A 57,671-nucleotide genomic window follows, 5' to 3' on the forward strand; every position below is an offset into this window, starting at 1 on the left:
CGGCAAAGAGAAGTAGGTGCCGCCCCGCACAGGGGCAACGCTAATAGACCACTAACAATGCAAGGAAAGGCACGAAAGCCAGAACAAGGAAAGGCCAAAACCCCAGGCACACAGACAAACAAGCGCCGCGCAGGCAAAACAAAAAAACCGCCACGAAGGTAAAAAACCTCAGCCAGATGCGCTAACCTACCTCTCCCGGCGAAGCCGCCCAAACAGGCTCAAAAAAAATGCCATCCCCGAAACCCGGCAAAATCCGAATCGGCATAGGCGGCTGGACCTACGCCCCTTGGCGAGGCACGTTTTACCCGTCGGATCTGACACAAAGCCGCGAGCTCCAACACGCGAGCCAAAATCTCACATCGATAGAAATCAACGGCACCTTCTACGGCTTGCAAAAACCGGCAAGCTACGAAAAGTGGTATCAGGAAACCCCCGAAGATTTCGTCTTCTCGCTCAAAGCCCCCCGCTACGCAACAAACCGAAAAGTCCTGGCGGACGCCAACGAAACCATCGAACGCTTCTTCGCCAGCGGCGTGCTACTGCTAAAACAGAAGCTAGGCCCGATCAACTGGCAATTCGCCACTACCAAAAAGTTCGACCCGGAAGACTTCGAGGCCTTCCTGAAACTGCTGCCCGCCAGCATCGAAGGCCAAAAACTAAGGCACGCCATCGAAGTCCGTAACGACACCTTCAAGACCCCCGAATTCATCGCGCTAGCCAGAAAGTACAAAGTCGCCATCGTGCTGGCAGCCGACAGCGACTACCCGCAAATCGCCGACATCACCGCGCCATTCGTCTACGCCCGCATCATGGGTACCAGCGACAAGGAAGCCAAAGGCTATTCGACCAAGGCCCTCGACGCCTGGGTCGAACGCGCCCGCCAACTCGCTGCGGGCACGACACCGGACGACCTCGAAACATCCGCCGCGGCCCCCGCAAAAACCACGGCGCGCGACGTCTACCTCTACGTCATCAGCGGCTTCAAGGAACGCAATCCGGCCGCCGCCATGGCGCTGATCAAACGCCTCGAATGACGGTCATCCGGCCCGCACGCGCGAGTGTCATAATCCCGGCAGCGAATCAACGCACCGACACTCACCCGCTCAGGCGGTGAGGCCACCCCAACATCCAAGGTCCGGGAGACTATTTTGAGCGCCATCGACAATCCTTTGCACGATCAGGAAGTCGGCTCGGCCGACGCCACCCAGGACACCACGCGCATCGACGACGTTCGCATCGGTGCAGTACGTCCGCTGATTTCCCCTGCCCTGCTGCAGGACGAATTGCCTGTGCCGCCGTCGGTGCAGACGCTCGTCGAGAAAACCCGCGCGGAAATCGCCGATATTCTGCACGGCCGTGACGACCGGCTCGTGATGATCGTCGGCCCGTGTTCGATTCACGACCACGACCAGGCCATCGAATACGCCCGAAAGCTCAAGGTCGCGGCGCAGACCTACAAGGACGATCTGCTGATCGTCATGCGGGTGTACTTCGAGAAGCCGCGCACAACGGTAGGCTGGAAAGGCTATATCAACGACCCGCGTCTCGATGGCAGCTTCCGTATCAACGAGGGCTTACGTCTCGCACGGCAACTGCTGATCGACATCAACGGTCTCGGCTTGCCCACGGCCACCGAATTTCTCGACTTGCTCAGCCCGCAATACATCGCGGATCTGGTCGCGTGGGGTGCGATCGGCGCGCGCACGACGGAGAGCCAGAGTCATCGGCAGCTTGCGTCGGGACTGAGCTGCCCGATCGGCTTCAAGAACGGCACGGATGGTGGCGTGCAGATCGCCGCGGACGCGATCGTTGCGGCGCACGCAAGCCATGCGTTCATGGGTATGACCAAGATGGGTATGGCCGCGATCTTCGAGACGCGTGGCAATGACGACGCGCACGTGATCTTGCGCGGTGGCAAGAAAGGTCCGAATTACGACAGCGCGTCCGTCGACGCAACTTGCGCAGTGCTCAAATCGGCAGGCCTGCGCGAGCAGGTCATGATCGACTGTTCACATGCGAACTCAGGCAAATCGCATTTGCGTCAACTGGAGGTGGTGGAGGATCTGGCGCAGCAACTCTCGCAGCGCGAGCGCCGCATTCTCGGCGTCATGCTCGAAAGTCATCTGGAAGAAGGTCGTCAGGATCTGAAGACCGGTGTGCCGCTGCGTTACGGCGTATCGATTACGGACGCCTGCGTGAGCTGGGCGCAAACCGAACCGGCGCTCGAGACGCTGGCCGAAGCGACCCGGAAACGACGCGCGGGCTGAATCCGCCGACGCGGCCTGCACGATCTCGCGCATCCAGTAACCGTCCGATGACCATCACGATGAGCATCAATAAAGGCTGGAACGCGAGCGTGCACGACGCAAACCTGAAGCAAACAACAGCAACATAAGCACCACACGCGCCGCACCAACCACCGATATAACACCCTCACCGGTGTTGGGCAGCGCGTGTTTCCTCACGCCCGATGCATCGGGCACCGCGCACTAAAACAGCGCGAGTGGATGCTCCAGCGCGAGGCGCGTTGCATTACGACGCGTTGACGGCTTCCTTGAATGCCTTGCCGGCGGTGAACTTCACCGTCTTGGCTGCGGCGATCTGGATCTCTGCACCGGTCGACGGATTGCGACCCACGCGTGCTGCGCGCGCGCCGGTCGAGAAAGAACCGAAACCGACCAGTTGCACCGTATCGCCACCCACCACGGCTTTGGTCACCGCTTCGACGATAGCGTCGATGGTTTGGCCGGTGGCCGCTTTGCTTTCGCCCGTCGCTGCGGCGACTGCATCAATCAGTTCCTGTTTGTTCATAGCACTTCCCGTATGGTAATCATGGAACCGGCGCCACATCTGTTGCGCCGGGACCGACACACTAACGCATAGGCGCGTATTCGCGCAAACCTTGGATGTAAGCCTTGTATCGCCCGCCCAGCGGCAATTTGACGTTTTTTTGTCCCAAAGTGCTATAAGAATCGCGCGCTTACGCATTTCTCCCGCTTTACGGCTCTCCGCGGCGTATCACAATCCGTTGCAATTTCAGTGATTTAGCGGCGGCAAATCGGCTGCCACCATGGTTTTTTACGATGTTATGGGGGATCGCAAAGATTCGCGATTCAGCACCGCGCCACGCTCAGCAATAAAAATCCGGGAAGAATAAAACAATGAAAATTCGCCATATTGCAACATGCCTGGCGCTCGCCGCCTGGTCTTGTGCGACCGCGGCAGCCGGCGATTTCGCCTGCGTGATGCGGGTCGGCGCGGCGCTGTAGCGCGAAAAATCACGCAAGACTCGCCAGCGGAACAGCCTGCGCCGCTGAAAAACAAGGACGTCATACAACATCTCTACGCCGCGAACCGGCGGACCTCGCGCAGGCTGACGCGGCACAAATGACTCATCGCCGACGATCTCCCAGGGCGTATTTACCGCTCGTTCAACACGCATGATTTTTTTCCACTGAGAATTCTCTCAAGGTCTCACCGACGTTGCCGATATACAAAGCTGCGTGTGCAGCGCAAACGTTACAAGGACGGGCATGGTTCGGTTAGCCAGATTGAGGGAAGCGCTATCGGTCGCGGAAGGCGACCCGGAACTCGTGCGCTCGCAACTCCAGGCATTCGGCCACCAGATACCGCTGCTTTATTTCATCCTGATCGTCAACACGATGGCGGTGGCCGTCACGCATCTGGGATCGGCGCCGGCCTGGTTGTCCATCTACTTCCCCGCGGCGCTCTGCGTGCTGTGCATCATCCGTTGCGTGCGCTGGTGGCGCGTCCGGCACCGGGTTCTGACGCACGACAAGGCCGTGCCCGAACTACGCAAGCTGATCTGGCTCGCGGGCATCTTCGCCGTCGCCTTCAGCACCTGGTCGCTCCTGCTGTTTCCGTACGGCTCCGCCTATGAGCAGGCCCAGGTCGCGTTTTATATGGCGACGACCCTGGTCGGCTGCGTGTTCTGCCTGATGCATCTGCGGGCGGCCGCCCTGCTTCTGCTATCGATCGTCATCCTGATCTTTTCGACGTTCATGGTCTCCACGCGCTCTCCTGTCTTCATCGCGATGGCCATCGACATGACGCTGGTCGGCGTCGCACTCGCCTTCATCATCGAGCTGTATTACCGGACGTTTGCCGGCGTGGTGCACGCGCAGCGCGAATTGCAGGTGAGCCAGCAGAAAACGCAAAAACTCAGCGACGACAACTTCAGGCTCGCGAGCATCGACAGCCTGACCGACCTGCCCAACCGGCGCAGTTTCTTCGCCTCGCTGCGCGCGCTATCGGAACAGACGCCCGCCGCCGGTGGCGGCTTCAATGTCGGCTTGATCGATCTCGACGGCTTCAAACAGGTCAACGATATCTACGGACATGCAAGCGGCGACCTCGTGCTGCAGGAAGTCGGCGTGCGCTTGCTGGCGCTCGCGGAACCGGGCATCTTCTTCGCGCGCCTGGGCGGCGACGAATTCGGCGTGCTGGCCCAACACAAACTGCCGAACGAGACGCTCGTCGAGTTGGGGGAGCGCATCTGCGAAGCGCTCAGCCAGCCGTATCGGGTGGCCGGCAATGTCGCCGAACTGACCGGAACGATCGGCTGGGCCGCGTTTCCTGAAGCGGGTACGACAGTCCAGCAGGTTTTCGAACGCGCCGACGCCGCCTTGTACGTCGGCAAGGAAAGCCGTCGCGGCACACCGGTGATTTTCTCGACGGAACATGAGACGCGGATCCGGCGCTCGAGTCTCGTCGCCCAGGAACTCCGTCATGCGGACCTGGAGTCCGAACTGTTCCTCGAGTTTCAACCGATCTACGATGTGCTCACCCAACGCACCATCGGCATGGAGGCGCTCGGGCGATGGCACAACGCGCGGCTAGGCGCAGTGAGGCCAGAGGAATTCATTCGGATTGCCGAGCGTACCGACCTGATTCTGCGCGTCACTGAGGTGCTGCTGCGCAAAGCGCTCGATGAAGCATCGCGCTGGCCATCCGATCTCTATCTGTCGTTCAATCTCTCCGCGATCGATATTTCGACTTCGCCGCGCGCTCGCCGCCTGGTCGATATCGTGCTGGGCAGCGGCGTGCCCGCGCATCACGTCAACTTCGAGATCACGGAAACCGCGGTCACGCGCGATTTCGAGCAGGCCCACTGCTCGCTGACGATGATCAAGCAAGCCGGCTGCCGTGTCTCGCTCGACGATTTCGGCACCGGTTATTCGAGCCTTAGCTACGTGCATCGCCTGCCCTTCGATACGATCAAGATCGACCGCAGCTTCATGACCGACGTGGACTCCAATAGCGCGTCGAAGAAGATCGTCAAGTCGGTGCTCGATCTGTGCAGAAACCTCGGACTTGAATGCATCGTGGAAGGACTCGAGACGTCGTCGCAAGCCGACGTCGTCAAGGCGCTGGGCGCTCGCGCGCTGCAGGGCTATCTGTTCGGCAGGCCGATGCGGGCAAGCGCCGTCCCGGCCTATTTGCAGACCATGCTCGGGCAGGGTCACGTCGTCGAGACGTAGATGCTCTCATCCCCTGTCTCGTGCGAACCAGCACGACAGGCGCACCGCACACGGGCATGAAACCGCACGACTAACGCGCCGCAGTGTCGTATTCCAACTCCGGATACCAGTCGCTGCCGCGGCCGCCGGGCGTCATGTCGAGCACCGTCCAGATCGGCATCACATCGGGTGCACCGCGCGGATCCTGACCCGGGTCCGCCGTCGACGGCCCCATCTCCTCGGCCCAGAAATGCCGCACCGTACCGCCTGAACGCGTGAACACGTTGAAGGCGGGATTGTCGCCGCCATCCGGAACTTCAGCGGCGTAGTCGCGGTTGAAGGTGTTGCCGCCCGACGAATACAGCCGCAGGTGCCGCCAGCCGCGCTCTTTCTTGAAGGCCACCAGCTTGTCGATCGGCGAGCGGCCGATCACCGCAAAGGCCACGCGTTGCAATATGTCGGGCATTTCGCCGTCGTAAGCGCTCAGGAGCGAAGTGCACATCGAACAGGGGCGCTCGCGCTGCGGGCCGAACATCCAGTTGTAGGTGACGAGGGTGTCATGCGCGCCGAACATTTCCGACAGCGTCACCGGACCCGCTTCGCCCTCGAAGCGATAGTCCTGCGGCACGATACCGCCGGGCGGCAGCGCGCGGCGCTGTGCGGCCACGCGTTCGATATGACGGCGCAACTCGATTTCCTCAGCCAGCAGGTCGTTGCGCGCTCTGCGATATTCGGCGCTCTCGCCCGGAAACCGGGCGGGCGATTCGGCCAGCAGCCGGGCCGGTTTCAACGCTTGTGCAGATGGGTCTACGTCATTCATCAGCCACCTCCTGTTGCGGTAACAAGGATTAAGGGCGCGATAGCCACGGCACGGGATGACGCGACGCAGCCGCGAGCGCATCTTTTGCCCTTATATAGCCACGACGAACAGCGTGGCGGCGAATCGACAACGTAAGCGAAATATTTTGCTGGCCCGTCGCGGCGACAATCGAAACCTCATTGCAAGGTATCCTTTCCCGAAACAGCATGCGCGCGCCGGCGCACTTTTGCACCGTCACGGCGCCCGCCGCTCCGCCTTTGAGGATGCCCCATGCCGCTTCGTCTGCCACCCCTGCCCGCGCTTCGTTTTTTCGAAGCGGCCGGCAGGCATCAGAGTTTCAAGCTCGCCGCCGCGGAACTGAACGTCACGCCGAGCGCGATTAGCCACGGTATCGTCGGCCTCGAACAATCACTCGGCGTCGAACTGTTCGTACGCGAGCCGCGTGGAATTTCGCTGACGACGGCAGGCGCCGACTATCTGTCGTACGTATCCGAAGCGTTTTCGCTGATCGCGATCGGCACGCAACGCCTGCCGAACCACCGCGCGAATCGCCCGATCGCGCTGAGTTGCGCGCCCACACTCGCCTCGCGCTGGCTGTTGCCGCGCCTCGCCGCCTTTCGTGCGCGCTGGCCGGATGCGAACGTCACCGTCGATACCTCGCACCGTCAGGTCGGCTTTCCCGTCGACGGTTTCGATTTCGCCATTCGCCTGAGCCGCGCTCCGGTTGCGGGGACCGCGTGGACGCGTCTGTTCGGCGAACGCCTCGTGCCGGTGTGCAGCCCGGCGTACGTGAATAACCTGCGCGACGCGCATGGCAACATCGATCTGAGTCACGCGACGTTCATTCACGTGAACTCGGCGAGCGAGGACTGGCAGGCGTGGTTCGACGGGGTCGCCATCGATGGGACCGCCATCGATGGTATCGACCTGAACGACGGGTTGCGCGTCGACACGATCCAGCTCGCTTTCGAAGCCGCGAGCATGGGCCTCGGCGTCGCGCTCGGCAGACGGCCGCTAGTCGACCGCGATCTCGCGAGCGGCGCACTCGTCGAGGTCAGTCCACAAACAATCGCCTCCTCCACGGCGTATTGGCTCGTGAGCGCACAAAACACGGATAGCGCGGAAAATCGCCCGGAACTGTCCGACTTCAAACGGTGGCTGCTCAGCGAGGCTGAACCGTTCGCCAATCCATCCGATGCTGCCAACGCGGAATCGCGCGGCGTCAACCACTAAACCCTGCACGCCCTCTATCTGGTCAGGTGAGCCACACTCACCCGTCGTCAAAATCTTTTCTTTTGCCGCTTCTGACGCTCGCTGCGACCATGGTGTCCAAGGAGATCAGATCCATGTCCACGACAAATAGCAAACGCCTCGCCATCCCGTTGAGTCAGACGACGCTCGTGATCATCGCCGGCGCACTGATTCTGAGCGCCGCCATGGGCATCCGGCAGACCTTCGGCCTCTTCATCGGGCCGTTCTCGTTCGACCGCGGAATGCCCGTCACGCTGATCGCTTTCGCCATCGCGCTGCACAACCTGGTATGGGGTTTCGCGCAACCGTTCGCAGGCGCTGCCGCGGACCGCTATGGCTCGGCGCCGGTGGTCGCGTTCGGCGCGACGACGTTTGCCGCGGGCCTGGGCATCGCGGCGGTCGCGCCGTCGGGCCCGCTGCTGATTGTCGGTATGGGTTTGCTGGTCGGCATCGGAGTGAGTTGCACGACGTTCGGCGTGGTGTTGCCGGCAGTCGGCCGCATCGCTTCCCCAGAAAAACGCAGCATGGCGATGGGTCTCGTCAGCGCAGGCGGCTCGGCAGGACAGGTGCTGATGATCCCGCTCGTGCAGAGCATTCGACTCAGCTCGGGTATCGCCACCTCGCTCTTCGTGCTGGCCTTCCTGATGCTGCTGATCGCGCCGCTCGGCATGGTGCTCGACCGGCGCGCGAGTGTCGGCATGCAGGTTCAGGAGCCGCCCGCTGCGCCTCTTCGCAAGGTATTCGCTCAGGCGATCCAGCATCGGGGATATCGACTGCTGACGCTCGGCTTCTTCACCTGTGGATTTCAGCTCGCGTTCATCGCCACCCATCTGCCTGAGTATCTGACGCTCTGCCATATGCCGGTTGGGCTGGGTGCCACCGCGCTCGCGCTGATCGGCCTGTTCAACATGGCGGGCAGTTGGGGATGCGGCTGGCTGGGCGGCCGGTTCCGACAGCACCATGTACTCGGCTGGCTTTACCTCATTCGAAGCGTGACGATCGGCGCCTTCTTTCTGCTGCCGAAGACCTCCGCTTCGGTCGTGATCTTCGCGGCGGTGATGGGGCTAACCTGGCTCGGGACCGTGCCGCTGACGAGCGGACTCGTGGCGAAAGTGTTCGGCACGCGGCACCTCGGCAGCCTCTTTGGCGTCTGCTTTCTGAGCCACCAGATCGGCTCGTTTCTCGGCGCATGGCTAGGCGGCCTGGTGTTCGATCTGACCGGGTCGTATTCGCTGCTGTGGGAAGCCACGGTCGTTTCCGGACTCATCGCCGCGATGCTGCACTTCCCGATCGACGACAAGGCCGTCAGCACGCCCGCAATCCGGTCAGAGCCGGCGGCTGCGTGAGGGTTCGGGTGCGAGCAAGCGTGAGCACGTATCCGCACACACCGCGAGTCCGCTACTCGCTGCCCCGATGCTATTTTCGCGGCGCGTCCGCCGCCGCTTTCGGCACACGCCCCATCAGATAGAACTCGTCGTTCGGGCGCATTGAAATGACGTTGGCCATCCGGTTCGACAAACCGAAAAATGCGGTGATGGCCGCGATATCCCACACGTCTTCATCCGAAAAGCCGTGCTTACGTAGCGTCTGAAAATCGGCATCGTCGACCGTGCCGGATTCACGGCAAACCTTCAGCGCAAAGTCGAGCATCGCCTTCTGGCGCTCCGTGATATCCGCCTTGCGATGGTTGACTGCCACCTGATCCGCAAGCAACGGCGCCTTTTCGTAAATGCGCAGAATCGCCCCGTGCGCGACCACGCAATACAGGCACTGATTCACCGCGCTCGTCGCGACGACGATCATCTCGCGCTCGCCTTTGGTGAGGCCACCCTCTTTCAGCATCAACGCGTCGTGGTACGCAAAAAACGCGCGGAATTCATCCGGCCTGTGCGCCAGCGTCAGGAATACGTTCGGAACAAAACCGGCTTTCTCCTGCACTTCGAGGATGCGGGCGCGGATGTCGTCCGGCCACGCGTCAGGCTCAGGCACGGGATAGCGGCTGATCGGCTGAAGGTTTGCCATGTTGTGTCTCCGTTGTATCTGTATGTGCACGACGATTGTAGCGAACTTCGACTCGCTGCCGTCCCGGTCAATCTGGCGCTTTGCTCCGCGTTGAGCAGCGGCAGGGACAGGCTCCACAGAGGCACCGCAGCACGGTCAATCGCTCCATTCCCTTAATTTTTTTCAGGTTCTCAGCCCGCCCCGCAGCGCCATTTCACCAACCTGTGCTTAAATCCGAAGTTCGCGCTGCTGCGTTCGTGCCACCGGCCAGCTGAACGAGCCATGCAGCGGGCCGCTGTCCGGCAAGAACAGGCCCTGCACGACGTGTTCGCAACGCACGCCGGCCAGGTACGGGCTGTTCCAGATCCCTTCATCGCATCAACAGGAGCGTGGTTGTGTGGCATTTTCCGGTTGCTATTCCACCCTCGCTGGGCGTGTGGGCCGTGTTCATGAGCGTGCTCGTCACGCAACTCGGCTTGCCGATTCCGGCGGCGCCGATGCTGATCCTCGGCGGAACGATGGCCGCCATGGGACAAACCTCTTATGCCAGCGTCATTGGGGCCGCCGTCTGCGCAACACTGCTGGCAGACTCGCTGTGGTTCTTCACTGGACGAACATACGGCCGGCGCTTGCTGAATCAGCTGGTGCGCTTCTCACTCTCGCTCGACACCACCGTCCGTGTCGCACGCAATACCTATGAACGGTACGGCGCGCCGATTTTGACTGTCGCCAAATTTCTGCCGGGACTCGGCCTGATCTCGGCGCCGCTGCTCGGCACCACGCCAATCAACGTCGGCGTGTTTCTGCTGTGGGATTTTGTCGGTGCGATGCTGTGGGCCAGCGTGTGGGTGATCGGCGGCGCGGCGCTTGACGATCAGATCGTGCAACTCGTGCTGCTCGTGCGCCATCACGGCGGCACGATTTTCGACGCGTTCGCGGCGATCTTCCTTGCCGTGCTCCTCTATCGCTACGTGCGCCGCTGGCAGTTCCGCCGCTGGCTCGCGCATATACGCATCTCGCCGGACCAGCTCGACGAACTGATGAAGTCCAATGAGCCGCCGCTGATCCTCGATGCCCGGCCGCACAGCATCCGCGCGAAAGAATCGCACCGCATTGCGGGCGCGCAGTTGCTGGACCTCGATTCGCCCGAGCCACTGCACCCCGACTTACTGAAGCGGCCGATTGTCGTCTACTGCGTCTGTCCTAACGAAGCGACGGCCAAGCGCATCGTCAATCAACTGCATCGAAAGAATATCCATCACGTCCGCGCGCTCAAGGGCGGCCTCGACGCATGGGAAAAACGCGGTTATCCAGTCGAGCCGCTGCCGCCCGACTTCGAGACGGCGATGGCCCATATGGCGGAAGACGAGGGTAACGAGGGCGAATACACCGTGCGGGCGCGGTTGGCGAAGTGACGACGGGCGCTTCAACCCACCCCACCGAACACAATGGGGCGGCATTAAAAACCGCTTGCGCATCATCTTCAATGTGTGCACTATGCATATATGCACGTTGCACACATTGAGGTACCGCTATGACGCAGCGCACAGAAAACCTGCTTGGCGTGCTCGCCCTGCTGGTCACGGACGAGATGAACGCGCAGCCTACCGTGGCCGCGCTCGCGGGCCCCACTGCCCGTGCCATGCTCAACGCGGTCGGTCAATATCCCGATTCATCCATTGAAGTATTGCGCGAGGCGGTCGATCTTTCGCATCCGGCCGCGGTCCGCGCCGTTGCGGGTCTGGTGGACGCGGGCCTCGTCGAAAAGAAATCCGGCACGGATAGACGTTCCGTCGCGCTTGCCTTGACCGCTTCCGGCAAGCGTGAAGCCAAACGCCTGCAAACGGCACGTGACCAGATGCTCCAACGCATCGTCGGGCAGCTCGACGAGCACGAACGTGAGGTGTTCGAAAGCCTGCTGATCAAGATCCTGTGGAACGAGACCCGCGATCCGGCACACGCCATGCAACTGTGCCGCCTTTGCGACGACGGCCCTTGCCTGAAAGCCGGCTGCCCGGTCGAATGCAGCGAACAGGGTCTGCCCATGCCCGCGCGGAGCGGCACATGAATGCCGCCGCGCCGGTGCGCTGGCCGGCGATCGCCGCGCTGACCGCGGTCTCGGCGCTCTCGCAGATCGGCCAGTTCGGCATCGGCTTCATGGTGCTGCCGGTGTGGCTGGCGCAGCGTGGCCTCGACGCACCGCGCGCCGGCCTCTTCTCCGCGTCGCAATGGACCGGCATGCTGGCCGGCTTGTTGATCGCGCCGTGGCTGGTGGAGCGGCTCGGTGCGAAACGCACGGTATCGCTCGGTCTCGCCGCCACGGTGGTTGCGTTCGCAACGATGAACGCGCTGTGGTGGCCGTTATGGCTCGTGCCTGGCCTGTTGACCGGACTCGGCATCGGTTTGCGCTGGATCGCCAATGAAACGTGGCTCTATCGGCTTGTGCCGGCCGAATCGAGCGGACGTGTAGTGGGCGTGCACGAAGCACTGATTGCCAGCGCTGGCGTCATCGGCCCGGCCCTGGCGGTGTGGTGCGCAGTCGACGGACGGATTACGTTCGCGGCTGGCGCAGCCTTCACGTTTGTGGCGGCCCTTCCCCTGTGGCTGACTGCGTCGGACGACAGGCCCTCCGCTGTCAAATCAGCACGGCCTGTGCGAACAGACTGCGCCGCAAAAGGCACCCCGGTCGGCACAATCGGCCCTATCGCCCCAATGGTCAGCCTCGGCATGGTGGTCGTCGCGGCAGGCGGCATCGGCGATGGCGCGCTCTACGGGCTCTTCCCGCTCTTTGCCGACGCCCACGGTCTCAGCACCACACAGACGGCCACGCTACTCACGTTATTCGGTGTCGGCGGCATGGCGCTGCAATTTCCGGTCGGCTGGTTCGCCGATCGCGCGGGCCTGGCGGCCACGGTGATCGTCTGCGCCGCGCTCAGCACGCTGGCGATCTGCGGGTTCGCGCTCGCCGCGCCCGCCTCATGGCTCGCCGGCGCGAGCGCCTTGCTGCTCGGCGGCATGAACAGCGCGTACATCACACTCGGCATGGTCGCGGCGGCATGCAGCGACAAAGCCGCGCTTACGCGCAACATGCGGCTGGTGTCGCTCACCTTTACCGCGAGTTCGATCGTGGGGCCGCTCATTGCCGGTTTCGCCATGAAAGCACGCGGCAGCGACATGCTGTTGTGGCAACTGGCGATCATGAGCGGCGCGCTTGTTGTCTACACGCTCGGCTTGCGCGAAGGCCGGCGTCAGCCCGATCGATCGTCGTCGATGGGCTGAGCCTGGATTGCGCTTCAAGACGATTGAACGTGCCTAGCGTTCAGCGACCTTCTTCTGCCGCCAAAGACACAACAGATCGCACGCAATATGCGCGGCGGCAATCGCCGTGATCTCGCTCTGGTCATAAGCGGGCGCCACTTCCACCACATCCGCGCCCACCAGGTTCAACGCACCGAGCCCGCGCACAATGGCCAGCCCCTGTGCCGACGACAAACCGCCCGCCACCGGCGTGCCCGTGCCCGGCGCGAACGCCGGATCGAGACAGTCGATATCGAAGGTCAGATACGCGGGCCGCTCGCCGACAATCGACGTGATCCGCTCCACCGCCGCCCGCGTGCCATGTTCATGGACCCAGGCGGCGTCGAGGATATTGATCCCCATGAAGTCGTCGTTCCACGTGCGAATGCCGACCTGCACCGAAGTCTTCGGATCGATCAGACCGTCTTTCACCGCCTTGTAGAACATCGAACCGTGATTCAGGCTGTCCGGGCTGTCGTCGGCCCAGGTATCGCAGTGGGCGTCGAAATGGATCAGCGAGAGTGGCTTCCCGTACTTCTCCGCATGCGCGATCAGCAGCGGATACGTAATGTAGTGATCGCCGCCGAGCGTCAGCATCTTCGCGTCCGAACGCAGAATCGTGCGCGCATGCTCGACGATCGATTCCTTGATCGTCATGGGATTGTGCGCGTCGAACCAGCAGTCGCCGTAGTCTGTCACGGCGAGATCGTCGAACGGATTGAAGCCCCACGGATACGGATGCAGCTCCGACAATTGCACGCTCGCCGCGCGCACCGCCGCCGGGCCAAGACGCGCGCCCGAACGGAACGTGGTGGCCAGATCGAGCGGCACGCCGGAGACCACGACGTCGACGCCGTCAAGTTCGCGGGTGTACTTGCGGCGCATGAACGACAACACACCCGCATAGGTGTTTTCGATCGACGAGCCATAAAGCGACGGACGACGGATCGCGCCGTCGCCATAAACGAGTTCAGTCATGGATGACCTGATACCTGATAAACATGCCGGAGCCGCACGCGGGGCTTCCAGGTGATGCGTGCAACGTCCGGCCTCGGATTCATTGGGAACGCGACGGCGTTTCTTTCAAACGCCGCCGCGCTGGCTTGCGAATCCTTTAGCGCAGCCGAACGAGCGTGGACTTCAGCTCGGTGTACTTCTCCAGCGCGTGCAACGACTTGTCACGGCCGTTGCCCGATTGCTTGTAACCGCCGAACGGGAAATTCATATCGCCGCCCTCGTCGTAGCAATTGACCCATACCGTACCGGCACGCAGCTTGCGCGACACTTCATGCGCGGTGGTGAGGTTCGAAGTCCACACGGCGGCGGCAAGACCATACTCGCTGTCATTAGCGATCCTGATCGCCTCTTCAACCGTGTCGAACGTAATCACCGACAACACCGGCCCGAAGATTTCCTCGCGCGCAACCTTCGCGCCGGTCGCCGGGATCTCGAAGATGGTCGGTTCGATATAGAAGCCGCCGGTCTCCTGCTTGACGCGCGAACCACCCAGCAGCAGCTTCGCTTCGGCGCGGCCCGCTTCGATATAACCGAGCACGCGTTCGAGTTGCACGTTATCGACAATCGCGCCCATCGAGGTTTGCGGGTCGAGCGGATTGCCCGGCGTATAGCTGCGCGCGGCGGCGATCAGCTTGTCGAGGAACACGTCCTTGATGTCTTTGTGCACGAGCAGGCGCGAACCTGCGGTGCACATTTCGCCCATGTTGTAGAAAATCGCGCCAGCCGCCGCGTTTGCCGCGCGGTCGAGGTCGGGGCAATCGGGCATCACGATGTTCGGCGACTTGCCGCCGAGTTCGAGCCACACGCGTTTCAGGTTCGATTGACCGGCGTATTGCATGATCAGCTTGCCGACGTTGGTCGAGCCGGTGAAGGCGAGACAGTCCACGTCCTGATGCAGCGCCAGCAGCTTGCCCGGTTCGCCCGCGCCGGGCACCACGTTGAACACGCCGGCAGGGATGCCGGCGTCCAGCGCGAGTTGAGCGAGGCGAATCGCGGTAAGCGGCGACTTCTCCGAAGGCTTGAGCACGACGCTGTTACCCGCGGCGAGCGCCGGGCCGAACTTCCACGACGCCATCAGGATCGGGAAATTCCACGGCACAACAGCCGCTACGACGCCGATCGGCTCACGCGTCACGAGCCCCACCAGATGATGATCGGCCGGCGCGACTTCGCCGCCGACCTTGTCGATGGCTTCAGCGAACCACTCGACGCAATAGGCGGCGCCCGGCACGTCCACCGAGGTGGTGTCGGCGATCGGCTTGCCTGCGTCCAGCGTTTCGAGCAGCGCGAGTTCGTCCATGTGCTCACGGATCGACGCGGCCCAACGCAATAGAATCGCCTTGCGCTTGCGGGGATTGAGGCCGGACCACACGCCGGAATCGAACGCGCGGCGTGCGGCTGCCACGGCGGCGTCGACATCCGTCGCCCCGCTGTCAGCCACTTTGGCAAGCAGCTTGCCGTCGATCGGGCTCAGGCAGTCGAACGTGCGGCCGCCTGCGGCGTCACGGTACTCGCCGTCGATAAACGCACGGCCTTCGATCGAAAGCGTAGCGGCTTTGTCTTGCCAGAAAGCGAGAGATTTCTTGTCCATCAGGATGCCTCATTGTTATGCGCTCGACGCACGCCGGCTCCGACTTCAAGCGGCCTGGAACTGCGTCGCGGCGCGTTGGCGCGGAGTCTTTAGAACGTGGGCGGCGAATTGGCCGACACGATCTCGCAGAGATGCTCCGCGCTGGGATTGCGAAAACGATGCGGTAGACGGCTTTCGAAGTAATAGCTGTCACCGGGGTCGAGCAGCCATGTGACACCGTCCACCGTCAGTTCGATCTGACCGCTGACCACCACCCCGCCCTCGTGCCCCTCGTGCTCCAGCATTTCCGGCCCGGTATCCGAGAGCGGCTGATAGACCTCGCGCAGAATGCCCATATTGCGGTCTTTCACACTGGAGCCGGCGAGATAGAACTCAATCGACTCATTGCCGAGATTCGGCATGTCGGCGCGGCGCGACACGACAGAGCGTTCCACCTCGACTTCAAAAGTGAAGAACTCGGCGAGACTCATCGGTATGCATTCAAGCAGTTTCTTCAGTGACCCCACCGACGGACTTACGCGGTTCTGCTCGATCAGCGAGATCGTGCCGTTGGTGACCCCCGCCCGTTTCGCCAGCTCGCGCTGGGACAGACCATTCTTCTTACGGATGTACTGCAGGCGGGTCGCAACTTCTATGGACATCGCTAGGTTCTCTGACATGGGAGACGATCGGGCGCGTGGGCTCGGGCAATGTGTGCCCGCGAGTGTTGAATATTCTAATCACTTTAATCGTTGCGCCGCTGGGGAAAACCCTGAAAGGATTCCGAAATATGATTTGCGCAACGAATGTTCCCGCTGACCGGGATTCCGCGGACACCCTCGGGAAAGCCCTGATAAATCTTTTATAAAAATGATTTGACGGCATTATTGGCTCGTATACGATGGTTCTCAGGCGATCGTCATGCCGGCGTCACGAAACACGAACATGTGTTTTTGACGCAGCGAACCCGGTTCGCAACGGTCAGAGACGGTCATCCCAGCGTCATGTTTCTTTAAACGCCCTGTGCGTTTTTCGAGCAAGCGTTCAATACTTTCAACGTCGCTAGTCGAGTGTAATCGTGAGAGTCCGAGGCCCTTTGGTGAGATGGAATCGAAGTCAGGCGAGTTGTCCTCGCGCTGACGGCGCCATCGCCGACGGCAGCAACGGCAGCCTTGCGTTCCGCCGCTTTCTGTCCGTCTTCACGATCCTGTCCCGCCGTTCAGTTCGACGTCACAACTCCATCTCCGCGCGCGCCTTCATTGCTGTGCGTACGGACGAAGTCGCCTCGCTGCTGCCGTAGCGCCTCCCCCTTTTCCGTCGTTCGATTCGTCCGTTTGCGTGAGCGCGCTCTCTCGAGCCATGCGTTCGTGCGTGTGCGGTGCCGTCTGCCGCGCAGCGCCTCATGCGGATCAGATCAATTGCGCACCGCAACGGACCGAATCGAACGGCACATCTAATTATCACGCGCGGCGCGTCCCGCTGACGACGACCGCCTGCACTACCCGGTGGCCTGACGCCTTGCGTCCGGCTGCGGAATGTTGCCGCGCCGTGTTTAACGTTGTTCATGCCGCGTCCCGCGGGGAACATACACGTCTATCTGATATGCGAAACAAACCCCTCGTCGGCATCAGCGCCGACAGAACGATGATGGGAGTCCACCCGTCGCACGTCACCGGCGAGAAGTACATCGCCGCGATCGTGGACGGCTCGCAGGCGCTGGCCATGTTGCTGCCGGCGCTCGGCGAGCGTCAGTCCACCGAGGACGTGCTGGCTACTGTCGACGGCTTACTGTTCACCGGCAGCTATTCGAATGTCGAGCCGCACCGCTACGGCGGCCATCCCAGCGCGCCGGGCACGCTGCACGACGCCGCACGCGATGCGACGACGCTGCCGCTGCTGCGCGCCGCGATCGCCGCAGGCGTGCCGGTGCTGGCGGTATGCCGGGGCTTTCAGGAAATGAACGTGGTGTTCGGCGGGACGTTGCATCAAAGCGTTCACGCGGTGGCCGGTCTGAACGACCATCGCGAGAACAAGGAAGACGACCTCGACGTGCAATACGCACCGTCGCATTCGATCACGCTGACGCAGGGCGGCTTGTTGCAGCGCCTCGCCGGCGGCACGAATGAAGCGCGTGTGAATTCATTGCACGGTCAGGGCGTCGAGCGGCTGGGCGTGGGTCTGGTGGCAGAAGCCACCGCGCCGGACGGATTGATCGAAGCGGTGAGCGTGAAAGATGCGCGTGCCTTCGCGCTGGGTGTGCAGTGGCACCCGGAATGGAAGCATGCCAACGACGCGCTTTCCACCGCGATCTTCCGTGCCTTCGGCGAAGCCTGCCGCGATCGAATGCGCACCAAGGCCGGCTATGGCGCGGCATCCGCCGCTGCCACGCATGCCTGAGCCGGTCGCGCACCAAAACTGAGAGAATAACCATGCATGAAATCGACGACTTCCTGAAGAAGAACCGCGTCACCGAAATCGAAGCGATCATTCCGGATATGGCCGGGATCGCACGCGGCAAGATCATTCCGCGCAGCAAGTTCGAATCCGGCGAATCCATGCGCTTGCCGCAGGCGGTGATGATCCAGACCGTCACAGGGGACTATCCGGAAGACGGCACGCTCACCGGCGTCACCGACCCGGACATGGTCTGCGTTCCCGACGCCAGCACCATCCGCATGATTCCGTGGGCCGTCGATCCGACCGCCCAGGTGATCCACGATTGCGTTCACTTCGACGGCACGCCCGTCGCCATCTCGCCGCGCCGTGTGCTGCGCCGCGTGCTCGAACTGTATAAGGCCAAAGGCTGGAAGCCGGTTATCGCGCCTGAACTCGAGTTCTACCTGGTCGACATGAACAAGGACCCGGATCTGCCGCTGCAACCGCCGATCGGCCGTACGGGCCGTCCGGAGACCGGCCGTCAGGCGTACTCGATCGAAGCCGTGAACGAATTCGATCCGCTGTTCGAAGACATCTATGAATACTGCGAAGTGCAGGAACTGGAAGTCGACACGCTGATTCACGAAGTCGGCGCCGCGCAGATGGAAATCAACTTCATGCACGGCGATCCGCTGAAACTCGCCGACAGCGTGTTCCTGTTCAAGCGCACGGTGCGTGAGGCCGCGCTGCGTCACAAGATGTACGCGACCTTCATGGCCAAGCCGATGGAAGGCGAACCGGGCTCGGCGATGCACATGCACCAGAGCCTCGTAGACGAAGAAACCGGCCACAACCTGTTCACCGGTCCGGACGGCAAGCCCACGTCGCTTTTCACGGGCTATATCGCGGGCCTGCAGAAATACACGCCGGCACTGATGCCGATTTTCGCGCCGTACATCAACTCGTATCGCCGCCTGTCGCGCTTCATGGCTGCGCCGATCAACGTGGCATGGGGTTACGACAACCGCACGGTGGGTTTCCGGATTCCGCATTCGGGCCCGGCTGCGCGCCGCATCGAAAACCGCATTCCGGGCGTGGACTGCAATCCGTATCTCGCGATCGCAGCAACGCTGGCTGCCGGGTATCTTGGCATGACGCAAAATCTGGAACCGACCGAGCCGCTGCTCAGCGACGGTTACGAACTGCCCTACCAGTTGCCGCGCAATCTGGAAGAGGGGCTGACGCTGATGGGCGCGTGCGAACCGATGGCCGAGATTCTCGGCGAAAAATTCGTCAAGGCCTACCTCGCACTGAAAGAAACCGAATACGAAGCGTTTTTCCGCGTGATCAGTTCGTGGGAACGCCGGCATTTGCTGCTGCACGTCTAAGGCCCTTGCTAACGACGTCACCCGCAAACGCAAAAAAATTGGAGGCAGTATGAGCTACAGAACAGAAGAAGTCGCTTACGTGCAGACGGCCCAACCCGCGGCCAGCGTACAAGCCGCACAACAGCAACGCAGCACCGCCGAATACCGCGCGCTCGACGCCGCGCACCACATCCATCCGTTTTCGGATATGGGTTCGCTCAATCGCAGCGGCAGCCGCGTAATCGTCAAGGCACAGGGCGTGTACCTGTGGGATTCAGACGACAACAAGATCATCGATGGCATGGCCGGTTTGTGGTGCGTGAACGTCGGTTATGGCCGTAAGGAACTGGCTGACGCAGCGTACCGCCAGATGCAGGAACTGCCCTTCTACAACACCTTCTTCAAGACGACGCACCCGCCGGTGATCGAACTGTCGGCCTTGCTCGCGGAGCTGGCGCCGGAACCGTTCAACCACTTCTTCTATTGCAACAGCGGCTCGGAAGGCAACGACACCGTGCTGCGCATCGTTCACCAATACTGGGCGACGCAAGGCAAGCACTCGAAGAAGTTCGTCATCTCGCGCAAAAACGGCTATCACGGTTCGACAATCGCGGGCGGTACACTGGGCGGCATGGGCTACATGCACGAACAGATGCCCTCGAAGGTCGAGAACATCGTGCATATCGACCAGCCGTATTTCTTCGGCGAAGCACAAGGCAATCTGACGCCGGAAGAATTCGCTCTGGCCCGCGCGCAGCAACTGGAAGCCAAGATTCTCGAAATCGGCGCGGACAACGTGGCCGCGTTTATCGGTGAGCCTTTCCAGGGCGCGGGCGGCGTGATCTTCCCGGCTTCGACGTACTGGCCGGAAATCCAGCGCATCTGCCGCAAATACGACATCCTGCTGGTCGCCGACGAAGTGATCGGCGGCTTCGGCCGGACCGGTGAATGGTTCGCGCATCAGCACTTCGGTTTCGAGCCGGATCTGATCACGCTGGCCAAGGGCCTGACAAGCGGCTATGTGCCGATGGGCGCAGTCGGCCTGCACGATCGTGTTGCCAAGGCGATCATCGAGAACGGCGACTTCAATCACGGCCTCACGTACTCCGGTCACCCGGTGGCCGCGGCCGTGGCGATCGCCAATCTGAAGCTGCTGCGCGACGAGAAGATCGTCGAGCGCGTCAAGACCGACACGGGTCCGTACTTCCAGAAGAAGCTGCGCGACACCTTCGCCAATCACCCGATCATCGGCGAAATCTCCGGTGCGGGTCTGGTGGCCGGCCTGCAACTCGCAGAAGACCCGAAAGCGCGCAAGCGCTTCGCCAATGGCGGTGAAGTCGGCACGATCTGCCGCGACTTCTGCTTCAACGGCAACCTGATCATGCGCGCCACCGGCGACCGGATGCTGCTCTCGCCGCCGCTCGTGATCAACAAGCTGGAAATCGACGAGATCGTTTCGAAGGCGAAAAAAGCCGTCGACGCGACCGCACAACAACTCGGAATTTCGTAACGGCAGTTCGTTCCGGCATGAGCACACCCACGATACGCGCTCATGCCGGTTCTTCACATCAAGGGAAAAAACCATGAGCGTTTGTCATCTTCGTCATGCGGTCGCGGGGGCCGCGCTTCTCGCCTTCACGGGTTTTGCGGCGTTGTCGGTTACGCCGGCCCTTGCGGCCGACACGGAACTGAATGTGTACAACTGGTCGGACTACATCGCGAAGGACACGATTTCGAACTTCGAGAAGCAGGACGGCATTCACGTCAAATACGACAACTACGATAGCGACGATACGTTGCAGGCCAAACTGCTCGCGGGCAGCTCCGGTTACGACATCGTGGTGCCGACGTCGAACTACATGGCCAAGCAGATTCAGGCCGGCGTGTATCAGAAGCTCGACAAGTCAAAGCTGCCGAACCTGTCGAACCTTGACCCTGTGCTGATGAAGATGATCTCCGATGCCGATCCGGGCAACCAGTACGGTGTGCCTTGGGCCTACGGTACTGACGGCATCGGCTACAACGTGCAAGCCGTGCAGAAGGCGCTCGGTGCGAATGCGCCGGTGGATAGCTGGGCACTCGTGTTCGACCCGGCCAATCTGTCGAAGCTGAAAGGCTGCGGCGTGTCGTTCCTCGATCAGGCAGTCGACGTGTTCGCCGCCACCTTGCAATACATGCATAAGGATCCGAACAGCACGAACCCCGCCGACTATCAGGCCGCGTTCGAAGTGCTGAAGAAAGTCCGCCCGTATATCACCCAATTCAATTCGTCGGGTTACATCAACGACCTCGCTAACAACGACATCTGCGTCGCGGTGGCATGGTCCGGCGACGTCGGCATCGCCAGCCGCCGTACCGCGGAAGCCAAGCGTTCGTATCAGGTGAAATTCTCGAACGTCAAGGAAGGCGGTCTGCTGTGGTTCGACGTGATGGTGATCCCGAAAGACGCACCGCATCCCGAAGCCGCGCTGAAGTGGATCAACTACATCGAAGATCCGAAGGTCAACGCAGCGATTACCAATGAAGTGTTCTACCCGACCGCGAACAAGGCCGCGCGCCAGTTCGTCATTCCGGGTGTCGCACAGGATACGACCGTTTATCCGGGCGACGAAGTGCTGAGCAAGATGACACTGATGAAACCGATGCCCACCGACATTCTGCGCCTTGAAAATCGTCTTTGGGCGCAGCTTAAAACCGGCCACTGATTTAAGCCAAACTAAAAAGAATCGATCCCGCGCTCAGGGATCGCTCGAACCCTGAGCGCATGAATGGCAGTAACGGTAGTCAGCCTGCGTGCTATTAGCGTCCCACTGGCGCGCAGTCCCATGTTTTCCGATCGCAGCGCATCTTGCGAGCCGCTTCCCGCGACTCGTATGGAGACACTTGCGCTCGCGATCCGCAAGGAATGGTTACATCATGAACTCGACGACATCACATAGCGTAGCCGGCGCCACCCAGATGGCCCGCCCCGCACCGACGACAAAATCGAAATCGGACGAATTCGTTCGCATCGAAAATGTCGTGAAGAAATTCGGCGACAGCACCGCTGTCGACAACGTCAATCTGAGCATTGCGAAGAACGAATTGTTCGCGCTGCTCGGCAGCTCCGGCTGCGGCAAGTCCACGCTCCTGCGCATGCTCGCAGGGCTCGAGTCGGTCACGTCCGGCCGCATTTTCGTCGACGGCGAAGACCTTGCCGCGATGCCACCGTACAAGCGGCCGGTCAACATGATGTTCCAGTCGTATGCGCTGTTCCCGCACATGAGCGTCGAAGCGAATATCGCCTTCGGCCTCAAGCAGGAAGGCACGCCGAAGAACGAGATCAAGGAGCGTGTTGCCGACGCGCTGCATCTCGTGCAGATGAGCAAATACGCGCAACGCAAGCCGCACCAGTTGTCCGGCGGACAGCAGCAGCGTGTGGCGCTGGCCCGCTCGCTCGTCAAGCGCCCCAAGCTGCTGCTGCTCGACGAACCAATGTCGGCGCTCGACAAGAAGATCCGTCAGAAGACCCAGCTCGAACTGGTGAACATCATCGAGAAGGTCGATGTGACCTGCGTGATGGTGACGCACGATCAGGAAGAAGCCATGACCATGGCCGGGCGCCTCGCCGTGATGAGCGAAGGCCGCATCGTGCAGATCGGCTCGCCCAGCCAGGTGTACGAGTTTCCGAATAGCCGCTTCTCGGCCGAGTTCATCGGCTCGACCAACCTGTTCGAAGGCACCGTGGTCGCGGATGAGCCGGACCATATCTTCGTGGAAAGCGAAGACCTCGAATCGCGCATCTACGTGAGCCACGGCATTACCGGCCCGCTCGGCATGCCGGTGGGAATCTCCGTGCGCCCGGAACGCGTGAAGGTCTCGCTCGACAAGCCCTCGACGCCGCACAACTGGGCGCGCGGCGTGGTGTCGGACGTCGCGTACATGGGCAGCTATTCGCTGTATCACGTGCGCCTGCCGAGCGGTAAGACGGTCGTGTCGAATCTCTCCAGCTCGCACCTCATGAGCGAAGGTGCGCCGTCCTATAACGACGACGTGTTCGTCTACTGGTCGCCGGCTAGCGGCGTGGTGCTGACGCAATGAGCAATCCCACTACCTCCTCCCCCGCGGTGCTCGGCGCGCCGTCCGGCAGCCGTCTGCTCGGCTCGCTGAAAAAACGCCTCTCGATACTGGTGCCGTCTGGCCGTACGACCGTGATCGGCGTGCCGTTCATGTGGCTCTTCGTGTTCTTCGCGTTGCCGTTCGTGCTGGTGCTGAAAATCAGCTTCGCCGATCTGCGCCTTGGCATTCCGCCGTACACGGATCTCGTGACGGTCAAGGACGGCATGGTGCACTTCGCCATGCAGCTCAGCCATTACGCCTTCCTGCTGCAGGACGATCTGTACGTTGCCACGTACATCAGCTCGCTGAAAATGGCCGGAGTCTCGACCTTCTTCTGCCTGTTGATCGGCTACCCGATTGCGTACTACATCGCCCGCTCGGAACCCACCAAGCGCAACCTGCTGATGATGGGCGTGATGCTGCCGTTCTGGACGTCGTTCCTGATCCGCGTCTATGCATGGATCGGCATTCTGAAGGACGACGGCCTGCTCAATCACACGCTGATGGCCATCGGCATGATTCATTCGCCGTTGCGCCTCTACCACACGGATATTGGCGTCTATATCGGCATGGTTTATTCGTACCTGCCGTTCATGGTGATGCCGCTGTATGCGCACCTGGTGAAGATGGATCTGACGCTGCTCGAAGCGGCCTACGACCTCGGTTGCAAACCGTGGACCGCGTTCACGCGCATCACCTTGCCGCTGTCCAAGAACGGCATTATCGCCGGCAGTCTGCTGGTGTTCATTCCGGCGGTCGGCGAGTACGTGATTCCTGAACTGCTGGGCGGCGCCGACACGCTGATGATCGGCCGCGTGATGTGGGATGAATTCTTCAATGATATGGACTGGCCGATGGCATCCGCTGTCACCGTCGCGATGGTTCTACTGCTGCTCGTGCCGATGGCCGTGTTCCAGTACTACCAGGTCAAGGAACTGGAAGGTGCGAAATGATCAAGCCTAATAGAACGCTTTCCAATAGCGTGCTGACGTTCGGATTTCTGTTTCTGTATATCCCGATCATCAGCCTGGTGGTGTATTCGTTCAACGAGTCGAAGCTCGTCACGGTCTGGTCCGGCTTCTCGCTCAAGTGGTATGGCGCGCTGCTGCAAGACGGGGAACTGCTCAGTGCAGCGTGGTTGTCGCTGAAAATCGGTCTGCTGACCGCGTGTGCATCGGTAGTGATCGGTACGTGGGCAGGCTTCGTGCTGGCCCGCTTCGGTCGCTTTCGCGGCTTCACGCTGTTCGCCGGCATGATCAACGCGCCGCTCGTGATTCCTGAAGTGATTCAGGGCATCTCGCTGCTGTTGCTGTTCGTCGCGCTCGAACAGATGCTCGGCTGGCCGAAGGGCCGTGGCCTCTTCACGATCTGGATCGGCCACGTGATGCTCTGCGTGTCGTACGTGGCGATCATCGTGCAATCGCGGGTGAAGGAGCTCAACAAGTCGCTCGAAGAAGCCGCACTCGATCTCGGCGCGACGCCCTTCAAGGTGTTCTTCCTGATCACGCTGCCGCTGATCTCGCAGGCCCTGATGTCCGGCTGGCTGCTGTCGTTCACGCTGTCGTTCGACGACCTCGTGCTTTCCGCGTTCCTGTCCGGTCCTGGTTCGACCACGCTGCCGCTCGTCGTGTTCTCGCGTGTGCGCCTCGGCCTGAATCCGGAAATGAACGCGCTCGCCACGATTTTCATCACCACGGTGACGATCGGCGTGATCGCAGTCAACCGCTGGATGCAAGTGCGTGAGCGCAAGCGCAACCGCGACATGCAGATGGCTTTCGCACTTGCCGAAGCCGCCGACCCCTTGCCGTCAGCACCACAACAAGCCGCCGTACGGAAGTCGCTCGATACGGCACGCGCATAAGAAGTCCTTTTGCAATACGACCAATAAGGAGAATTTGCATGAGAAAGAAGCTCATCTGTCTGTTGGTGGCGGGGAGTTTGCCAGGCTTTGCCATGGCAGACGCCACCAGCGACCAGATCAAGGCGCTACAGGCCCAGCTCAACGCACTGCAAAAGGAGGTGAAGCAGTTGCGTTCCGAGGTAGCGTCCAAGCCGAAGGCGGCGGCAGCAGCGACCGCGGCACCGGCTCCGGCTCCCGCTGTGGTGGCGGCGCCGGTCGACATCTCCTCGCCGGATTACGGCAAGGCGCAGGCGACGCTGACCAACGATCAGGTCGATTCGATGAAGCAGCAGATCGCCAATCAGCAGTTGAAGGTCGACTCGCTGGTGGATGCGGCGAACACAGGGCCGATCGCCGGCTTGTCGGTGACCGGTTATATCGACCCGACCTACTTGTATAACCGCGCGCAGAGCAGCTCGTCGTTCCTGTTCGCGAACCACGAAAATAGCTACAACTACTTCAACAGCACGTTCGGCGATCTGTACCTGGACATCAAGAAGACCTTCGGTGTCGGCCCGATGGCGCCGTCGGCCGAAATCACCTTGATGCCGAACCGCGGCAACGGTATTACGCTGCTTGCGAACGAGCATGGCAATATCGGCAACAACATCCTGAACACGGCGGTCATCAACGTGCCGTTGACGGCGACGACGACGCTCGTTGCCGGTTTGATTCCGAGCTTCGGCGGTTACGAAGTGCAGCAATCGAACCAGATGCTGACGCTGACGCACAACCTGCTGTATGACTTCTCGGATCCGGGCAGCTACATCGGTATCGGCGCGAACTATACGACGGGTAACTGGGCGTGGAAGTTCTTCCTCGGCAACGAGCAGTACCGCACGTACGGCGCGACGACGCAGGTCGGCACCAACGCGCTGGGCGATCCAATCACGACCAGCAACAAGATCCCGACCTTCACTTCGCGGGTCGACTACACCTGGTCGAGCGCACTGGATGTGGGCGGCTCGTTCAACATCGGCCGTCAGACTTTGCCTAGCGCGCAGGCACTCGATGCCAACGGCAACCCGATTCCGGGTTCGTTCGTCTACGGCGTAGGCGGCCAGTCGCCGAGCTCGGGCGGTACGTTCTTCTTCACCGAAGCCGACCTGACCTACACGCTCGCCGACGTGCAGTACAACGCCGAACTCGACTACGGCCAGCAGCAGAACGCCGCGTACAACGGCGGCCAGGCGCAGTGGTACGGCCTCTCGCTGCTCGCGCACCGCAAGTTCAGCATGCCGGTGGTGGGCCGTATGGGCGTGACGGCACGCTATGACCTGCTCGTCGACAGCAAGAACGGCGGCGGCGGCGGTGGCATCGCGCTGAATGGCAACGGCATGGATACGGCTGACGGCTTCGGCATCGGCGCAGACTGCTTCGCGAACTCGTCGAATCACGGCTTCGAGTGCAAGGGCGCCACCCGTCAGGACGTCGCACTCGACCTGTTGTTCTTCCCGACCCAGCAGATCACGGTCAAGGTGGAATATCGTCACGACTGGGCGAACAAACAGGTGTTCCTGAAGAACGACGGCTCGTACGGCAAGTCCAACGACCTGCTCGCGACGCAGTTCATCTACTCGTTCTAACACGACCCGCCTCATTGCGTGGCCCGGCTTCACTACGGGCCACGCGCCAAGGCCTCTTCTGCATGCTCTGCCTATGCTCCAATTCTCGAACCAGCCTCACGTCGCCTCGTATTACGCAGCAACCGCAAACGACACCACCCGCCACCCTCCCCTCGAAGAAACGCTCAACGTCGACGTCTGTGTGATCGGCGCGGGCCTCACCGGCATCTCGACCGCGTTGAACCTCGCCGAGCGCGGTCATTCGGTCGCGGTGCTCGAAGCATCGAAAGTCGGCTGGGCCGCGAGCGGCCGCAATGGTGGCCAGTTGATCGGCGGCTTTGCCTGCGATATCGACACATTCGCGAAGTTCATGCCCGCGGATGACGTGAAGCGTGTTTGGGACATGGGGCTCGAAACCCTGGATATCGTCAAGGAACGCGTCGCGAAGCATCAGATCGACTGCGACCTGACCATCGGTTACCTGACCGCGGCGAACAAGCCGCGCGATACAGACGCGCTCCAGAAATGGCGCGACGAAGCGCAACGGCGCTTCGGCTATGACCGCTTCAGCTATGTCGACGCCGATGGCGTCGGCGATTATGTTCAATCTCAACGCTACCTCGGTGGATTGTTCGATGCGGACAGCGGCCATCTGCATCCGCTGAATTACACACTCGGTCTGGCGCGCGCGGCACGCGAGGCCGGCGTACAGATTTTCGAAGACAGTTGCGTCACCGCGTTGCGCCAGGAAAACGGCCGGCATGTGGCCGAAACCGCGCGCGGCAAGGTCAATGCGCAATTCGTCGTGCTCGCCTGCAACACCTATCTCGGCCAACTCGCGCCGGATCTCGCCAGCAAGATCATGCCGGTGGGCACCTACGTGATCGCCACCGAACCGCTCGACCCCGATCGCGCGGAAGCGCTGATGCCGGCGAAAGCGGCCGTGTGCGACAGCCGCTTCGTGCTGGACTATTTCCGCCCTGCCCCGGACAATCGCTTGCTGTGGGGCGGCAAAGTCAGCTATTCGACGTTCGCGCCGCGCAACCTCGGTGAAGCGATGCGCCGCGATATGCTGAAGACTTTCCCGCAACTCGACGATGTCAAAATCGACTATGCGTGGGGCGGCTTCGTCGACATTACGATGAATCGCGCGCCGCATTTCGGCCGGCTATCGCCCACCGTATATTTCGCGCAGGGTTTCTCCGGCCACGGCGTGAACACCACCGGGCTCGCGGGCAAGCTGATCGCCGAAGCGATCGACGGTCAGGCCTCGCGCTTCGATCTGTTCGGCAAGATTCGTCACCGCGACTTCCCCGGCGGCGCTACACTGCGCACCCCTGCCCTCGTACTTGCGATGGCCTGGTATCGAATGAAGGACCTGCTTTGATGAATGCACCGACTCCTGGTTTCAACACCCTCGACCACCGCGCCGATGCGCTGATCGCCAACTCCTACTACGAGGCGAGCGCCGCGCGTCGGCCGGCTGACGATCCGATGCTCGACGGCACGCTGGAGGCCGACGTCTGCGTGATCGGCGCGGGCTTCTCCGGTTTGTCGGTGGCGTTGGAATGCCGGGCGCGCGGATTGTCGGTGGTTGTGCTCGATGCGCATCGTCCCGGTTGGGGCGCGTCGGGTCGCAACGGCGGCCAGACGTTGGTGGGATTCGCGAAAGACGAGATCATCGAACGGCAACTCGGACTCGACGGCGCACGCGCCGCGTGGGCGATGTCGGTGGAAGGCGTGGCTCTCGTGCGCGAGCGCATCGAACGCTACGGCATCGATTGCGATTTCACCTCCGGCTATCTCACGGTGGCCACCAAACCGAAGCGTGTGCCGGATTTGCGTTCGTGGATGGAATCGGCGTCGCAACGCTGGGGCTATACGAAACTCTCGTGGCTCGATACCGATGAAGTGCGTTCACGCGTCGCTTCGCAACGTTATCTGGCGGGCGTCTACGATCCGTTTTCCGGTCATCTGCATCCGCTCAAATACTGCCTCGGTCTCGCCGATGCGGCACGTCGTGAAGGTGCGCAACTGTTCGCGCATTCGCCGGTGATCGAAGTCGTGCGTGGTGCACGGCCCGTCGTGCGGACCGCTAATGGCGAGGTACGCTGCCGCTTCGTCGCGGCATGCGGCAATGCCACGATCGGCGACGTGTTGCCGGCGCCGGTGGCCGCACGCATCGCGCCGATCGCGTCCTATATCGTTGCGACGGAACCGCTCGGTCAGGCGCGCGCCGACGCACTGATCAAAGGACGCGAGGCGATTTGCGACAACAACTTCTTCCTCGATTACTTCCGTCTGTCGGCTGATCATCGCGTGCTGTTCGGTGGCCGCGCGAGTTCGACCGGCGCGTCGCCCGTGCAACTCGGCGAGGAAATCCGCAAGCGCATGATCAGCGTGTTCCCGCAGCTAGGCGATGTGCGAATCGACTATGCGTGGGGCGGTTTTGTCGACGTGACGCGCAATCGTGCACCCGATTTCGGCTCGATCGATCCGAACTACTTCTACGTACAGGGCTTTTCAGGTCACGGCGTGGCGTTGACCGGGATTGCTGGGCGCATGATTGCTAAAGCCATGGCCGGTGATACCGCAGCCTTCGATCTGTTCGCGCAGTTGCGGCATGCGCGCTTTCCGGGTGGGCCGGCATTGCGCGGGCCGGCGCTTGAACTCGGGATGATGTATCACCGGATTCTGGAGTTGTTCTAGGAAGATTTTCAGGCGCCGGTTGTTGTCCTCTCGTGGTCTAGCTGCGTAGAGCGCTCCACGCCACTTCAAACGTCGACTCGATGCCCTGGATATCTTCGAGTGTGAAATCGCGAACAATGAAGATCGCCGTCGTCTCTGATGCGCTGCCCGGCGCCAGCCTGCGCGGCGCCGCGAACGTCGTGCCAACGCTCTGCAAGAGAACTCGATCGGAAGACGACGCTCCCGCGACAATCGCCTTCATCCTCAACAGGCGCTCCCCCGTCGCGCCGGCAATGTTCTCGAGCCAGTCGAGCACATCCTGCCAGTCTGCCTGCGAAACGAACCGCGCTCGAAACACCTGCACGCGAGGGTGAATTAACGCTCGCGGTCTGAACACTTGCTCGTCGACGAGGGATGAGCCAGCGGCGAACACATCCCCGAAATCGCGAAACGCCTCCCGCGCGCGCGCCGAAAGCGAAAATTCGTCAATCACACGAGCGAGCGGATTCAGCGTTCGCGCGGTGTCTCCCGCAAGTGTCCGGAGGGACGGAATGACAATGTCGGTCTTGGTCAGTACGATCGTATGAGCGGCAACAAGCTGCGCCACCGCATCATCAGAGTCGCCATAGTCGGCAGGTGGACGACTGCAGTCGTAAGTGACAACAACATGAACGCGAAGCTTTAATTCCGCTAGCTGATTCAACGCGAGCATCACTTGCCCAGGCTTCGATAATCCACTGCATTCGAGCACTATTCGTTCAAACGGTGGCAGTAACAACTGCTCACGTGTGGCGGCCAGATCGCTAATCGTCGTCACCAGGTCGTCGGTCAACGAGCAGCATACGCACCCGTTGCTCAGCGTCGCCACCGTGGCGCCACGCGCGGATTCCGACAATACAGCCCCGTCAATGTTGACTGCGCCGACCTCGTTGACAATCACCGCTGTCGCCGTGTCAACGCTCGTGCCGTCTAGAAAGGCCTCAACGAGCGACGTCTTCCCGCTCCCAAGCAGGCCCGCGAGAATCACCAGTTGCGTCGGCGCACCCATCCCTTTCACTCCGCCCTGCTGTCGAATGGCCCCTCGCCATTCGGCCAGGTTGCCGCAACCATCACCCGGACATCCGCCAGCAATTCCGCAACGTCGAACACCATGCCGCCTTTGATCGTGAACCGCAACGCGCGCTGCTGCTCAAGAGCGCCACGCCCGTCGTTCAACCGCAGTGCACCCGTACCGTACAGCAACTTGAAATCGGACAATGGATTCTGGTCGTGCACAAGCAGGTCAGCACGACTACCGACTTCGAGCGTGCCGGTATCATGGTCGATGCCGAGCAGTTCCGCACCATGCAGCGTCGCTGCACGCAACACCTCCAGCGGTGAGAAGCCTGCCTCCTGCAAGAGTTCGAGCTCGCGCACGAAGCCGAAACCGTAGATCTGGAACATGAAACCCGAGTCGCTTCCAATACATACGCGACCGCCGCGATTCTTGTAGTCGTTGAGGAATGTCATCCAGATACGGAAGCTTTCGCGCCATTCAACCTCGTTCTTTACCGACCAGCGATAGAAATAGGCGCCATGACCGCCACGCTGCGGCTGGAAGTACTTCCATGTCGTGCTATCCGTGTAGGCTTCATGCCATTCGGCGCGGCGCGCGCGCATGAGATCGCGGTTGCTGTCGTAGACGTTCATTGTCGGCACGAACGTATGGCCAGCCTCGAGAAACGCAGCGAGCGCGTCGTCCCACTTGCGACTGCCTCGGCGCGCGGCCTGCAGGAATGTCTGTCCAGCCGTCGCGAAACGCAAATACTCGTCGTTATAGTTGTAGTTGTCGTCGATGTCCTGCAACGTACGGCCGTCGAACAACGCTTCGGGCAAGCCATACGAGTGCTCGGTGCTCGTCAGCCCCCACTGCGCTGTCCTCAGCGCATTCATCCGCCCCACGGACAATTGCGCGTGGTGACAGCATGTCCGCAAGCCGAGTTTTGCGCATTCGTCGAGCGCAGCCTGCATGATCGCCGGTGGGGCACCGAAGAACTTCACACCTTCAGCACCCTTGTCCCGCACCTGCCTGAGCCATTCACGGCCCTCGTCGGGGTTGTAGATCGTCTTCAGGTAGTCGTTGACAGCCGGGAAATAGACATAAGGATGCAGATGCGGCGCCGCAATCCGGTTCGCTTCCGACGCGTCTTCCTGCTCACGCGTCCACGCAAGTCCGTTCATGCAGCCAGCCTCGCGAACGGAGGTAACGCCGTGTGCGAGCCAGAGTTTGTAGACATAGTCCGCAGGCATCATCTCGCCACTTTCCGCATGGAACGGCGTGCCGATGTGTGCATGGCTGTCAATGAAGCCGGGGGTAAGGAACTTGCCGGCGCAGTCGATTTCGCGGTCCCCCTCGGCTGGCCGGCGAGTATCGTTGATCGGCAAACCAGGCACGCCGACCGCGGCGATCGTGACGATCCGGTCGCCCTCGATGACAATGTCGGCCGGTCCCCACGGCGGCGCACCCGTTCCGTCGATGACCATCGCGCCGCGCAGCACGAGCCGTCCGAACGGCCCTTCGCCGCGATCCCTCGTAGTCGACGGCCGGAGTTGCCCCAGTCCCTTGCGGCCGAAACCCGCGACCATCTCCTCGCCCACCTCGATCGCGGCCTTTGAGGGGTTCGTCATGTCACCTCCAGATATCTCGTCACGTGCCATGCGGCACGTGTGATGCGATTTCAGATAGCGCGGCGTGTGCCGACGTCAGAAAACTTTTGTGCCAGGTGCGACGTCACGCTCGGTTGTCAGATACGCGACGGCGCCTTCGGACCGCTCGACGCCGAGCATCAACACCTCAGACTTGAAGCCGGCGATCCGGCGCGTGCCGAGATTGACCGCGCAGACGACCGACCTCCCGACGAGCTGCTCCGGCTGGTACAACTCCGTATATTGCGCACTCGTCGTGCGCTCGCCCAGTTCGCCGAAATCAATCCAGAGCTTGTACGCCGGCTTCTTCGCTTCGTGGTTGAGTTCCACACGCACGACCTTGCCGACACGCAGGTCGACCTGATTGAACGCTTCATACGCACTGCCTTCACTCATCATCTCTCTCGATTAGTTTCCATTGCACACAAGTTCGATGCGATCATCATGGATCTGACGTAACGCGCGACCTCGCCGGTTTCAGACCAGACGACGCTGGAACCGGCTCGGTCGGCATGAGCTTCTCCGGCATCATTAATCCATACGTCGTCGTATCCAAGTTCGGTTGCCAGGCGGCGTGCGGCCACATGGTCCCCGGACCAGATCCATGCCGCCCGCCCCCTTCCGGTCGACGTCGCCATCTCGACCATCTCTTCTGTCTCGGCAAACCGCAGTACCGGCAGCAGCGGCCCCGCGTGTGCGTCCTCGACAATTCGCATGCCGGGCCGCACGTGATCAATCACGGTCGGCGCAAAGTACAAACCGCCCAGGCGCCTGCCCCCAATCACGACCCGCGCGCCGTCGCATACCGCGTCCTCAATCTGTTCGTCGATGATGTTCAAAGTCAGGCTGTCGACCAATGGCCCAACCTGGGTCCGCGCATCGAGCGAGTCACCGCAGCGCAATTCGGCCGTACGCACGACCACCGCGCGAACCAGATGCTCCGCAACACGCTCGTCGACATAGAGCCGGTTCGCGCTCGTACAATCCTGTCCCGCATTACGCAGAAACGTGACGGCGACGAGCGCATCCGCCGCGCGTTCGAGATCGGCATCCGCCAGCACGACGAACGGCATCTGGCCGTCTACTTCAAGCAACACGTCCTTGCATGCGTCAGCGCATTTGCGCGCCAGGTGCTGGCCAACATCTCGGCCTCCGATGAACGAAACCATGCCGATGCGTGCGTCGGCCATGAACTCATCAGCCGCGGTAACGGAGTCGTCTGTCGTCAACACTTGCAGCGTGCCAGTCGGGCCGCCGACGGCATCCCACAGGCTCGCCACTGTCAACGCGCTCAGCGGCGCGCGGGACGACGGCTTCAGGATCACGGGGCAACCTGCGGCGAGCGCAGGCGCGACCCGGCGCACCGTCGTCAGCACTGGTTGGCACCAGTTGGTGATCGCGGCTACCGGGCCAATAGGCCGCAACCGGTGCTCGAGCCTCCGCTCACCAAGGTGTTCCGTGACAGCCGCCACCTCCGTCAGCCTGCTCTGCTCGGCATAACACTCGATCGCGCGGATCGCGTCGCTGACCTCTCGCCGCGCCTCGCCGATCGGCTTGCCGGTCTCGAGTGTCACCGTCGTTGCGACGCGACCGGCGTCGTCGACGAGCCGTGCCGCCCATTTCCTCAGCAGAGTGCTGCGAACCCCGGAAGTGGTTTCACGCCATGGACTCGCGGCGCAACACGCCGCCTCGATCGCCAGTAGCGCCTGCTGTCTCCCGCATGCCGACACCTGTGCGATGACGAGTCCTGTAGCCGGGTTGACGACTGGAAATGTCGCCGGAATGCGATCGAGCACACCCGCCAGACGCGCATGCCATTGCGGGACGACCTCGTGGGCGTGCATCGCGTGCATCGTTCAAGCTGCGCGCTTCGCGGTAGTGACTGCGCGCCCGAACATAGCCAGCGCGTCTGTCACATCCTGCGCCGACGTCGTGAGCGGCGCGAGGAAACGGACAACGTTGCGTTCGACGCCGCACTTGATCAGCAGCAAGCCTTCGTCGCGCGCTGCATCGAGCACGCGCTGCACGAGTGCAGCCGCGGGAGTCTTCGTGCGTCGATCCGTCACGAACTCGACCGCCACCATCGAACCCGTCTGGCGAACTTCGCCCATCTCGTCGTGCGCCTCGGCGAGTACCAGGAGTCCTTCGCGGAGCTGCGCGCCGATCTCGCGGCTGCGTTCGATAACGTTCTCACGCTCGAACAGGTCGAGTACCGCGTTCGCCGCCGCGCAAGCGAGCGGATTGCCGCCATACGTACCGCCGAGCCCACCCGGCAGTGGGGCGTCGACCATGTCCGCCCGGCCGACGACGCCTGAAAGCGGCAGTCCCCCCGCGAGGCTCTTTGCGACCGTCACAAGGTCGGGCTGGATACCGGAATGTTGGAAACCGAACATCTGCCCGGTACGGCCGAAGCCCGTCTGGATCTCGTCCGCGATCAGCACGATCCCGTGACGCTGAGTAAGCGCGCGCAACGCCTGCATGAATTCCGGCGGCGCTGCGAGAAAACCACCGTCACCCTGCACCGGCTCGAGGATGATCGCCGCGACGCGCTCTGCGGCAATCTGCGTCGTGAAGATCTGCTCGAGCGCGGCAAGCGCGTCGTCCGACGACACGCCGTGGTACGCGTTCGGATACGGAGCGTGATAGACATCCGGCGCGAACGGCCCGAAGTTCTGTTTGTACGGGGCACTCATTCCGGTCAGCGTCATCCCCATCAGCGTACGGCCGTGGAAGCCACCGCGGAACGCGATGATGCCAGGCCGATTCGTGTAAGCACGTGCGATCTTGATCGCATTCTCGACAGCCTCAGCGCCCGTCGTGAAGAATGCCGACTTGTAACCCTGCCCGGGTGCAACAAGTTCTGACAGTCGCGCAGCAAGACGAACGTACGGCTCGTAAGCGACCACCTGAAAGCACACGTGGGAGAACGACTCCAGTTGCTGCTGGACGGCTGCGACGACCGCCGGGTGGTTGTGCCCGACGTTCAGGACACCAATGCCTCCGACGAAATCCAGATACTTCAGGCCGTCCTCGTCCCACAAGTACGAGCCGGTCGCACGCTGCGCAAAAATCGGATGCGCGGTCGCGACGCCGCGTGCCACATACGTTTGCCGCATCGCGGCCAGTTGGCTGGTCGTATTCAGTTCTCGACTGCTCATCAGGTTCACCTCCATAGAATGTCCCCATGGTAGGGAGCCAGAACGGCCGGGAATACCTACTTAAAATAGGAAAATCTGCGTATTCCTTCCCCTCTTTCAAAGATTCTTCTATCTTTCATGCGAAGGTAGGCTTCGTTTTTCCTCTCTCTGGTGGGTAGTTATGCGATTTGTGGCTAAGTCCAATGGCTGTGAACGGGTGCGCCGCGCTGCCCCGTCCCCCGGCTCGACGCCGTCGCAGATATTACAAATCAGGAGTGGTGGAAATGAATACCGTGCAACTGTCCGCAGGCTACGAAGAGGACCGCACTGCGCGACGACGCGCTATCGTCGCGACCGTGCTCGGCAACGGATTCGAATGGTTCGACTTCATGGTCTATGGCTTCTTCGCCATCATTATCGCGAAGCTGTTCTTTCCAACGGGCAACGAACTGACGTCGTTGATGCTGTCGGTTGCAACGTTCGGCGTCGGGTTTCTTGTGCGGCCGTTTGGCGGCATCCTGATCGGGATCTACGCGGATCGCGCCGGCCGGAAGGCCGCGCTTTCGCTGACAATTTTGCTGATGTGCGCCGGCACCGCGTTGATTGGCCTTGCGCCGACCTATTCGCAAATCGGCGTTGCAGCCCCCTGTCTCATCGTGCTGGCGCGGCTGCTGCAGGGCTTCTCCGCGGGCGGCGAGATGGGTACGGCAACGGCCTTCCTCACCGAGCACGCACCGCCTGGCAAGAAAGCGTACTACTCGAGCTGGATCCAGACGAGCATCGGCTTCGCGGTGCTGCTCGGCGCGTGCTTTGGCACCGGCATTACGCTTGGCCTGTCGGCGGCCGACGTCGAGAACTGGGGCTGGCGTATTCCCTTCCTCTGCGGCCTGCTGATCGGGCCGATAGGCTTTTTCATCCGGCGCAACCTCGAAGAAACGCCGGTGTTCCTGCAAACGACAGACAAGTCGAAGACACCGCTCGCGGATGTGCTGCGCGATTATCCGTGGCAAGCATTCGCCAGTTTCGCGATGGTCGTATTGTGGACTGTATGTATCTACGTGATTCTGTTCTACATGCCGACCTTCTCGGTCAGAGTGCTGAAGCTGCCGGCGTCCGCGTCATTCATCGCCGCAATGGTCGGTGGAGGCGTGATCACCGTGTGTTCGCCCATCACCGGTTGGTGGTCGGATCGAATCGGGCGGAAATGGCTGCTCGGGGGGGCGTCGGCCGCGATGCTCATCCTCGCATGGCCGCTGTTCGTGATGATTGTGTCGGCGCCGTCGCTTGCCACGCTGTGCGTATTCCAGGCTGTGTTCGGCGTGCTGATTGCGGTGTACACCGGCCCGATTCTCGCCGCGCTTTCCGAAACGTTCCCGGCCAAGGTGCTGTCGACCGGGCTGTCGGTCGCGTACAACCTCGCCGTGATGACGTTCGGCGGTTTCGCGTCGCTGATCCTGACCTGGCTGATCAGCAGAACCGGCACCGCGATGGCGCCCGCGTTCTACGTGATGTTCGCAGCCGCATTCAGCTTGCTCGGCGTGCTGTTCGGCTACCGCCAGCCGCGCGGCACCTGATCTTGCTAGACTTCGCGGCGCCCCGCCGCGTCGTTCCCGGGGAGCCGCGATGAAACTCGAGACCGCAATTCGCGAAACCGTGCTGCGGGACGCCCAAGTCGTCGCCGGCGGCAAGAATCTTCAGCGCGAGATCACCTGGGTGCATATGGTCGATCACCCGGACATTGCGAACTGGGTGAAATCGGGCGAGCTTCTACTATCGACGGGCTATAACTGGCCCGGAGACGAGACCGCTTCGCGCCAACTCGTCCGGGATCTGAGCGCGATCGGACTCGCCGGGGTCGTACTCGCAGTGCCGAATTTCCGCGAGCATTTCCCAACCGAGGCGCTCGAAGAAGCGAACCGCGTCGGGTTGCCTCTGCTGGAGTTGCCATGGGCGGTGCAGTTTAGCGATGTCACGCATGAGATCCTCGCGAAGATCATCAACTTCCAGGGCGCGATCATAGAACGCTCAGAGCAGTTGCACCGTGCGCTCACGAATGCAGCAGTGTCCGCGACGAGCCTGTCTGATATTGCGCGCGCATTGAGCAGTCTGCTCGGGCGAGCGGTGACTTTCACCGATCCTGCAGGCCATGTGCTCGGCAGTTCCATTAGCGACGTCGGCGCGCTGGCGGCTCTCGAGCCGCAGTTCCTCGACGCAACGCGTGTGGACCTCCCTTCCCATTACCGTGGGCCCGCGAATCGCCCGACAAAGCTTGCATTCGCAACGGCGGACGGCGACGCACAACGGCTCTGCCACCCGGTGCGTCTGCAGGACACGGTGGTCGCGCTCATTTGGCTCGATCTCGCCGACGACGAGACCGATGAGCTGGACGCACGCGCTATCGAGCACGCGAGTGTCGTGGCGGCGCTTCACATGATGCACCAGCGAGCGCTCGCACAGCAGGAAGACCGGCTCGGCTATGCGCTCGTCGCGAGCCTGCTCGACGGCGAATTCACCACGTCGGCGAGCGCCCTCGAACGGGCTCGCGTATTCGGCTGGAGCGAAGCCGCCCCGTATCGAATTGGACTCGTGCTGATTGACGAGCCGATCCCGTTGACGACCGAAGGACTCGAACGCCGCGAACGCTGGGTCAATGCACTGAAGCGCCAGTTGCGTGCGAAGGGAATGCCGGAATTGCTCGGAATCTGGCTGAACCAGATCCGGTTAATCTTGCCAGCAGACGCATCGGTGGCGGCACTTTGGGAAGCCGTAACCGACCGGCGCGCAGCGATGGCGGTGAGTCGCGTACACAGCGGCGTGAAAGGCATGGCCCTCGGCGCGAAGGACGTCGAGGCGCTAGTTCCGACGCTGCGGGCCGGCCGGCTGCATCACTTCGACGAGATCCTCTTCCCGCGCGCACTGATGGGCGAAGCGGACGCGCGCGATTTGCTAGTCGAGCGGCTCGTGCTGCCACTGGCGGAGAAGCGGCGCGGCGAACCGCTACTCGATACGCTCGGCACGCTTGCCGACGAGGGCTTCCAACTTGCGAACACAGCAAAGGCACTCGGCATCCACATTAGCACGCTGCGCTACCGTGTCGAGCGAATCGAGAGCACGCTCGGCGTATCGCTTGAGGATCCTCGTATTCGTTTTCAGTTGCAGTTCGCCATTGAGCTGTATCGGCTTCGCGAGGAATAGACGCTGATTTCATACATTGCGCAGGAAGATTTCAGGGCAACGCCACGCTTTAATACGGGAGATTGGCCAGTGTTCCAACCACGACCACTGCGCAGCTTCAGTCGTTATCTGTCAGCAACTTGTCGAGAGGCACTCCGTGCTTGACGAACGGCGAACGGATCACGATGTAACTGAAATACTTCTCGATGCCGAGATTGCGGTCGAGCAGGCGTTCAATCACTTCCTGGTAGTGACCGATGTCCTTGACGACGAACTTAAGCAGGTAGTCGTACCCACCGCTCACCAGGTGACATTCGGTAATCTCGTCGAAATCGCGCACGTTCGCTTCGAAGCGCACAAAATCCTCGCGCCGATGGTCATGCAGCATGATTTCCGTGAACACTGACACGATGCTGGTCACTTTCGCGACATTCACGTGAGCACCGTAGCCCGAAATCACACCGGCTGATTCAAGACGCTTGACGCGCTGCAGGCACGGGCTCGCAGAAAGGCCAACCGCGGCCGCGAGATTCGCGTTGGTGATGTTGCCGTTCCTCTGCAATTCGGCAAGGATCTTGATGTCGATCCGGTCGAGTTTTGGTCGGTTGCTCATATCGTTCTGTTCTCGAATCGGCGGGCGAACCGGCGTCCCCGCTACACGCGGGAAAGCTCCTCGTGATGTGCCTTGACGAACTGCGCCATGCTGGTGAACCTGAAATCGACAGACGGCTCCGCGAATGTGCGCATCGTCGCACCGAGCCCACGCTGCTCGAAGCGCCGATGAATCCAGCATGAACGAATGTCCAACCGGTTGGCTGGCTCATGATCGTGGTACATGCTGTCCGCGACGTGCAGGATTTCGTCCTTACGCACACCGAGTGTCGACAGCACGTCGAGCATATATTCAAAATTACGGCTCGACGGCTTGTAGCTTCCCACATCCTCAGCCGTGACGACAACGTCAAAGGGCACATGCAGCTTGGCGCGGCTGTATGTGAAATTCTCGTTATCCACGTTCGATATGATGACCAGCTTGAAGTACTTCTTCAAATACTGCAGCGTACTTGCCGAATCCGGGAAGGCGGGCCAATCGCGCACCGAACGACCATAAGCCTCCGCCTGCTCGCGCGTGTAGCTGACGCCCCACTCCTCCGCGAGCCGTTTGTAGACTACCTCGAGCAGCCGGTTGTACGGCATGTCGGGCGTCGCGTTCTGCTGATATGACTCGTGACGGGCGTGCGCTTCCAGCACCTGGTCGCGCGTCGATGGCGGGTCAAGCGATGAGACCAATGCTGACAGGCCCGCGACGATGCCCGATTCCCAGTCGATCAGGGTGCCGTAGCAGTCGAATGTCAGGGCCTTAAAATCCGTCAGCCGCATGAAGGGCTCCTTAACTGGGGTGTTCCGGCTTGCGCGGAACTCGCCGCGCCGGCACTGGCGCGGCAAATCAAACCGGCACAAGGGCCGGTAAATTTATCGACTACTTACTTCTGCAGCAGCGCTTCCTGGTGAGCCTTCGCGAATTCGGCCATGCTGTTGAAACGGAAGTTCACGGTGGGTTGCTCACCGGGGTTCATCGTCGCACCGAAACCGGTTTGCGAATGGCGGCGATAGATCCAGCACGATGCAAGCCCGAACGCGTTCGCGGGCTTGTGATCGTGGAACAGACTCTCGGCGGTGTGGAGGATCTTCTCCTTCCGGATACCGCGGGCGCCCAGCTTGTCCAGCATGTACTCGAAGTTTCGCGGCGACGGTTTATAGGAGCCGACGTCCTCTGCGGTGATGATCGCGTCGAATTCGACCTGAAGCTTCGCGTTGCTGTACGTGAAGCTGTCATTGTCGATGTTCGACAGGATGACCAGTTTGTAGTACTTCTTCAGATACTGCAGCGCGCTCGCCGAGTCCTCAAACGCCGGCCAATTGCGTACGGACTTGCCGTAGGCGAGGCACTCCTCGTACGTGAAAGGCACCTGCCATTCCTCGGCGAGTCGCTTGTACACGATCGGCAGCAGTTCCTGGTAACGCTTCGCCGGCGTGTAGGCCTGCTGCGACGACTCATGACGTGCGTGTGCTTCAAGAACCTGATCCCGCGTCAGCGGCGGGTTGACGCGTTCGAGCAGAGGACGCAACCCCTCGAAAATACCCGTTTCCCAGTCGATGAGCGTGCCGTAGCAATCGAAAGTCAGTGTATCGAAGTCGGTCAGTTTCACAGTAACTCCTCCTGTTGGTTGGTGAGCTAGACATAGTCTATTGGGCACGCTCAGCAACCGTTACTTATGTTGCCCACCGCATCGGCAATCTCTGTTGCTCGTCCGCACACCAGCAGCAGAATCTGCTGCTGGCTTCTGCCTGGCATGTTAGCAAAAGGCGATCGCTGGATACCTTACTGTGGGTACCCCCTGGTTGTCGGGGACCCGACACGAACCGGACCCTCGCGCCGCTCCTCCGCCGGAACCCGTCAATCGCTTATCCCGCCCGGTATCGCGGGATAACCCTATTGCCGGATCTGGTTCAACTTCCCGTCAGCAATCTTGTACAGCGTAACCGGCGCGTTAGCCCATTCTCCCGAAGCATCGAAGCGGACCGCCCCGACCAAGGTCGAGAACGCGTCTTTCTTCAACAAGGGGACAAACTTCTCGGGATCGGTTGAGTTAGCCCGCTTCATGGCATCGCTCACAAGTATGGTCGCCGAATAGAAGGCGGGCGAATAGATGTCAGGTTTGCTGCCAAACTCCTTGGTATAGCGAGCGGCGAATTCGGGCCCCTTCTCCAGTTGCTCCAGCGGCAAACCACCCTGGGCGCAATAGCCTCGCCCGTCAAGCGCTCCTCCGGCAAGCTTGGGAAGCTCGACAGAGCAGATTCCGTCACCGCCAAGAATCGGAACGGTCAGCGCAAGTTGACGGGATTGACGGCCGACAGTCGCTGCTTGAGCGTAGTAACCGCCATAAAAGATCACGTCAGGTTTCGTGGCTTTGATCTTGTTCAGGATCGCGGTGAAGTCAACTGACTTGTCCGTCGCGAACTCGCGAGTCGTAATCGACATCCCCAGTTTCTTCGCGGTCTCCACGAAGACGTCGGCCACACCGGCACCATAAGCCGTGCGATCGTCAATCACAGCGACTTTGTCAGCCTTGAGTTCTTTCCGGGCGAATTCCGCCATCCGGGCACCCATGACGTTATCGTTGGCCGCCAAGCGAAATACGTACGGAAGGCCAGCCGCCGTGACCGCTGGATTGGAGGCGGCCCCGGTAATCACTGGGATGCGCGCATTATTGTAAATTTGGTCGGCGGGAATCATCACACCAGAGTTGTAGTGGCCGATCACTGCCTTTACACCAGAATCCACAAGTTTTTGCGCAATTGACATTCCTGTCTTCGGGTCCGCCTGATCATCTTCCGAGATCAGTTCAAACTTAACGAGTTGTCCGTTGATCTTCAGATTTGATGCATTCAGATCGTCGATCGCCAACCTTACGCCGCGCTCATTGTCCTTCCCGAAGAGCGCCTGCGCCCCGGTAAGTGGGCCGGCCACGCCGATCTTAACCACCTCGGCGTGAGCAACGATAGCGGAAAAAAACACGGCCAATGCAAATGCGGAATTGAATTGCGTTTTCATTTGTTACCTCATGGATGGGAAACTGGCTCGTGCGTCTCATTCGATGGTGAAGTCGACACGACATCGTCCAGCGATTCCGAGCATAGGCAGCCAAATTCGACGAACCATCCTGCTCAACGTACGAAAACGCAAGGCTCTTTCACTGCTATTTACGTTAATGTCCACCGGTAGGCCTATGCACGAAGATTCGTGCACCCGGATGAACCGGACCGGTTCTATCTCCCGTGCGCGCAACGCAGTGCTCGATAGGCAGAGGCTCATGGGGCTGTTGCATCTGCCGAAGCAACGGGCAACCGCCGTACTCGTCAGTTCCGCCAAGCCATCTCGCGAATGTCGATGGAGGGCTTTCGTCCCGCAACGAGGTCAGCCGTTATCCGGCCGCTGCCGCATGCCATTGTCCAACCCATGGACCCCTGCCCCGTGTTGAGAATCAGGTTCTGGTATTTCGCCGAGCCGAATCGGGTATTGCCGTCGGGCGTAGCGGGTCTCAATCCGGCCCAGTATTTCGCCTTTGAATAATTTCCGATGGTCGGATACAGACTTATCGCGGCCTGAGTCATATGCCGGAAATCGCTCTCCGCATGCGATGTGTCGTAGCCGACAAATTGCGCCGTCGCGGTGAGCCGAAGCTTGTCGCCGAGACAGGAGAACGCCAGGAGGTTGTCCTCATCGAGTCCGCCAATCACGGGCGCCTGGTCCAGATTCTCGATAGGGACGGTCATGGAGTAGCCCTTCACTGGAAAGACGTCCAGCTTGATACCATGAGGTCTGAGCAAAAGCGGAGAGTAGGAACCCATTGCAACGACGAACGTTTCCGCCTCGATCGGGCCGCGAGACGTTTCGACTGAAACGACGCGATCGCTCGCCACGTTGAGACCTTTAACGTCGGTGTTATAGAGAAATTTGACGCCCCGTCCCTCAAGTACCTTCGCCAGTTCGACCGTGAACAGTCTGGCGTCCCCAGTGCCATCGCTGGGAACGTAGACTGCGCCGACGAACTCGTTCTTGACCGGTTCGAGCGACGGCTCGATAGCTGCGACCTCCGTCGGATTGACTATCCTGATCGGAAGCCCGTTGTTTTCGAGTACGCGCATTTGCTCGACACCGTGCTTCATCGTCGACTCATTGCGATAGATGTACAGCAGTCCCCGATCGGTATGGTGGAACTGCAGCTTCGCGTCGTCGACGACTTCGCCCATAAGCGACTGCGAATAGGACGCGAGTCTCAGGCGCGACGCAGCGTGACGGTCGGCGCGGCTACGTGGACATTCAAGCAGGAACTTGAAAAGCCACGCCCACATGCGCGGCGAAAACTTGAGGCTCAATCGCAACGCCTGGTCATCACGTATGAGGGATTTGAGCAGAATCCCCGGCGCTGCGGGGGAAGCCCACGGATACGAGTGTCCGAGGCAAATGAGACTACCGTTCGCATGGCTGGTTTCGTTCGCCGCTACAGGCTGCCGGTCGACCACCGTGACGTCGAAGCCGTCCTTATTCAAATAGTAGGCGGCGAGTACGCCCGAGAGTCCCGCTCCTAGTACAACGACTTTCATCAGTTTCTTCCACGTAGTTTGCAGGCGAACAGCGACACCAGTTGTAGTGAAGCCTCGGTCGTCCAGGAATGGTGTTCCCACAATCGACTTTGCCGTGGCGTGAATAGTGAAGTGCTCAGCCACCGCTGACTTGATCGTAGCGAGGTGGCGCGGCAAAAAGTATCGAAATTGCGTGGTATATCGCTAGAAAATACCGGACAAGTCCAGCTCAGTTAGACAGGGGGCGGCCGAGCCAATCCACAACAGAAAATGCTGCAAATAGGGCAAATTTAGCGCGGCCTGCGCCACAAAGGTCCTGATCTCGGTATTGGCTTCTGTGCAAGTCCAATACACTGAAACTCGCCTCTCGAAACCGCACACGGCCCGCCAAACCTTTAACGCGGCGATGCACTCCGTCGACATACCGGGTCGAAATATCAACGGACCTGATGAAGACCATCGTGAGCGTTTGCACAGAGGAAAAAAGAGGTGCGGAGGCAATGGCGCTCCCCGTCTTCAGTGCTGTGTGTAAGCGACACGCACGATGTCAACTTGAGAGGACACGATGACGATTCAACGAACGGAAACATCCAGGCGCATGAGCCAGGCTGTACGCGCGGGCAATACGATTTATATCGCGGGCCAATTGGCGTACGACAATCAGTTCGCCGATGCGAAGACCCAGACGACGGAGATTCTGGATCGCATCGACCGGCTGCTCGCGGTCCACGGCGCGAACCGGGAAAATCTGGTGTCTGCGACCGTATGGCTCAGCGATATTCGCTATTTCCACGAGATCAACGAGGTCTGGGATGCATGGGTTCCTGAAGGCCATGCACCGGGCCGCGCCTGTATTGAATCGAAGATCGCCTTCGATGGTTACAAGATTGAAATCCAGGCAATAGCCTATCTGTCATCCGACGCGTGATCGCAATGGCGAGGGCAACGGCAGGTACTCGCAGTTGCGCCGATAGATCACCGCAATCATTCGAAAGCGGGACAACCAACAGCGATGAGAACGATTTTCGTAGACTGCACCCCGGAGCTGCATGAAGTGATCTCCCGACGACGCCTGCCGGTTCCCGCGGGTCTGGACATTCACGTGGGCAGTCCTGATGGCGAAGAGATGCTGCAGTTGTGCCAAGGTGCAGATGTGGTCCTGGTCGAACATAGTTTCGTTCCAGATGCCCTGTTTCGTGAAAACGCCGGGCTTCGCGAAATTGTGTTCATGGGTACGGGAGCGAGTTCATACATTAACCTGACGGCCGCAGAAAGTGCTGACGTTCCTGTGTCGACCGTCTCGCGCTATGGTGACCGGGCCGTGGCCGAACATACAGTCGCCCTGATGTTTGCGGGGGCAAGACAGATTGCCAGAATGGATCGCGACGTGCGCGGTGGAATCTGGATGCCATTGTCAGGCCAGCAGCTCGAGGGGCGCAAGCTTGCGGTGCTTGGTCTCGGTGGCGTAGGGACAGCCGTGGCCGAACTTGGGCAAGCACTTGGTATGGATGTGCACGGATGGAGTGCTACTCCCCGTTCAGCTCCCTTCTTTGAACCCGATCTACGCAAAGCGCTTCAAACGGCGGACGTGGTCTCCATCCATCTGGCTCTTACGAAGGAAACGCAGGGATTGTTGACTGAGGAATTGTTGCAGCTTCCCAGGAGAGGATTTCTGCTCGTTAACACCGCTCGTGCGGCACTGATCGACAGGAAAGCGATGATCGCGGCACTTGACTCCGGGCAAATGGGCCACGCCGCTCTGGACGTATTTGACGCAGAGCCATTGCCACGCGACGACACGCTTACAGGACGATCCAACACAACCCTGACGTCACACGCAGCATATATGACGGAGGACGCATATTGTTCGTTGTGGAGTAAGGCGCTCGATCATTTAAGGCGTATCGCCGCAGCCGGTTAGGCTTGAAGGAGGGGTGACCTTCCTCGAATCTTGCACACACGGAGATGAGACCAGCCGTGGCATCGTCACCTTGCGAGTCGTTGAAATGAGTCAGTTTGAAAAAATCGTCTACGTATGCCGAGTGAGCGGTCAGCGCTTGCATGTTCGACATGATGGCAACGCGTTGTGGATGCCCCTCGGCGACGCAGCGCGGCTCCTTGGCAAGAGGCCCGCGCAACTCGCAAAGTCGCTAAAGTATTTGCGGCTCAATCGCGAAATTGACGAGGCCGCCGATATCAAGGAAACGAACTCCGAACCAGCGACAGCCGATCTGTTACTCAATCACCGTGCAGTGATCTCGCTTGGGTATCACCTGAATTTCGGGCGCGTTGCTCCCTTCAGGGACTGGTGTTCCGAAACGTTGCAGGCACGTCAGCGGATTCTGGCGTTGTTCTAGCTCACCGGCGCTGCGGCCCGAACATACGCGACAACGCACGCGCGAGCTCCTTAACAGCGGCATCAGCCGTCGGACGGTGCAGCAGCGCGATATCCATGGTTTCGATCGAAGGCAGCCCGCTCTTCGGTGTCAGCACGGCGTGATCCGCCAACACTGCGCGCGCGGGCAGCAGACTGATGCCGAGACCATCGGCAACGGCCGCCTGGATTCCGCTCAAACTGGAACTGATAAAGCTCATCCGCCAGCGGCGCCCGAGCCCTTCGATCGCGTTGGTCATGTCGTCACGGTATAACCCGCGCGGCGGAAACGCGACGATCGGAATCGGATCAAGCTGGATCGAAGGGTTCTTCGCACTGTCGATCCACCTCAATTGCTCCGGCCAGCACGCAACGGCTTCACGGCTGTTGCGCCGCTGCTTCACGAGAATCAGATCGAGATCGCCGCGATCGTAGCTATTGCTCAGGTCGCGGCTCAATCCGCTGGTCACTTCCAGCTTGACCTGCGGATGCTTGCGGTTGAACGCGGCAAGCATATGGGTTGTCGGACCGCCGACGAAATCTTCCGGCACGCCCAGCCGGACAGTCAGCCCCACCGTCGCGCCCGACAGCGCTTCAATCATTTCATCGTTGAGAGCAAGCATGCGGCGCGCGTAGGCCAGCAAGGTTTCGCCGGCATCGGTCGGACTCACGTCGCGACTGCCCCGCTCGAGTAGCTTGTGCCCCGCCATGTCCTCGAGACGCCGCACCTTCTGGCTAATGGTGGACTGCGTGGAATGAAGCCGTGCGGAAGCCGCAGTAAAGGTGCCGCAATCGGCCACCATGACGATGGCCTTCAGCAGATCCAGATCGAATAGCGGTGTACGCGCTTTGGCGTTGGGTTTCATCGAGCCTCGCAGCGCCTGACAATGGCATATGTCTAATCAATGGTATCCAATTTCCAACTAACATGCATTTGAACATTTAATTTTCGAATGCCGGGTGAGATGGATAACATCAAGCCATTCCTCGGCAGCCGCGACGAAGCGGCGCGCGGGCCCGTATCGCCACTTCCGTCGAATCGGCATGACCACCATGACTCGCTCTCTTCTTCTCTCCAACGTCCGGCTGGCCGACGGCCAACCGGTTTCCGTAGGCATCGCCGACGGCCGCATCGCGGCGCTCGGCCCGCATGTCGAAGCGCGCCCTGGCGCGCTGGCCGAAGACGGCGGCGGCGCGTTGCTGCTGCCGGGTTTCGTCGAAGGGCACACGCACATCGACAAAAGCCACTGGGGCCGCGCGTGGTATCGCAACGAGGTCGGACCCGCACTAACCGACCGGATCAGCAACGAGCGCGAATGGCGTAAGACATCGGGACACGATGCGGCCAGCCAGTCGCTCGCTCTGGCGCGCGCATTCGTGCAGGCAGGCACGACGCGCCTGCGTACCCATGTCGACGTGGATACCGACGCCGGGCTGCGTTATATCGAAGGCGTGCTCAGCACGCGGCAAACGATGCGCGATGTGCTGGACATGCAGATCGTCGCGTTTCCCCAGTCAGGCATGTTGATCCGTCCCGGCACGGTCGAATTGCTCGGCAGCGCGCTCGACGCAGGCGCCGACGTACTCGGCGCACTCGATCCTGCCTTGATCGACGGCGATCCCGTCGCGTCGCTGAACGCGACCTTTGAGCTGGCGGAGCGCTACCGCAAGCCGATCGATATCCATCTGCACGAACCCGGTGAGGTCGGCGCATTCACGCTGAAACTGCTGCTCGATCGCGTCGAGGCGATGGGCATGCAGGGTCAGGTGGTCGTCAGCCACGCATTCTGCCTCGGCGCACTACCGGAACGTGAGCGTGACGCGCTGCTCGAACGGATCGCGCATCTGCGCGTGGCGCTTCTCACCAGCGCGCCGCCGTCTCGCCCCGTTCCGCCGCTCAAGGTTTGCAGGAACAAAGGCATCACGATCTTCGGCGGCAACGATGGTATTCGCGACACCTGGTCGCCGTATGGCGTGCCGGACATGCTTGAGCGCGCGATGCTGATCGGCATGCGCTACGACTTGCGGCGCGATGACGACCTCGCGATTGCCTTCGACTGCGTGAGCGACGCTGCCGCTCGAGGTTGCGGTTTTGCCGACTATGGCCTGCGTGTCGGCGCACGCGCGGACCTCGTGCTGGTCGATGCGGAATGCGTCGCGCATGCCGTGGTTGCCCGGCCCAGGCGCCGCCTGGTTATCGCGAACGGACGCATCGTTGCGCGCGACGGCGAGCTGATTGACGCACTCAGTCAACCAAGCCCTGTCCGGCCGTCGTGACCTTGAACAGCAAACGGGACGAATCGCCCCAGAATTGCCCGCTTCGAACAATGGCCCGATCAGCCCGCGCCGCAGCAACGGCAGCGGCGGCGTTCGGCGCTTTCACAACGACGAAGGTCGCCTCATTGCCGACCTTCAGTCCGTAGCTGCTTTTCTCCAGCACGGCCGCGCCCGCTTCCGTCGCCATGTGGAGCGCAACGCGCAGTTCTTCATCGGTATAAAAACCGGAGCGATAACCAACCAGCATGGCTCGTTGCAACATGTCGCCGTTGCCATATGGCCACCACGCGTCCTGAATGTTGTCGTTACCGGCGAACACGCGCACACCGGCTGCGCGGAGTTGCAGGATCGGCGGGAACGCGCGGTCGCCCGGCGCATTCGTCATGATCGATACCCCGGCTTCCGCAAGCGCGGCGGCGACACGATCCACCACCTCGGGCGCGACGTCGCCGAGCCCGTAGGCGTGGCTCACCGATACACGGCCGTTCAACCCCGATGCATGGGTACGCGCGGCAATGCGGTGCAGTTGATCGATCCCCTGCTGCCCCGGTTCATGGAGATGAATATCGATCTTCACGCCGCGCTTTTCAGCAATGCCGAAGACAATATCGAGTTGGCCATCGGCGTCGCCATCCAGCGTTGTCGGATCGATTCCGCCCACCACTTGCGCGCCTTCACGGGCGGCTGCATCGAGCACCTCCGCCGTGCCCGGACACGACACGACGCCCGCCTGCGGGAACGCAACGAGTTCGATATCCACCACACCGAGCCATTTTTCGCGTGCTTCCATCACGGCATGCAGGTTGGTCAGACCCGTCGTCGCGTCGACGTCGACATGACTGCGCATCGCAATGGTGCCGTACGACGCGGCCTGGCGGATCAGCGCATCGGCGCGCTCGACGATAGGCGCGGCGCTTGCCAGTTCCTGCTTTTCGATAGCGAGACGCTCACGCAGGCTCGCGACATGACGATGAGGACGCCAGCGATCGCCAACGAAGCTTTTATCGAGGTGAATATGTCCATCGACGAAACCGGGCAACAGTAGGCGCCCTTCCAGATCGACGACCTCCGCGCCGTCGATCCCGGGACGTTCCGGACCGATGGCGACAAAGCGCCCCTCACGCACGGCGAGGTTGAGCGGGTTGCCGTCGGCGTCTACGGCATTGACGAATACGCGGTCGAACATGGTTCTGGCCTCTGCAAATCAGGACTCAAGGACTCATTTAGCACGCCCTGATCGGGTTGCGTTCGTTGCGCCGCATGGTCCTGCGTGGAATGGATCGTTGAACCATATCGGAGCGCCGACATATCCACAAATTAAATGTTGGAATGGCCCGTATTCACTTTCTGGATAGATTGGCATGCTGCGCGGCCGCTACGGCACTTTGGTTGCACCAATGGCGCCGAACTTCAATATCGTGCCGGCCGTGCTGCTGGAACTGAAGGGCCAGAATGACCTGATCAAGGCGCGGCGACCGGCTGCTTTACTATTCTCGGTCGTCAATATCATACTGTCGTACCTATCTGTATTCCGCTTTTGAGGAGGCGCCGATGATTGTCCAACTCACGCCCGAATTCGCGTCCAAATTCGCCAATCTTGCGCTCGCCCACCTCACGCGCGAGTATCCGAACAAGCTGACCCACTCGCTCGCCGGTCCGCAAGACGTGCAAGGTCCGCGCGCATTGCATCCGATTTTTTACGGCAGCTACGACTGGCATTCAAGCGTACACGGCTACTGGCTGATCCTGCATCTGCTCGACCGCTTTCCCGATCTGCCTGAAGCAGCGCGCATCGTCGCGGTGGTCGACGAGCATTTCACCGAAGCGAATGTGGCCGGTGAGCTGGCGTATCTCGACCTGCCGCACAATCGCGGTTTCGAGCGCCCGTATGGGTGGGCATGGTTGCTCGCGCTGAGCGCGCAACTTCATTCGCTGAAGCTGTCGGAGGCCGCACGCTGGTCCAAGGTCTTTGCGCCGCTTACGGAGACTTTTGTCGGCCGCTTCGAGGAATTTCTGCCGAAAGCGACCTACCCGCTGCGCGTCGGCACGCACTTCAACATGGCATTCGCGCTGGCGCTCACGCTAGATTTCGCGCGGCAGACTTCGCGTGAATCGCTCGAGGCGCTGCTGGTGAATACGGCAGAGCGCTGGTTCCTGAACGATGTCGCCTGTCAGGCATGGGAGCCCGCCGGCGACGAGTTTTTGTCGCCTTCCCTGATGGAAGCGGAATTGATGCGGCGCGTGTTGCCGCCCGCGCAATTCGTCGAATGGTTCAGGCGCTTTCTGCCCGATCTCGGCGCGAAGAAGCCCGCCACGCTGTTCGAACCCGTCACCGTGACCGACCGTACCGATGGCAAGATCGCCCACCTGGATGGTCTGAATCTGAGCCGCGCATGGTGCCAGCGGTCGCTGGCGCGCGCACTGCCCGCCGGCGACGTGCGCCGGACGGCATTGTTCGATTCGGCCGAGCAGCATCTTCAGAGCGCCCTGCCGCATGTGGCGGGCGACTATATGGGCGAACACTGGCTGGGCACGTTCGCCACGCTCGCGTTGGAAGCGTGAGCGGTGGCCCGACGGGGCCCGCATTGAAGGCAAAAACGGCGCTGCAAGCGTGAAACGGTTTGGGCCAACTACCGATTCGCGCCGCGAGCGCCGTTTTCTTTTGCCGCGGGATTCAGCAGCCGTTCAGAAGCCACCTGGTGCGGCCCAGCCGCTGGACCCGCCGGCTTGAGGCATTACTGGCCGGTCAGCTTTTTAGGCTTCGGCGGTGCCTGAACCTTGTTGTACTGAAACTCGGGCGTCGCCTTCAAGGCGTCCTTGGTCGCGCCGGCCAGATAGAAATTCCCCCCGCGAATATCCAGCGCAGCGATCGGCACCGCTACGTCATGCGATGCCACGCCGAGAAATCCGCCGGCGGCGACGATGGCAGCGGACAGCGAGCCGTCTGGCGCGATCACCAGATCGCGGATCGAACCGATCTTCTCGTTCTGATCGTTGTAGACGGCTTTGCCAAGAATGCTCTTCTTCACGCTCCAGCCGCTCAGCAGCGCATTGGACTGCTCGACCGTGACGCTCAAGGGTTGTGTGCCGGCGACTTGCGCCTGCGCACCAAAGCTGGTTGCAGCTACCGCGACCACGACAACAAGTTTGCTCAACGTCATATCGCTCACTCCGTTCTTAGTAGACTTGACCGGCGCATGGCCTGCGCCGAAGGAATCGCTGCAAAACGATGATACAGACTACGCCGCGCGTCTGCATCCAGACGTGCCATGCGGACGAACCCAGTCCCCTTCGCTGCCACGGAAACCGCGGGGGCACGGCCCAAAGCGCATAACGGTAAAATCGAGCCAGGCGATGACGCCCGTTTAGAGGTGGAAGTTTGACTGAGCTTGAACAGGGTTTCATTTTGACCCGACACTGGCGGGATACCCCCGCCGGCACGGAGGTGGATTTCTGGCTGGCAACAGACGGCGGGCCCCGTCACGTGCGCCTGCGTCCTCAGCCTTCGGTGGCATTTATTCCGGCTGACCACCGCGAGCGAGCGGAAACCATCCTGCGCCGCGAGGCGCCGCTCGATCTGCGTCCGCTCGAACTGTGCGACTTCCAGCAGCGGCCGGTGATGGGGCTTTACTGCCCGCAGTACCGTCAATTGACGGGCTTCGAGAAACGCCTGAAACAAGGCGGCGTCGATGTGTACGAGGCCGACATCTTCCCGCCCGAGCGCTACATGATGGAGCGCTTCATTACCGCGCCGGTGTGGTTCGCCGGCGACGCGCAGCATGGCGGTCCGCTTCTGAACGGCGAATTGAAGCCCGCCACGAACTACCGCCCGTCATTGAAGCTGGTGTCGCTCGATATCGAAACCAGCGCGCACGCCGAACTCTATTCGATCGCGCTCGAAGGTTGCGGGCAGCGCCAGGTCTATATGCTGGGGCCGCCGAACGGCGACGCCAGCGGTGTCGACTTCGACCTCGAATACTGCGAAACCCGCGCACAGTTGCTCGAAAAACTGAACGCGTGGTTAGAACGGCACGACCCCGACGCGATCATCGGCTGGAACCTCGTGCAGTTCGATTTGCGTGTGCTGCAGCAGCACGCCGAACAATATCGCGTGCCGCTACGGCTCGGCCGCGGCGGTGCGGTCATGGAATGGCGTGAGCACGGCCACAAACAGAACCATTTCTTCGCGGGCGCCGCCGGAAGATTGATCATCGACGGTATCGAAGCGTTGCGCTCCGCAACGTGGAGTTTCCCTTCGTTCAGCCTCGAATATGTCTCGCGCACGGTGTTGGGCGAAGGTAAGTCGATCGACAATCCGTATCAGCGCATGGATGAAATCCAGCGTCGCTTCGATGCGGACAAGCCCGCGCTCGCGCAGTACAACCTGAAAGACTGCGAGCTGGTCACGCGTATCTTTGCGAAGACCGAGTTGCTGCCGTTTCTGCTGGAACGCGCGACGGTCACCGGCCTGCCTGCGGATCGCAGCGGCGGATCGGTCGCGGCGTTCACGCATCTGTATATGCCGCGGATGCATCGGCAAGGCTACGTCGCGCCGAATCTCGGTGACGTGGCCGGCGCCGCGAGCCCTGGTGGTTTCGTGATGGATTCACGGCCTGGCCTCTACGACTCGGTCCTGGTGCTCGACTACAAGAGCCTGTACCCGTCGATCATCCGCACGTTTCTGATCGATCCGGTGGGTCTCGTCGAAGGCATGCTCAATCCCGGCGACGATCAATCAGTGCCGGGTTTTCTCGGTGCACGCTTCTCGCGCACCCGCCATTGTTTGCCGTCGATTGTCGGCCAGGTGTGGCAGGGGCGCGAAACCGCCAAGCGTGAGTACAACAAGCCGCTTTCGCAAGCGTTGAAGATCATCATGAACGCCTTTTACGGCGTGCTCGGATCCACCGGCTGCCGGTTCTTCGATCCGCGCCTTGCATCGTCGATCACCATGCGCGGCCATGAAATCATGCACACCACGCGTGAGCTCATTCAGGCGCAAGGCTACGAGGTCATTTACGGCGACACGGATTCGACCTTCGTGTGGCTGAAGCACGCGCATAGCGAGGAAGACGCGAGTCGCATCGGCCAAGCGCTTGTCGAGCATATCAACGCGCGGTGGCGGCAGAATCTGCAGGAGCGTTTTGGACTCGAGAGCGCACTCGAGTTGCAATTCGAGCGGCACTACAAGCGCTTCTTCATGCCGACGATTCGCGGCGCCGAAGAAGGCAGCAAGAAACGCTATGCCGGGCTGACTGTTTTGCCGGACGGCAGCGAGGACATCGTCTACAAGGGACTCGAAACGGTGCGGACCGATTGGACGCCGCTCGCTCAGCAGTTTCAGCAGGAGCTCTATCGGCGAATCTTCAAACAATTGCCGTATCAGGACTATGTGCGCGACTACGTGCGCGATACGCTGGCAGGAAAACTCGACGATCAACTCGTGTACCGCAAGCGGCTACGCCGCTCGCTCGGCGACTACGAGCGCAACGTGCCGCCGCATGTGCGCGCGGCGCGTGTGGCCGACGAGTTCAACCGGCGACAGGGGCGCCCGCTGCAATACCAGGACGGCGGCTGGATCAGCTATGTGATGACAACCGCCGGACCGGAACCGCTCGAAACGTTGCGCTCGGCGATCGACTACGAACACTATCTGACACGGCAGTTGCAACCGGTCGCCGACGCGATCCTGCCGCTATTGCGGGACGACTTTACGACCTTGATGTCCGGGCAGAAACAGTTGTTCTGACGGGTGGTCACGATGTCGATCAACTTGTTGTCCATAAAACGAATGATTTAAATGCGATCGTTCAGATCGAGCCAAACCCGACCTTCCACTGACCCGCGCTGCGAATAGAATGTAAACGGCGCTAACCCAACGCGCTTCCGATCAAGTGGAGAGGATCATCATGAAAGTCACTGCGTTTTGTGCGGTCGTGGTTTTAAGCATGTCCTTTTTTACTCCGGCTTCTGCCAGCGAGCATATGCATGTCAATCACGACCACGAACACACCCGCTATCAACCGTCCAGCGCGAACCAGGCCGGCGCGGATCAGAATACAGCGGCTCAGGCGCCACAAGACAACAATCAGACCGTGCCGGGCAGCAAGTAAGCGCGATAGGCGGGTGGCTCGCTTTAGCGTGCGTAGCGAAGCAGGAAATCCCGTAACGGCGGATTCACGATCTCGGCATGCGTTAAATTCGGCGTGTGCCCCGCCCGGTCGACCAATATAAGATCCTTGCAGTTCGGCAACCGGGCGGCGAGCGCCTCTGCGCAGTCAGGGCTGATGGCGGCATCGTCGCGTCCATGAAATACGATCGACGTATGGGTAATCTCGCCAAGGCGCGGCGTGATGTCGTCCCTCGAGACAAGGGCATTGACGGGATGTTCGAAGTGATCCGAACCAGCGTTCATCCATTTCTGGATCCATACCGATGCCGCGTACTCGGGACCGAACAGAAACGCCGACAGATTCTGTGCGACGTTCTTCGCGCCATTACGTGCCCATTCCGCCTTCAGTTCCTCGAAAGACTGCTGGACCGCTTCGGAGTCGACATCACTTCTTGTCGATATCAGGGCGATCGCCCGAAAGCGGTCCGGTTCCAGCAACGCCGCACGCATTGATATGAATCCGCCCTGAGACATGCCGACAAGCGATGCCGAGGCAACCTCCAGATGATCGAGCAAGGCAATGAGATCCTGCGCGGAGTCCCAATAGCTAAAGGCCCGGGTCGTGGCTCCGGTTGCACCGAAACCTCGCTGGTCCCAAACGACGCAACGGAATTCATTCGCCAGCTCCGCAATGTTCGACTGGAACATATCGCCGTCCATCAGGAAGCCATGGCTGAATACAACGACAGGCGCCCCCGCAGGGCCGAACTCATCGTATGCGAAGCGTATCCCTTCTCGTTCAAAAAACGGCATGCCTATCCCTACTTTCGAATAACACGGTGGAATCAATATAAGCTGACCTTCACCGGAACACCTGACCGAAAGTACCGATTGCTTGCCAAATCGTCCTGACTTTCTGAAATCCGCTCTGAAATTCTCACTGAAACCACCACGCATGTCGGAGCACGTTTCTACCCATTGACTGCACTCCTTACTTTTGATTAAGTGACGTCTGTGCGAGTTATCAATCTCCTGGCCTTCCGCAGGATCTCGCCGCTTACCGAAGCGTCTTTTTTTGTATTCATGGAACCCGGCAAAGCGTCGTGCGCTGCCTCGTTCCAAGTGGAGAAATGTTGGGTATGACAACAGTACCAATTGATGGGGACAAGCCCGTCTGGATTCTGCAAGGAAGTTTCGGGCGAGCAACGGTGAACTTCATTAGCCGTCCGCTTGTCGCGCACGCTCACTCCCAATACCAGTTCCTTTTCAAGCTTGGTGGAAGCAACTGCAATTTCCGCATCGGCGCAGACGATTGCACGCTTACAGCGGCGCGGGCAATCTGCCTGAACCCTTGGGTCGAACACTCAAAAAGCTGCAGCGACGACGAGCCTTCCCTGATCCTTTCCCTCGTCGTCGAAGCCCCCTGGTTGCGCCAGCAATTGAAACTCGCCGAAAGCGGCACTGCAAGCATCTTCCCGAAGGCTGAGGTCGTCGTCACGCCGGACGTGCAGCACCACGTGGATCGCATCGCCGCGGCGATCACCAACCACCTGGTCGCCCAGGACGACAATTGCATGCCGATTCTTGCGGATCTGGTGACCGCACTCGGTCGGGACTTTGCCGATCCCGCATTGACGGCCGGCATCATCCCGTCAGGCAGACCGGTCGATTTTCGCATCCGCAAAGCATTGGATTTCATCAAGCACGCGTCGCTGACGAATCCCACCGTTGCCCAAGTGGCGGTTCAAGTCGGCTTGTCCAGGTCGAGATTCTTCCAGCAGTTCCGACTGTGCATGGGCATTTCACCGCAGCACTATATAGATTGGGTCCGCATGTCTCATGCGATCCAACTGCTTGGAGTTAGCGATAAACCGCTTTCCGAAGTCGCCGAAGAGTTGGGGTTCGAAGAACACAGCCACTTCACCCGTTTCTTCGCACAACACATGGGTGTTCCACCCAGTGAGTTTCGCAGGCACTCGGTGACGCTGGACAATCAGCGCGGCTGAACGGGGGTGTGGGGGCTTCGAATGATCCCCACACCCTCTGAAAGCCAGGATTGCGTTAACCGGAATCAGGCCGCGGATTTCCGCACTGCGTAACCACTTTCGCTGACGGACGCATCGGCGGCTACTGGATTGCCAAGCACACCCAGTCCATCGATCTCCACCTCGACCCAGTCTCCCGCCCGCATATGTACCAGCCCCGGTGTGGGAAAGGGACCGTATTGACGCGAGAGGTCATTGCCCTCGACATCATCCGGCTGAGCCTTCAACGCACCAGGCGTGCCCATCGCAATCAGATCACCTGGCCGCAAACGATAACCCTGACTCAGATAGCTGATGACTTGCGCAACACTCAACAGCATATCGTCGAGAGGTGCGCTCTGACGAACGACACCGTTGATGCGAGTCTTGATGGAGTGCGTGGCAGGATCGCCAAATTCGTCGCGGGTCATCAACCACGGCCCATAGGACCCCGATGCTTCGAAATTCTTGCCGAGGCCGAATTGACGATTGTGCATCTGGAACTCGCGAACCGATCCTTCGTTGAGGCAGGTGTAACCCGCCACATGTTCCAGCGCTCGCTCCACCGGAATGTAACGACCAGGCGTGCCTATGACAACACCTAGTTCGCACTCGTAGTCGAACGCGCGTGCAACGGATTCCGGCGGTGCCAGAATCGGCTCGCCGGCGCCGACATAGGATGCAGCCGTGCGCATGAAAAGGTGGGGAAATTCCATCGACGTTTGAAGTCCCGTCTCCGCGATATGGCTCTTGAAGTTCAACGCCAAAGCCCACATCGCGTTCGGGCGGTCCAGGAAGGGCTTGAGTGTGACGTCAGCGAGCGCCCGGTCGCCTTGCCGTCCTTCTGCCGCTAACCGCAACCGCGTGAGTCCATCCTCCTGCTCCAGGATTGAAATGAGGCTTGATGGCAGGTCCGGGGCGATGTCGGAGACAGCAACGAAATGGGTCGGGCTGGTGACGACTCCTAGTGCGATGCGGCCACCGTCTGAGTAAGCAATAATTTTCATGATCTAGTGTGTCTTTGGGTTGGATTAAATAGCTGGATTTGCAGTCTGAATGTGGGAGCGCTGTCCCATATGTGTCGATAGTGCCGGCGGCACGCCGGCGTTTTCGAGCGTTCATGAGTTCGATTGACGACTCGTCAATCAGCGGAGCATGACGTGGCGAGTCTCAGTTCTCCACCACGGCGTTATCGGGAAACTTTTGAACCGCTCTACGACCGACCAACGATAGGGCGCCGAGAGCGAGGATCGCCGCGCCGGCCGGCGCAACGGCGGTGAGGAGAATCTCGCGCACCGGCCAACCGAGCGACA

Annotated in this window: 52 protein-coding genes (1 of these 52 running past the window's edge); 30 read left to right on the plus strand and 22 right to left on the minus strand. The window is 60.9% G+C overall.

The window, feature by feature from the left end; genetic code table 11:
• Positions 1–227 precede the first annotated feature (227 nt).
• Both P3T25_RS33865 and P3T25_RS33870 read left to right on the plus strand, forming a co-directional pair.
• On the plus strand, positions 228–1,034 hold the full coding sequence (locus P3T25_RS33865) for a DUF72 domain-containing protein (RefSeq protein WP_266240523.1): 807 nt from the start codon (positions 228–230) through the stop codon (positions 1,032–1,034).
• A gap of 114 nt (positions 1,035–1,148) precedes the next feature.
• Positions 1,149–2,267 carry a 3-deoxy-7-phosphoheptulonate synthase gene (locus P3T25_RS33870; protein WP_429361352.1) on the plus strand — a complete coding sequence of 373 codons (1,119 nt, stop codon included), beginning with the start codon at positions 1,149–1,151 and terminating at the stop codon, positions 2,265–2,267.
• A 265-nt stretch (positions 2,268–2,532) separates the two neighbouring features.
• Here the strand turns inward: P3T25_RS33870 and P3T25_RS33875 are convergent, their stop codons facing one another.
• Positions 2,533–2,811, minus strand: a complete 279-nt coding sequence (locus P3T25_RS33875; RefSeq protein ID WP_006049832.1) for an HU family DNA-binding protein — start codon at positions 2,809–2,811, stop codon at positions 2,533–2,535.
• A 722-nt stretch (positions 2,812–3,533) separates the two neighbouring features.
• Between P3T25_RS33875 and P3T25_RS33880 the strand changes: the two genes are divergently transcribed.
• A complete protein-coding gene (locus P3T25_RS33880) occupies positions 3,534–5,501 on the plus strand; it encodes a putative bifunctional diguanylate cyclase/phosphodiesterase (RefSeq protein WP_266240521.1) in 1,968 nt (655 codons plus the stop codon).
• 70 nt (positions 5,502–5,571) lie between these two features.
• On the opposite strand, the gene P3T25_RS33885 is transcribed toward P3T25_RS33880, so the two are convergent.
• The gene (locus P3T25_RS33885) at positions 5,572–6,300 is read right to left on the minus strand and encodes a DUF899 family protein (RefSeq protein WP_266240520.1); all 729 of its coding nucleotides are present in this window, start codon (positions 6,298–6,300) and stop codon (positions 5,572–5,574) included.
• 270 nt (positions 6,301–6,570) lie between these two features.
• Between P3T25_RS33885 and P3T25_RS33890 the strand changes: the two genes are divergently transcribed.
• Both P3T25_RS33890 and P3T25_RS33895 read left to right on the plus strand, forming a co-directional pair.
• Positions 6,571–7,533, plus strand: coding sequence for a LysR substrate-binding domain-containing protein (locus P3T25_RS33890; RefSeq protein ID WP_429361354.1), 963 nt, complete (start codon positions 6,571–6,573; stop codon positions 7,531–7,533).
• A gap of 113 nt (positions 7,534–7,646) precedes the next feature.
• Positions 7,647–8,897: an MFS transporter gene (locus P3T25_RS33895; protein ID WP_429361356.1), complete on the plus strand. Its 1,251-nt coding sequence runs from the start codon at positions 7,647–7,649 to the stop codon at positions 8,895–8,897.
• 70 nt (positions 8,898–8,967) lie between these two features.
• Here the strand turns inward: P3T25_RS33895 and P3T25_RS33900 are convergent, their stop codons facing one another.
• Positions 8,968–9,573, minus strand: a complete 606-nt coding sequence (locus tag P3T25_RS33900; protein ID WP_266240517.1) for a peroxidase-related enzyme — start codon at positions 9,571–9,573, stop codon at positions 8,968–8,970.
• Between the two features lie 374 nt (positions 9,574–9,947).
• Between P3T25_RS33900 and P3T25_RS33905 the strand changes: the two genes are divergently transcribed.
• The 3 genes from P3T25_RS33905 (at position 9,948) to P3T25_RS33915 (ending at position 12,831) form a co-directional block, all read left to right on the plus strand.
• On the plus strand, positions 9,948–10,967 hold the full coding sequence (locus P3T25_RS33905) for a VTT domain-containing protein (RefSeq protein WP_171926167.1): 1,020 nt from the start codon (positions 9,948–9,950) through the stop codon (positions 10,965–10,967).
• 119 nt (positions 10,968–11,086) lie between these two features.
• Entirely contained in the window at positions 11,087–11,620 is a 534-nt protein-coding gene (locus P3T25_RS33910; RefSeq protein ID WP_266240516.1) for a MarR family winged helix-turn-helix transcriptional regulator, read from the plus strand.
• A complete protein-coding gene (locus tag P3T25_RS33915; RefSeq protein WP_429361359.1) occupies positions 11,617–12,831 on the plus strand; it encodes an MFS transporter in 1,215 nt (404 codons plus the stop codon). The genes P3T25_RS33910 and P3T25_RS33915 overlap by 4 nt, the downstream gene beginning before the upstream one ends.
• A 33-nt stretch (positions 12,832–12,864) precedes the next feature.
• On the opposite strand, the gene speB is transcribed toward P3T25_RS33915, so the two are convergent.
• From speB to P3T25_RS33930, 3 genes are all read right to left on the minus strand, one after another.
• A complete protein-coding gene (speB, locus tag P3T25_RS33920; protein ID WP_093645064.1) occupies positions 12,865–13,827 on the minus strand; it encodes an agmatinase in 963 nt (320 codons plus the stop codon).
• 136 nt (positions 13,828–13,963) lie between these two features.
• Positions 13,964–15,457 carry an aldehyde dehydrogenase gene (locus P3T25_RS33925; RefSeq protein ID WP_429361362.1) on the minus strand — a complete coding sequence of 498 codons (1,494 nt, stop codon included), beginning with the start codon at positions 15,455–15,457 and terminating at the stop codon, positions 13,964–13,966.
• A gap of 89 nt (positions 15,458–15,546) precedes the next feature.
• Entirely contained in the window at positions 15,547–16,098 is a 552-nt protein-coding gene (locus tag P3T25_RS33930; protein ID WP_054042828.1) for a cupin domain-containing protein, read from the minus strand.
• Between the two features lie 416 nt (positions 16,099–16,514).
• Here P3T25_RS33930 and P3T25_RS33935 point away from each other — a divergent pair, with 416 nt between their 5' ends.
• The 11 genes from P3T25_RS33935 (at position 16,515) to P3T25_RS33985 (ending at position 29,451) form a co-directional block, all read left to right on the plus strand.
• Positions 16,515–16,736 (plus strand): hypothetical protein, encoded by a 222-nt coding sequence (locus P3T25_RS33935; protein ID WP_171983793.1) that lies wholly within the window; start codon positions 16,515–16,517, stop codon positions 16,734–16,736.
• A 302-nt stretch (positions 16,737–17,038) separates the two neighbouring features.
• Positions 17,039–17,833: a gamma-glutamyl-gamma-aminobutyrate hydrolase family protein gene (locus P3T25_RS33940; protein WP_200620380.1), complete on the plus strand. Its 795-nt coding sequence runs from the start codon at positions 17,039–17,041 to the stop codon at positions 17,831–17,833.
• A 32-nt stretch (positions 17,834–17,865) separates the two neighbouring features.
• Positions 17,866–19,200, plus strand: a complete 1,335-nt coding sequence (locus P3T25_RS33945; protein WP_154565606.1) for a glutamine synthetase family protein — start codon at positions 17,866–17,868, stop codon at positions 19,198–19,200.
• Between the two features lie 49 nt (positions 19,201–19,249).
• The gene (locus tag P3T25_RS33950) at positions 19,250–20,689 is read left to right on the plus strand and encodes an aspartate aminotransferase family protein (protein WP_266240513.1); all 1,440 of its coding nucleotides are present in this window, start codon (positions 19,250–19,252) and stop codon (positions 20,687–20,689) included.
• A 73-nt stretch (positions 20,690–20,762) separates the two neighbouring features.
• Positions 20,763–21,884, plus strand: coding sequence for a polyamine ABC transporter substrate-binding protein (locus P3T25_RS33955; RefSeq protein WP_154565608.1), 1,122 nt, complete (start codon positions 20,763–20,765; stop codon positions 21,882–21,884).
• 211 nt (positions 21,885–22,095) lie between these two features.
• Positions 22,096–23,259 carry an ABC transporter ATP-binding protein gene (locus P3T25_RS33960; protein WP_372342472.1) on the plus strand — a complete coding sequence of 388 codons (1,164 nt, stop codon included), beginning with the start codon at positions 22,096–22,098 and terminating at the stop codon, positions 23,257–23,259.
• Positions 23,256–24,230, plus strand: coding sequence for an ABC transporter permease subunit (locus tag P3T25_RS33965; protein WP_154565609.1), 975 nt, complete (start codon positions 23,256–23,258; stop codon positions 24,228–24,230). Before P3T25_RS33960 ends, P3T25_RS33965 begins: the two co-directional genes overlap by 4 nt.
• Entirely contained in the window at positions 24,227–25,138 is a 912-nt protein-coding gene (locus tag P3T25_RS33970) for an ABC transporter permease subunit (protein ID WP_097396186.1), read from the plus strand. Before P3T25_RS33965 ends, P3T25_RS33970 begins: the two co-directional genes overlap by 4 nt.
• 38 nt (positions 25,139–25,176) lie before the next feature.
• A complete protein-coding gene (locus P3T25_RS33975) occupies positions 25,177–26,763 on the plus strand; it encodes a DUF3138 family protein (protein WP_266240512.1) in 1,587 nt (528 codons plus the stop codon).
• Between the two features lie 73 nt (positions 26,764–26,836).
• Positions 26,837–28,129 (plus strand): NAD(P)/FAD-dependent oxidoreductase, encoded by a 1,293-nt coding sequence (locus P3T25_RS33980; RefSeq protein ID WP_266240511.1) that lies wholly within the window; start codon positions 26,837–26,839, stop codon positions 28,127–28,129.
• Positions 28,129–29,451: an NAD(P)/FAD-dependent oxidoreductase gene (locus P3T25_RS33985; protein WP_429361368.1), complete on the plus strand. Its 1,323-nt coding sequence runs from the start codon at positions 28,129–28,131 to the stop codon at positions 29,449–29,451. The genes P3T25_RS33980 and P3T25_RS33985 overlap by 1 nt, the downstream gene beginning before the upstream one ends.
• A gap of 37 nt (positions 29,452–29,488) precedes the next feature.
• Here P3T25_RS33985 and P3T25_RS33990 read toward each other — a convergent pair whose 3' ends face one another.
• The 5 genes from P3T25_RS33990 to gabT form a co-directional block, all read right to left on the minus strand.
• A complete protein-coding gene (locus P3T25_RS33990; RefSeq protein WP_429361370.1) occupies positions 29,489–30,457 on the minus strand; it encodes a CobW family GTP-binding protein in 969 nt (322 codons plus the stop codon).
• Between the two features lie 26 nt (positions 30,458–30,483).
• Positions 30,484–32,097: an amidohydrolase family protein gene (locus P3T25_RS33995; RefSeq protein WP_429361372.1), complete on the minus strand. Its 1,614-nt coding sequence runs from the start codon at positions 32,095–32,097 to the stop codon at positions 30,484–30,486.
• A gap of 75 nt (positions 32,098–32,172) precedes the next feature.
• The gene (locus P3T25_RS34000) at positions 32,173–32,511 is read right to left on the minus strand and encodes a tRNA-binding protein (RefSeq protein WP_266240507.1); all 339 of its coding nucleotides are present in this window, start codon (positions 32,509–32,511) and stop codon (positions 32,173–32,175) included.
• A complete protein-coding gene (locus P3T25_RS34005; protein WP_429361374.1) occupies positions 32,511–33,959 on the minus strand; it encodes an aldehyde dehydrogenase family protein in 1,449 nt (482 codons plus the stop codon). Before P3T25_RS34005 ends, P3T25_RS34000 begins: the two co-directional genes overlap by 1 nt.
• A 12-nt stretch (positions 33,960–33,971) precedes the next feature.
• Entirely contained in the window at positions 33,972–35,273 is a 1,302-nt protein-coding gene (gabT, locus tag P3T25_RS34010; protein ID WP_266240505.1) for a 4-aminobutyrate--2-oxoglutarate transaminase, read from the minus strand.
• A gap of 263 nt (positions 35,274–35,536) precedes the next feature.
• Here gabT and P3T25_RS34015 point away from each other — a divergent pair, with 263 nt between their 5' ends.
• A complete protein-coding gene (locus tag P3T25_RS34015; protein WP_429361377.1) occupies positions 35,537–36,826 on the plus strand; it encodes an MFS transporter in 1,290 nt (429 codons plus the stop codon).
• Positions 36,827–36,875: 49 nt separating this feature from the next.
• The gene (locus P3T25_RS34020) at positions 36,876–38,447 is read left to right on the plus strand and encodes a PucR family transcriptional regulator (protein ID WP_171926152.1); all 1,572 of its coding nucleotides are present in this window, start codon (positions 36,876–36,878) and stop codon (positions 38,445–38,447) included.
• 97 nt (positions 38,448–38,544) lie between these two features.
• Here P3T25_RS34020 and P3T25_RS34025 read toward each other — a convergent pair whose 3' ends face one another.
• The 5 genes from P3T25_RS34025 to P3T25_RS34045 form a co-directional block, all read right to left on the minus strand.
• Positions 38,545–39,039, minus strand: a complete 495-nt coding sequence (locus tag P3T25_RS34025; RefSeq protein WP_266240503.1) for an Lrp/AsnC family transcriptional regulator — start codon at positions 39,037–39,039, stop codon at positions 38,545–38,547.
• A 41-nt stretch (positions 39,040–39,080) separates the two neighbouring features.
• Complete coding sequence (locus P3T25_RS34030; protein ID WP_266240502.1) at positions 39,081–39,806, minus strand: haloacid dehalogenase type II; 726 nt, start codon at positions 39,804–39,806, stop codon at positions 39,081–39,083.
• A 104-nt stretch (positions 39,807–39,910) separates the two neighbouring features.
• On the minus strand, positions 39,911–40,636 hold the full coding sequence (locus P3T25_RS34035) for a haloacid dehalogenase type II (RefSeq protein WP_266260596.1): 726 nt from the start codon (positions 40,634–40,636) through the stop codon (positions 39,911–39,913).
• Positions 40,637–40,920: 284 nt separating this feature from the next.
• Positions 40,921–42,042 carry a branched-chain amino acid ABC transporter substrate-binding protein gene (locus P3T25_RS34040; RefSeq protein ID WP_266240500.1) on the minus strand — a complete coding sequence of 374 codons (1,122 nt, stop codon included), beginning with the start codon at positions 42,040–42,042 and terminating at the stop codon, positions 40,921–40,923.
• A gap of 305 nt (positions 42,043–42,347) precedes the next feature.
• The gene (locus P3T25_RS34045; protein WP_266240499.1) at positions 42,348–43,595 is read right to left on the minus strand and encodes a D-amino acid dehydrogenase; all 1,248 of its coding nucleotides are present in this window, start codon (positions 43,593–43,595) and stop codon (positions 42,348–42,350) included.
• Between the two features lie 544 nt (positions 43,596–44,139).
• On the opposite strand from P3T25_RS34045, the gene P3T25_RS34050 reads away from it, so the two are divergent.
• The 3 genes from P3T25_RS34050 to P3T25_RS34060 all read left to right on the plus strand — a co-directional run bounded on the left by P3T25_RS34050 (position 44,140) and on the right by P3T25_RS34060 (position 45,931).
• On the plus strand, positions 44,140–44,502 hold the full coding sequence (locus P3T25_RS34050) for a RidA family protein (RefSeq protein ID WP_171926147.1): 363 nt from the start codon (positions 44,140–44,142) through the stop codon (positions 44,500–44,502).
• Between the two features lie 84 nt (positions 44,503–44,586).
• The gene (locus P3T25_RS34055; RefSeq protein WP_266240498.1) at positions 44,587–45,495 is read left to right on the plus strand and encodes an NAD(P)-dependent oxidoreductase; all 909 of its coding nucleotides are present in this window, start codon (positions 44,587–44,589) and stop codon (positions 45,493–45,495) included.
• Between the two features lie 85 nt (positions 45,496–45,580).
• A complete protein-coding gene (locus P3T25_RS34060; RefSeq protein ID WP_429361382.1) occupies positions 45,581–45,931 on the plus strand; it encodes a hypothetical protein in 351 nt (116 codons plus the stop codon).
• Between the two features lies 1 nt (position 45,932).
• On the opposite strand, the gene P3T25_RS34065 is transcribed toward P3T25_RS34060, so the two are convergent.
• On the minus strand, positions 45,933–46,814 hold the full coding sequence (locus tag P3T25_RS34065) for a LysR family transcriptional regulator (RefSeq protein WP_429361384.1): 882 nt from the start codon (positions 46,812–46,814) through the stop codon (positions 45,933–45,935).
• Positions 46,815–47,001: 187 nt separating this feature from the next.
• Here P3T25_RS34065 and P3T25_RS34070 point away from each other — a divergent pair, with 187 nt between their 5' ends.
• Positions 47,002–48,225 (plus strand): amidohydrolase family protein, encoded by a 1,224-nt coding sequence (locus tag P3T25_RS34070; protein WP_429361460.1) that lies wholly within the window; start codon positions 47,002–47,004, stop codon positions 48,223–48,225.
• Here the strand turns inward: P3T25_RS34070 and P3T25_RS34075 are convergent.
• Positions 48,194–49,411: an amidohydrolase family protein gene (locus P3T25_RS34075; protein ID WP_429361386.1), complete on the minus strand. Its 1,218-nt coding sequence runs from the start codon at positions 49,409–49,411 to the stop codon at positions 48,194–48,196. The genes P3T25_RS34070 and P3T25_RS34075 overlap by 32 nt on opposite strands.
• A gap of 175 nt (positions 49,412–49,586) precedes the next feature.
• Between P3T25_RS34075 and P3T25_RS34080 the strand changes: the two genes are divergently transcribed.
• Together P3T25_RS34080 and P3T25_RS34085 are read left to right on the plus strand one after the other, a co-directional pair.
• Positions 49,587–49,766 carry a 5-oxoproline transporter, DUF979 family subunit gene (locus P3T25_RS34080; protein ID WP_429361388.1) on the plus strand — a complete coding sequence of 60 codons (180 nt, stop codon included), beginning with the start codon at positions 49,587–49,589 and terminating at the stop codon, positions 49,764–49,766.
• Positions 49,767–49,776: 10 nt separating this feature from the next.
• Entirely contained in the window at positions 49,777–50,787 is a 1,011-nt protein-coding gene (locus P3T25_RS34085; RefSeq protein WP_429361390.1) for a DUF2891 domain-containing protein, read from the plus strand.
• A gap of 173 nt (positions 50,788–50,960) precedes the next feature.
• Here the strand turns inward: P3T25_RS34085 and P3T25_RS34090 are convergent, their stop codons facing one another.
• Positions 50,961–51,386, minus strand: a complete 426-nt coding sequence (locus P3T25_RS34090) for a PRC-barrel domain-containing protein (protein ID WP_154565617.1) — start codon at positions 51,384–51,386, stop codon at positions 50,961–50,963.
• Positions 51,387–51,604: 218 nt separating this feature from the next.
• On the opposite strand from P3T25_RS34090, the gene P3T25_RS34095 reads away from it, so the two are divergent.
• Both P3T25_RS34095 and P3T25_RS34100 read left to right on the plus strand, forming a co-directional pair.
• Positions 51,605–53,971 carry a DNA polymerase II gene (locus P3T25_RS34095; protein WP_429361393.1) on the plus strand — a complete coding sequence of 789 codons (2,367 nt, stop codon included), beginning with the start codon at positions 51,605–51,607 and terminating at the stop codon, positions 53,969–53,971.
• A 160-nt stretch (positions 53,972–54,131) separates the two neighbouring features.
• On the plus strand, positions 54,132–54,335 hold the full coding sequence (locus P3T25_RS34100; protein WP_429361395.1) for a hypothetical protein: 204 nt from the start codon (positions 54,132–54,134) through the stop codon (positions 54,333–54,335).
• Positions 54,336–54,358: 23 nt separating this feature from the next.
• Here P3T25_RS34100 and P3T25_RS34105 read toward each other — a convergent pair whose 3' ends face one another.
• A complete protein-coding gene (locus tag P3T25_RS34105; RefSeq protein WP_429361397.1) occupies positions 54,359–55,291 on the minus strand; it encodes an alpha/beta fold hydrolase in 933 nt (310 codons plus the stop codon).
• A 173-nt stretch (positions 55,292–55,464) separates the two neighbouring features.
• Between P3T25_RS34105 and P3T25_RS34110 the strand changes: the two genes are divergently transcribed.
• A complete protein-coding gene (locus P3T25_RS34110) occupies positions 55,465–56,340 on the plus strand; it encodes a helix-turn-helix domain-containing protein (protein WP_429361399.1) in 876 nt (291 codons plus the stop codon).
• Between the two features lie 65 nt (positions 56,341–56,405).
• On the opposite strand, the gene P3T25_RS34115 is transcribed toward P3T25_RS34110, so the two are convergent.
• Both P3T25_RS34115 and P3T25_RS34120 read right to left on the minus strand, forming a co-directional pair.
• Positions 56,406–57,365 carry a fumarylacetoacetate hydrolase family protein gene (locus P3T25_RS34115; protein ID WP_154565622.1) on the minus strand — a complete coding sequence of 320 codons (960 nt, stop codon included), beginning with the start codon at positions 57,363–57,365 and terminating at the stop codon, positions 56,406–56,408.
• Positions 57,366–57,528: 163 nt separating this feature from the next.
• Positions 57,529–57,671, minus strand: partial view of an MFS transporter gene (locus P3T25_RS34120; RefSeq protein ID WP_429361402.1) — the final stretch only. 1,147 nt of this gene lie beyond the right edge of the window; the window shows 143 of its 1,290 coding nt (coding positions 1,148–1,290); its start codon lies off the right edge, out of view; the stop codon is at positions 57,529–57,531.

Source organism: Paraburkholderia sp. GAS32 (assembly GCF_050434225.1).
Classification (GTDB): Bacteria; Pseudomonadota; Gammaproteobacteria; order Burkholderiales; family Burkholderiaceae; genus Paraburkholderia; species Paraburkholderia madseniana.

Coding starts and splice junctions, on each gene's coding strand:
- P3T25_RS33865 (WP_266240523.1), top strand. CDS start 228: ATGCCATCCCCGAAACCCGGCAAAATCCGAATCGGCATAGGCGGCTGG.
- P3T25_RS33875 (WP_006049832.1), bottom strand. CDS start 2,811: ATGAACAAACAGGAACTGATTGATGCAGTCGCCGCAGCGACGGGCGAA.
- P3T25_RS33880 (WP_266240521.1), top strand. CDS start 3,534: ATGGTTCGGTTAGCCAGATTGAGGGAAGCGCTATCGGTCGCGGAAGGC.
- P3T25_RS33885 (WP_266240520.1), bottom strand. CDS start 6,300: ATGAATGACGTAGACCCATCTGCACAAGCGTTGAAACCGGCCCGGCTG.
- P3T25_RS33890 (WP_429361354.1), top strand. CDS start 6,571: ATGCCGCTTCGTCTGCCACCCCTGCCCGCGCTTCGTTTTTTCGAAGCG.
- P3T25_RS33895 (WP_429361356.1), top strand. CDS start 7,647: ATGTCCACGACAAATAGCAAACGCCTCGCCATCCCGTTGAGTCAGACG.
- P3T25_RS33900 (WP_266240517.1), bottom strand. CDS start 9,573: ATGGCAAACCTTCAGCCGATCAGCCGCTATCCCGTGCCTGAGCCTGAC.
- P3T25_RS33910 (WP_266240516.1), top strand. CDS start 11,087: ATGACGCAGCGCACAGAAAACCTGCTTGGCGTGCTCGCCCTGCTGGTC.
- P3T25_RS33915 (WP_429361359.1), top strand. CDS start 11,617: ATGAATGCCGCCGCGCCGGTGCGCTGGCCGGCGATCGCCGCGCTGACC.
- speB (WP_093645064.1), bottom strand. CDS start 13,827: ATGACTGAACTCGTTTATGGCGACGGCGCGATCCGTCGTCCGTCGCTT.
- P3T25_RS33925 (WP_429361362.1), bottom strand. CDS start 15,457: ATGGACAAGAAATCTCTCGCTTTCTGGCAAGACAAAGCCGCTACGCTT.
- P3T25_RS33930 (WP_054042828.1), bottom strand. CDS start 16,098: ATGTCCATAGAAGTTGCGACCCGCCTGCAGTACATCCGTAAGAAGAAT.
- P3T25_RS33940 (WP_200620380.1), top strand. CDS start 17,039: ATGCGAAACAAACCCCTCGTCGGCATCAGCGCCGACAGAACGATGATG.
- P3T25_RS33945 (WP_154565606.1), top strand. CDS start 17,866: ATGCATGAAATCGACGACTTCCTGAAGAAGAACCGCGTCACCGAAATC.
- P3T25_RS33950 (WP_266240513.1), top strand. CDS start 19,250: ATGAGCTACAGAACAGAAGAAGTCGCTTACGTGCAGACGGCCCAACCC.
- P3T25_RS33955 (WP_154565608.1), top strand. CDS start 20,763: ATGAGCGTTTGTCATCTTCGTCATGCGGTCGCGGGGGCCGCGCTTCTC.
- P3T25_RS33960 (WP_372342472.1), top strand. CDS start 22,096: ATGAACTCGACGACATCACATAGCGTAGCCGGCGCCACCCAGATGGCC.
- P3T25_RS33965 (WP_154565609.1), top strand. CDS start 23,256: ATGAGCAATCCCACTACCTCCTCCCCCGCGGTGCTCGGCGCGCCGTCC.
- P3T25_RS33970 (WP_097396186.1), top strand. CDS start 24,227: ATGATCAAGCCTAATAGAACGCTTTCCAATAGCGTGCTGACGTTCGGA.
- P3T25_RS33975 (WP_266240512.1), top strand. CDS start 25,177: ATGAGAAAGAAGCTCATCTGTCTGTTGGTGGCGGGGAGTTTGCCAGGC.
- P3T25_RS33980 (WP_266240511.1), top strand. CDS start 26,837: ATGCTCCAATTCTCGAACCAGCCTCACGTCGCCTCGTATTACGCAGCA.
- P3T25_RS33985 (WP_429361368.1), top strand. CDS start 28,129: ATGAATGCACCGACTCCTGGTTTCAACACCCTCGACCACCGCGCCGAT.
- P3T25_RS33995 (WP_429361372.1), bottom strand. CDS start 32,097: ATGACGAACCCCTCAAAGGCCGCGATCGAGGTGGGCGAGGAGATGGTC.
- P3T25_RS34000 (WP_266240507.1), bottom strand. CDS start 32,511: ATGAGTGAAGGCAGTGCGTATGAAGCGTTCAATCAGGTCGACCTGCGT.
- P3T25_RS34005 (WP_429361374.1), bottom strand. CDS start 33,959: ATGCACGCCCACGAGGTCGTCCCGCAATGGCATGCGCGTCTGGCGGGT.
- gabT (WP_266240505.1), bottom strand. CDS start 35,273: ATGAGCAGTCGAGAACTGAATACGACCAGCCAACTGGCCGCGATGCGG.
- P3T25_RS34015 (WP_429361377.1), top strand. CDS start 35,537: ATGAATACCGTGCAACTGTCCGCAGGCTACGAAGAGGACCGCACTGCG.
- P3T25_RS34020 (WP_171926152.1), top strand. CDS start 36,876: ATGAAACTCGAGACCGCAATTCGCGAAACCGTGCTGCGGGACGCCCAA.
- P3T25_RS34025 (WP_266240503.1), bottom strand. CDS start 39,039: ATGAGCAACCGACCAAAACTCGACCGGATCGACATCAAGATCCTTGCC.
- P3T25_RS34030 (WP_266240502.1), bottom strand. CDS start 39,806: ATGCGGCTGACGGATTTTAAGGCCCTGACATTCGACTGCTACGGCACC.
- P3T25_RS34040 (WP_266240500.1), bottom strand. CDS start 42,042: ATGAAAACGCAATTCAATTCCGCATTTGCATTGGCCGTGTTTTTTTCC.
- P3T25_RS34045 (WP_266240499.1), bottom strand. CDS start 43,595: ATGAAAGTCGTTGTACTAGGAGCGGGACTCTCGGGCGTACTCGCCGCC.
- P3T25_RS34050 (WP_171926147.1), top strand. CDS start 44,140: ATGACGATTCAACGAACGGAAACATCCAGGCGCATGAGCCAGGCTGTA.
- P3T25_RS34055 (WP_266240498.1), top strand. CDS start 44,587: ATGAGAACGATTTTCGTAGACTGCACCCCGGAGCTGCATGAAGTGATC.
- P3T25_RS34060 (WP_429361382.1), top strand. CDS start 45,581: ATGAGTCAGTTTGAAAAAATCGTCTACGTATGCCGAGTGAGCGGTCAG.
- P3T25_RS34065 (WP_429361384.1), bottom strand. CDS start 46,814: ATGAAACCCAACGCCAAAGCGCGTACACCGCTATTCGATCTGGATCTG.
- P3T25_RS34070 (WP_429361460.1), top strand. CDS start 47,002: ATGACTCGCTCTCTTCTTCTCTCCAACGTCCGGCTGGCCGACGGCCAA.
- P3T25_RS34075 (WP_429361386.1), bottom strand. CDS start 49,411: ATGTTCGACCGCGTATTCGTCAATGCCGTAGACGCCGACGGCAACCCG.
- P3T25_RS34080 (WP_429361388.1), top strand. CDS start 49,587: ATGCTGCGCGGCCGCTACGGCACTTTGGTTGCACCAATGGCGCCGAAC.
- P3T25_RS34085 (WP_429361390.1), top strand. CDS start 49,777: ATGATTGTCCAACTCACGCCCGAATTCGCGTCCAAATTCGCCAATCTT.
- P3T25_RS34090 (WP_154565617.1), bottom strand. CDS start 51,386: ATGACGTTGAGCAAACTTGTTGTCGTGGTCGCGGTAGCTGCAACCAGC.
- P3T25_RS34100 (WP_429361395.1), top strand. CDS start 54,132: ATGAAAGTCACTGCGTTTTGTGCGGTCGTGGTTTTAAGCATGTCCTTT.
- P3T25_RS34105 (WP_429361397.1), bottom strand. CDS start 55,291: ATGCGTGGTGGTTTCAGTGAGAATTTCAGAGCGGATTTCAGAAAGTCA.
- P3T25_RS34110 (WP_429361399.1), top strand. CDS start 55,465: ATGTTGGGTATGACAACAGTACCAATTGATGGGGACAAGCCCGTCTGG.
- P3T25_RS34115 (WP_154565622.1), bottom strand. CDS start 57,365: ATGAAAATTATTGCTTACTCAGACGGTGGCCGCATCGCACTAGGAGTC.